The organism is Pantoea sp. C1E2 (assembly GCF_056491465.1).
This window is the reverse complement of sequence record NZ_JBSZHT010000002.1, coordinates 1,492,428-1,550,098: the sequence shown is the minus strand read 5'-3', so window position 1 is coordinate 1,550,098 and position 57,671 is coordinate 1,492,428. Positions and strand designations below refer to the sequence as shown.

Sequence of the window (57,671 nt, the reverse complement as noted above, 5' to 3'; positions counted from 1 at the left end):
ATCCACCAGCAGCTTACGCGCCAGACGCAGGCCATCGTTGATTTGGAAGCTGCCATCCATAAACGGATCGTTGATCAGCCCTTTCCAGCCCACCGTGGTGCGCGGTTTTTCAAAATAAACGCGCATTACCACTTCCAGCTCGCCTTTCAATTCGTCACGCAGCGTCAGCAGACGGCTCGCGTACTCTTTAGCGGCTTCGGTATCGTGGATTGAGCAAGGACCGATCACCACCAGCAGGCGATCGTCCTGGCCGTGCAGAATGCGGTGAATCGCCTGACGTGCCTGAGCAACGGTTTCAGCGGCTTTATCGGTCGCGGGGAATTTTTCGAGCAAAGCAACAGGCGGTAATAATTCTTTGATTTCTCTGATGCGTAAATCGTCGTTCTGATAATCCATACATAATTCCATTCAAATTTCTGGCCCTGCGTACGCCGGGCGCAACCCGTTAAATGTATCCCTTCAGGCTGCGGGTGTAAATTCCACGCTCGCGTAAATGCTTCTGTGAAATTTGCATTTATCCGCTCATGAACTAAGCTTTTTAAACGTAAGCACTGAGGAACGAGGCTCTTACGCTATTTAATTTTTAAGCGAAGCGTTAACGATGGAATTATATTCCGTCACGGTACGTTATTTTCGTCACTCAGCACCAGTGGTGTTTGACGGCAACTCTCCATCGATTAAAGGAGCATAATGATGAATAAGTTTGCAATTATCTTTCTGACGGCAGCGATGACCCTGGGTAGCGGTGCAGCAATGGCTGCAGCGAATAATAACGGTGAAGCGAATGCCTCAGCGGAAGCCGGCGCGGCTGCGGGTGGCGCTAAACAGAATCTGCCACCAAATAATGTTGATAACAGCAAAATCAATAATGGCAGTATGAATACCAACAGCGCTGCGACTTCTGGCACCGATTCTAGCAACATGTCTGCTGATGAAGTCCATAAAAATTCTATGTGTAAAGACGGCAAGTGCCCGGATGTTAATAAGAAAGTAGAAACAAAAGAAGGTGGCGGTGACGTGAATAAGAAAACTGACGGCACCACCCAATAAACATTAGTCGATCACATAAAGGGAGAGCTTCGGCTCTCCCTTTGTATTTCCGCTAGTGCTTTTCCGCTATGCTGAAACCATGAATTTCAGAGGAACTGTTTCATGGCTTCACTGCTGCTTATTGATGATCATCCGTTAGTCGAAGTCGCGCTGGAAGCGGCCTGTATTCACTCCCCTATTCCCCTTCACCTGCATGCCGCCGCTGATGAAGCACAGGCGCGGCAGCTTTTACAACGTCATCAATTTGATCTTATCGTGCTCGATATCGGTTTGCCGGACAGTGATGGCCTCGAACTGTTACGCCGTTTGCGCGCCCGCGATCCGAAATGCACGGTGTTGATCTATTCCGCACAGCAGAGCCGCCATACGCTACTGAGCGCCGTTTCGCTCGGCGCGGCGGGCTACGTGGTGAAGAGCCAAAGTATGGCGCAATTGCTCAGTGCGATTCTGGCGGTGCTCGGCGGACAGCAGGCGTTTCCGCCGCTACCCGAACGTATCGAACTGCCGCTCACCGATAAAGAGCAGCAAATTGTCGCGCTGCTGGTGCGTGGCCTGTCGAATCTGCAGATTGGTGAACAGCTGCACATCAGCAATAAAACCGTCAGCACGCACAAGAAAAACATTCTGGAGAAAACCGGTGTGCAGTCGGTGGTTGAACTGGCTGAATTGTGGAAAGCGCAACAGTGAGAGCGGTGCTGTGGCTGTGTCTATTATTCATCAGCTCCGCGGCCCGTGCCGATTTACAACCCGCCAGCAGCGTGATGCTACCCGCCATGATGCCTGCTCCACATATCGAGCCATGGCCTCAACCCACTTTACGCGTGGCTGTGCCTGCGCAGAACAGCGCGCCCTGGGCGATGCGCATTGGCGATCGTATCTGGGGAATTGATGCCGATTACCTTAGCGCGCTGAGCCAACTCACCGGCACGCACTTTAGCCTGCAAAGTTACGCCAATCGTTCCCAGCAGCTTGCGGCACTTGAGCGCGGTGAGGTCGATTTTGTGCTGAGCAATGAACATGCGCAGCTGCCGGAGAACATTCTGGTCAGCGACAGCTGGGTTAACAGCCCGATCCGCATTTACCGCAATCGTGAGAATCAACGCGCGGTGATGTTTAACAGTGAAAATGCCCAGCTCACGGTCTCAGAGGCCACACTGGCGCAGATGCCTGAAGCGTTTGTGCAAAACCATCGCTGGCAAAGCCTGCCGGGTGATTTACAGGCGCTGTATGCGCTGCTCAATCAGCAGAGTGATTATCTGGTGGCGGATGAAGCCAGTGCCGGCTTTTTGCTGAATCAGCTGCAACAGGGGCAGATTTACCAGATCACCGCCGATCCCGGTGCCGGTGAACTGTCGCTACGGGCACTGGCGCGCGATCCTGAGCTGATTCACTGGCTCAATACCCAGTTGCGCCTGCTGCCCGCGGAGTTCAGTAATCGCGTGCAACAGCGCTGGAGCCCGCCGTTGCTGCGTTATCAGGATACGCAAACCCTGATGCTGTCGGCTGCCGAAAAGCAGTGGCTGGCCGCACAGAGTGAGATTCCTTTCGCTGCAGAAGTGGATAACGCGCCCTGGAGCTACCGCGATGGCAACGGCAATGCTCGCGGCTTTGGCATTGATCTGCTGAATGCGCTAAGCCAGAGCACCGGGCTGCGTTTCACACCGCGCTGGGTGAGCAATCCAAAGCAGGCGCAGACGCTGATGCAACAACATCAGGTGATGCTGAATTTGCTACAGCCTTTAAACGGCGACGATGCCAGCAGCAACACACTGCCGGTATGGCGTGCGATTTGGGGGATCTACACGCTTGATACGCAGCAGCCGATGAGCTGGCAATCCCTGCAACATCAGCGAGTGGGTGTACTGCGCGCCGATCTGGCGCAACGCCTGCTACCTGAAGGCATCACGCCCCAACTGTTCGATGACCGTACGCAACTCTGGCAGGCCCTGAACAGCGGTCAGATTGATGCTCTGGTGGATAACGTGCTGTCTGCACGCTGGCGCATGGCCAGCCACGCGGATAATCGTGTCCATTTAGCCTTTGCCGCGAGCGATGTTGCCTGGCCGCTGGCGCCTCAGGTCAGCCAGGATCAGCCGCAACTTCAGGCGCTGCTGGATCATGCACTGCAGCAGATCCCACCGGATACGCTCAATCAGATGCGGATTAACTGGTCACAGCCGCCACAGCCAGGCACCAGTATGGCGATGCGCAATGTGCCGCTGATGATTCTGATGGCTGCCGGGGTGATCATTTTACTGTTGTTAGTGCTGTTGCTACGCCGCTACCTGCAACAGCGGCGCGATCGCCTGCAGCGCCAACAGGCTGAGCGGGCTAACGCCGCCAAAAGCCAATTCCTGGCCACCGCCAGCCACGAGTTACGCACGCCGATGCAGGCGATCCTGGGTCTGCTGGAACTCGAACAGCAGCAGCATCCCAGCGAACGTTTGACGCTGATGCACAGTAGCGCGCGCTCGCTGATGGCGCTGCTAAACGATCTGCAAGACCATGCGCGTATTGAGAATCAGAGTTTTCGCCTGACACCGCATCCGCTTCATCTGGCAGATTGGCTGCAGCAACAGCAGCAGTTTTATCACCCTTTGATGCGCGAATCTGGTCCCCTGTTGATTGTCGAAGCACTAACAGCACTGCCGCCGTTGGTGATGCTGGATGGCGATCGCCTGCAACAGGTCGTGAATAATCTGGTGGCTAATGCGCTGAAATTTACCCGTTATGGCGAAGTGCGGCTGTCGCTTGCCGTTACGGATCAGATTCAGCTAACGGTTGCCGACAGCGGCAGCGGTATCCCACTCAGCGAACAGGCGCAGCTGTTTGAACCTTGGTATCAGGCACCGTCTGGCAAAAGCCATGCCGTGCAGGGCAGCGGCCTGGGTTTGTTTATCTGTCGCGAAATAGTGCAACGTATGGGCGGTGAGCTGACGCTGACATCCGAACTGGATAAAGGCACCAGGGTAGACGTGCGATTACCGCTCGACCTCTGTGAGGAAGTACCCGCCGAACGCCCTGCTGCCTTGCCACGCTATCCGCATCTGCGTGTGGCGATTGTTGATGACCATCCCACCAATCTGTTGGTCTTGCAGCAACAGCTGGCTCAATTCGATATTACGGCAATGGTATTTGAGGAGGGACGCAGCCTGCTGCGCGCCGATGCGATTCAGCCTTTTGATCTCATGTTGATTGACCAGATGATGCCGCGCCCGGATGGATTAACACTGCTGCGCATTTTACGTCGCCGCCAGCAGCGCCGCAGCAAAGCGGCACTGCGCGTGCTCTGCTCCGCCGATGTGCAACTGCTGAAGGTCGCGTTGCAGGAGGACGAAGCGCTGTTGTTGAAACCGATTGAGCTGGATCATCTGGCAGCCCTGCTGACACGTACGATGCGCGATCCTCTCCGTCAACTGCCCGACAGTTTAATGATTCTGGCCCAGCACAATGAGGCCTTTATCCCGCGGATTTGTCAGACGCTGCAACGCACGCTGCAGCAGGATCGTGATGCGCTGCTTACCGCCAGCGCCCAGCATGACTGGCCCGCAGTTGAGCGTGCCGCACACCGCATGAAAGGCAGCTGGCTGTTGCTGGGCATGGATGAGATTGCCGAACATTGTCAGCAGCTCACCGATCAGGCAAAACAGCAGCGTCTGGACGATGATACGCTCAATTTACTGATATCATTAACGAACAGGTTACTGGAACAACTGGAAAGTTATGGCACACACTCATTCTCACGGCGCGCATAACGGTAATCGTACGCGTCTGGCGGCGGCGTTTGGCGTCACCGCGCTGTTTATGGTTGCCGAAGTGATTGGCGGCGTGATGTCAGGTTCGCTGGCACTGCTGGCGGATGCCGGACATATGCTGACTGATGCCGCCGCGCTGCTGATGGCGCTGCTGGCGGTGCAGTTCGCCCAGCGTAAACCCAGCGCCCGCCACACCTTCGGCTTGCTGCGTCTCACCACACTTGCCGCTTTTGTCAATGCTATCGCGCTGCTGGTGATTACCGTACTGATTGTCTGGGAAGCGCTGCGCCGTTTCTATCAGCCGCAGCCCATTCAAGGCGGATTGATGCTCGGCATCGCCATTGCTGGCCTGCTGGCCAATCTGCTCTCTTTCTGGTTGTTGCACCGAGGCAGTGAAGAAAAAAATCTCAACGTCCGTGCGGCGGCGCTGCATGTGCTGGGCGATCTGCTCGGCTCCGTTGGCGCGATTGTTGCCGCCATCATTATCATGCTGACCGGCTGGACACCGATCGATCCGATTCTCTCGCTGCTGGTTTCACTGCTGGTGGTGCGCAGCGCGTGGTCGCTGTTGCGGGAAAGCCTGCATGAGCTGCTGGAGGGTGCACCGAGCCACATTAACGTGGATAAGCTGGCGCGCGAGCTGACACGCAACATTGCGGAAGTACGCAATGTGCACCATGTGCATGTGTGGCAGGTGGGAGAGAAGCCGGTGCTGACATTACATGTGCAGGTGATTCCACCTTACGATCATGATGGGTTGCTGGTACGTATTCATCAGTATCTGCATGAGCACTATCAGATTGCGCATGCCACCGTGCAGATGGAGTATCAACCTTGCACCGGTCATGATTGCGAGCTCTGCGCAGAACAGAGCTCGCATCATCACTCACATGAACATCTCACACTGGATGGCCACGCCCATCACCATCACTGATTCGACAGCGCGCGTGACCCATGTTCACGCGCGCTTTGCATCCACAAGCGTGAACCATTCAGCGCAATCAACGTCAGAATCGCGTATTCCAGTGACATGGCATACACACCCTGACGGGCAAAAATCATCACGCTAATAACGTTGATCACCACCCACAGCAGCCAGTTCTCGACGTATTTCCGCGTCATCAGAATCATCGCCACAATCGACAACACCATCATGCAGGAATCCCAGAATGGGAAGGCGTCGGGCTGCAGTTGCGGCATCGCTACATTCAGGCCAAGGCCCTGCATGATGCCGACGGCGGTTTTAGTGAGAAACGCGAACACCGGGTCGATGTACAGCGTCATCAGCGCAATGGCGATCACGCATGCTGCGCCCCAGCCAAGCGCCTTCGGCAACGGTAACCAGCGAATTTTCAGTGCGGCTTCGTTGGCGGTGTTTTGTCGGCTCCATGCATACCAGCCGTAAACGTTGGCGACAAAGAAGAACAGCTGCAGCAGTAAACTGGCATACAGCTGAATCTGGAAGAAGATCACCGCAAACAGCGTGACGTTTATCAGGCCGAAAAAGTAGTTAATGATCTTTTCCTGGCTGGCAAGCCAGATACACAGCAAACCGGCAATGGTGCCCACCGCCTCGATCCATGAAAGATCGTAGCCACCCACGCCGAGAGGAATGTGAACCAGAATATTTTGTGTGCTGAAGAAGTCCATGATCTGCACCTGTATGAAAGCCGCGTTACGCGTTCCCTTTCACCTTGAGTTTGAGTTGTGCTGCAAAGTCTAGCATGCGATTAAGCGGTATCAATGCGGCTTCACGCAGCGCGTCATCGACATGAATTTCATGCTCGCTGCCACCGTGCTCCAGCCCTTCGGCAATGGCTTTCAGGCCATTCATCGCCATCCACGGACAGTGCGCGCAGGTGCGACAGGTCGCGCCCTCACCTGCCGTTGGCGCTTCCAGTAGTTCTTTGTCCGGCACCGCCTGCTGCATTTTGTAGAAGATGCCGCGATCGGTGGCAACGATCATTTGCGGATGCGGCAAGGTTTTCGCCGCCTGAATCAGCTGGCTGGTGGAGCCCACGGCATCTGCCAGATCGACGATTGCCTGCGGGGATTCCGGATGCACGAGGATCGCCGCATCAGGATAGAGCGTTTTCATACGCTGCAAGGCCTGCGTCTTGAACTCGTCATGCACGATGCACGCGCCCTGCCAGCACAGCACGTCGGCTTTAGTCTGTTTGGTGACGTAACGGCCCAGATGGCGATCCGGCGCCCAGATAATTTTCTCACCGAGGCTGTCGAGATGCTCAATCAACTCCACCGCAATACTCGATGTCACCACCCAATCCGCGCGCGCTTTGACAGCGGCTGAGGTGTTGGCGTACACCACCACGGTGCGGTCCGGATGTTCATCACAGAAGCGATTGAACTCCTCAATTGGGCAGCCAAGATCGAGTGAACACTCTGCATGCAGCGTCGGCATCAACACGGTTTTTTCCGGGCTGAGGATTTTTGCGGTTTCGCCCATAAAACGCACGCCTGCCACCAGCAAGGTTTTTGCCGGATGCGCGCTGCCGAAGCGGGCCATCTCTAAGGAGTCCGAGACGCAGCCGCCGGTCTCTTCCGCCAGCGCCTGGATTTCTGGGTCAGTGTAATAATGCGCGACCAGCACTGCATCACGCTCTTTTAATAAGCGTTTGATTTCAGAGATGTAGTGGGATTTTTCATCCTGGCTGAGACGCGCCGGTTTCGGCGGAAAGGGATAAATCGCGCTTTCAGGATCGAACATCAGACTCATAACACGGCTCTCGTTTTCTCAATTTAACAAAATCGCCTTTTACAGCGATGATGCGGCATCAAAACCGCCATCGTGTTTTATATGCTAAACACGATAGCGGAAATGCGCGAGAGTGTCGTCTCTTTTTTATGCGGTTTACAAGCCACCTAACGATTTCTGCGGGTTTTCCAGTTCCAGCAAGAAAGCTTTCACCGGCAGACCGCCTGCAAAGCCAGTGAGCTTACCGTTGCTGCCAATCACCCGATGGCAAGGCGCCATGATCGACAGAGGATTTTTACCGTTGGCCGCCCCCACCGCGCGCATGGCTTTCGGATTGCCGATCTGCTCCGCGATTTGCTGATAGCTGCGGGTTTCACCAAACGGAATCGTCAGCAGCGCTTGCCAGACTTTTTTCTGGAATTCAGTGCCGACGGTGTCATAAGGCATGTCGAACTGCTGGCGTTCTCCGGCGAAGTATTCACGCAGCTGTCGCTCGGCCTCGCACAGAATCGGATGCTGATCGTTGCGGCTGATGGGTTTCAGTGGCACGCGTTGTGAGCCTTCGTTTTCCCACAGAATTGCTGACAACCCGTTATCGGTTGCAATCAACGTCAGTTCACCAACCGGCGTTGGGATGATTTTGGCATGATACATAAGGCACCTCCGGCATAAATCAGTGTGTCATTATCGCACTTCTGCCGCGATAAACTGGCTGTTTTCGGTCATGAGCATAAACTGGTTAGCTGTCCGAAAGCAGCGAGTTTTGCTCAGCTACTTGCGCGACGATACCCAAAATCATTCAAGACGCAGGAAGGCGGTACACGAGAGACTAATCGATCAGTCGGTTTGAACAGCGCTTCCGTGGGACCGAAAGGGAGCCTCTTTAAGGAGGTTCATCATCCTGATCAGCTGACTCAAGTCAGTGATCCGGGTGAACGTGAGCAGCCAATGCACCTGCGCTTTGAATTCTGAAGGGTATATGCGGTTTATTTGCTGGAGACGATGATGTTTGATCCCGAGATTGCTTACCAGGCGCTGACCTCACGCGACAGTCGCTTCGACGGCGTGTTCTTTGTCGGCGTGACCTCAACCGGCATTTACTGTCGGCCCATTTGCCCGGTGAAAGCGCCGATGCAGAAGAACTGCCTGTTTTTTGGCAGCGCTGAAGCCGCCGAAAAAGCGCATTTCAGGCCCTGCCTGCGCTGCCGTCCTGAGTTAGCGCCGGGCTTCGCACCGGTTGATAGTCATCACCGCATCGCCGATCGTCTGATTCGACGGATTGAAGAGGGCCTGCTGGAAGAGCAAGAGACACTGGCCGAAATCGCCGGCGAGTTTGACCTGAGTGAGCGCCAGCTTCGCCGCGTGATCCAGCAGGAGCTAGGCGTGTCACCGCTGGAGCTGCGCCAAACGCGGCGCATGCTGCTGGCGAAGCAACTTCTGACTGAGACTTCGTTGCCAGTGACCGAAATCGCCTATGCCAGCGGTTTTCGCAGTTTGCGCCGCTTTAATGATGTGTTTCAGGCGCGCTATCGCATGACGCCTTCGCGCCTGCGCAAACAGAGTCAACCAGAGAGCATGACCACGGTGCAGGAGAGCGCAGAGCTGCGTCTGAGTTATCGCCCACCTTACGACTGGGATGCCATCCTGGATTTTCTTCAGCAGCGCGTGATGAAAGAGGCTGAGTGGGTCAGTGAAGGCGCTTATCACCGCACCGTAGCGCTCGGCAACTGCCGTGGCTGGGTGCGCATCAGCCATCTGCCGGATAAGCAGGCACTTAAGGTGCAGTTCACTACCACGTTAACGCCAGTGTTACCCGCCCTGCTGCGCCGTCTGCGTGACCTGTTCGATCTTGATGCCCAACCACAGCGCATCAGCGAGCAGCTAAGCCAGGATCCGCTATTAGCTGACAGTCTGACACGTTATCCGGGATTGCGCGTTCCTGGGGCGTTTGACGGCTTTGAGTTGGGGGTGCGGGCAATTCTTGGCCAGCAGGTGACCGTTAAGGCTGCAACCACCTTGAGCAGTCGTGTGGCGCAGCGTTTCGGCGAGCCTCTCGCTACGCCATGGCCAGAACTCTCTCGCCTGCCACCGACTGCGGAATCCCTTGCCACGGCAACCATTGATGATATCGCTAGCCTCGGTATTGTGAGCGCTCGCTCGCAGGCGATTCAGGCGCTGGCACAGGCGTGCGCATCCGGTGCACTGCGTTTTAACGGCGCGGTTAACCCTGACGTGGTTCAGCAGCAGTTGCTGGCATTGAAAGGCGTAGGACCATGGACGGCGAGTTATATCGCGATGCGCGCTCTGCGCTGGCCAGATGCGTTCCCTAAGGAGGATATTGCGATTCGTAATAACCTTGGTGGGGTGAGTGCCAAAGTGGCAGAGCAGTTATCGCAGGTCTGGCGGCCGTGGCGCAGCTATGCGGTGCTGCATATCTGGAAGAGTTTGACGCCTGAGAAATCGGCCGAGAAAGAGAAAAAAGCATGACTGGGCGTTCTTTTCGGCAATGGGATCATCGCTTGTGCACTCCAGTCGCCAGCAAAACAACGACAGTGCGTTTCAGTCGGCAATAAGGGGCGGTTACGTAAAGACGCCGTAAATACATCCCTGTAGGCTCTGGTGGCGCATCCCTGCGCCACAAGCTTTACTCCTCCGCCCCTTATTGCCGCCTTCATGCCAGATTGGTGCGCTTTTTAGGAAGCAACGATTACGCCTCATAAGCCCGTCAAGGCGGGAGCGGAAGAGCGAAGCGTCCGAGCCATGGATGGCGAGGCCGATCCACAGGGATGTGAGTTTCCTTCGCGATCCGTCCCGCCTTGACGGGCTGACGCACGGACTCACAGCCATAACGGCTAAATTTTACGAAGTGCAGGTTTGATAAACGCAGAAAAGCAAAAAGGCGCCTTTAGGGCGCCTTTCTACGTAGTGGTGGGTCGTGCAGGATTCGAACCTGCGACCAATTGATTAAAAGTCAACTGCTCTACCAACTGAGCTAACGACCCGCTCGAGGAGCGGCTTACAACTTTAAACTTGATGGTGGGTCGTGCAGGATTCGAACCTGCGACCAATTGATTAAAAGTCAACTGCTCTACCAACTGAGCTAACGACCCATCAAGGTTGTGAAGCTTCTGAAGAAAACATCTAACATACAGCAGGTTAAGATGGTGGGTCGTGCAGGATTCGAACCTGCGACCAATTGATTAAAAGTCAACTGCTCTACCAACTGAGCTAACGACCCATCTTCAAGCTGCCGGACGCTTTGTTAAACTGCCCGGGCAACGGCGGCATATATTACTGATTTAGCGGGAGGGCGCAACCCTTATTTATCACCAAATCACTCAATTGCTTACCTTTCATGCTGCAAGACCAGAAATCATACGAAATCCGGTCTCTGCTGCACAAATTACATACCAGCCAGACGCTTTTGCGCCAGCTTGGCAGATTCGCTTGTCGGGTATAGTTTGATCACTTGTTGATAGACCGCTTTGGCTTTCGCCGTGTCGTTCTTCTCTTGCATGATCACGCCAACCTTAAACAGCGCTTCCGGGGCTTTCGGCGATTTCGCGTAATTTTTTACCACAGTGGCAAAATAATAAGCGGCATCATCTTTCTTGCCCTTGTTGTAATACAACTGACCGAGCCAGTAATTGGCATTAGGCTGATAGGTGGAGTCAGGGTACTTCTTCACCCACGCCTGCAGGGCCGTGATCGCCTGATCGAACTGCTTCTTCTCAAGAATCAGCGCAACTGCCGCATTGTAATCGGTATTTGCATCGCCGGTTTGCGCAGGGGCAGCGGTATTTCCGCTTGCATTGCTACCACCTGCATCAGCGTTTCCCGCTGCTGCACCCGCCGCTGCGGCATCACCGCCACCGCTCGCCTGTGCGCCCGCATTACCACTGCTCAACGTATCGATCTGCTGATAGAGCTGCTTTTGGCGCTCAATCACCTGATTAAGTTGATAGCTGTTCTGCTGGATTTGGCCGCGCAGCGAATCGATATCGCTTTGGTTGTCACTCATCTGCTGCTGCAACTGCTGCAGAAGCTGAGCCTGGGCATTAGAGATACGTTCAAGATTGGTGACACGGTCTTCGACCGAGCCTGAGCCAACGCTACTGATTGACGCCTGGGCATTAGCGGCCCATGGGGCCGCTACGCCAACCAGTAACGACAGACTCAATAGATGAAGTCTGAAGTTACTCATCATGTGATGCTCTTAGTAAACCAGTACGGCACGACGGTTTTTAGCGTAAGCCGCTTCGTCATGACCCAGTACAGCTGGTTTTTCTTTACCGTAAGAAACGATAGACATCTGGTCAGCAGAAACGCCTTTGCCCTGCAGGTACATTTTCACTGCGCTAGCACGACGTTCGCCCAGGGCGATGTTGTACTCTGGGGTACCGCGCTCATCCGCGTGACCTTCGATGGTGACTTTGTAAGACGGGTTGCCGCGCAGGAATGCTGCGTGCTGATCCAGCATCTGAGCGTAGTCAGAAGCCACGTCATACTTGTCCAGACCGAAGTAAACGATGTTGTTCTGCTGCAGCTGCTGCATCTGCAGACGCGCTTGCTCATCAGAAGACATGTTACCGTTCTGGCCAGCACCGTAAGCGCCGTTGTCTGCGCCCATACCAGTCTGGTCGTTGTTGTTGTTTTTGTGCGAGCTACATGCAGCTACTGCGATTACCGGCAGAGCCAGCATCAAACCCTTCAGCACTTTGTTCAGTTGCATTTCTTTATCCTATTATTTTGTTTGCTATACATTTTCATCCCCCGCTATGCAGGGGAATCATGCATTACAGATACGGCGACCAGGCAGGGAATTTGACCTGTCCATCGGTTGCCGGAAGACGCGCTTTGAAACGCCCATCTGTTGAAACCAACTGCAACACGGAACCCATCCCCTGAGTAGAGCTATAGATTACCATCGTGCCGTTAGGCGCCAGACTTGGCGTCTCATCCAGGAACGTGTCCGTTATTGTTTGAACGGCTCCCGTTACCAGATCCTGTTTGGCGACATGCTGAGCGCCACCGGCGCTGCTGATCATCACCATGGTTTTGCCGTCAGTTGACACATCCGCATCCTGGTTCTGAGCACCTTCCCAGGTAATACGTTGTGGCGCACCGCCGTTAATACCCACTTTATAAATCTGAGGCGCACCTGCCTGATCCGAGGTGTAAGCCAGCGTCTGGCTATCCGGGAACCAGGTCGGTTCGGTGCTGTTGTAGCGACCGTCAGTCACCTGACGCGTCTGACCTGAAGCCAGGTCCATCACGTACAAGTTCAGGCTACCGGTTTTAGACAACGCGAACGCCAGTTTTGAACCATCCGGCGAGAAGGCCGGAGCACCGTTGTGGCGCGGGTAAGAAGCGACCTGACGGATCGCACCGTTTGACAGCGTTTGTACCACTAACGCTGACTTACCGCTTTCAAAGGTCACGTAGGCCACTTTGCTGCCGTCTGGAGACCAGGCCGGTGACATCAATGGCTCTGGTGAACGGTGCACGGTGAACTGGTTGTAACCATCGTAGTCTGATACGCGCAGTTCGTAAGGGAACTGGCCGCCGTTGGTTTGCACCACATAAGCGATACGCGTACGGAATGCGCCTTTGATACCGGTCAGCTTCTCAAACACTTCATCACTGGCTGTATGGCCTGCATAACGCAGCCATTGCTTAGTGACTTTGTAAGAGTTCTGCGCCAGCACCGTGCCAGGTGCGCCGCCGGTGTCCACCAGCTGGTAAGCAATCTGGTAGCTACCATCCGGGTTCGGCGTGACCTGACCCACGACAACCGCATCAATACCTAATGCGCTCCATGCGGCAGGTTGAACTTCCTGCGCGCTGGCGGGCTGCTGTGGCAGACGTGAACGGTCCAGCGGGTTGAATTTACCGCTGTTGCGCAAGTCAGCCGCGACGATGCCGCCAATGTCTTCGGGTGCCGCGCCTGGGCCAGCCCATTTGAACGGCACCACACCAATTGGACGTGCGGTGTTCACGCCCTGCGTAATTTCAATGCGCACTTCTGCGTGCAGCATCGCTGCCCACAGCAGTACAAAAAAACCTAAGGTTACACGAAGTGCCTGCTTCATCTTTTCTCCCTTATCTGAACCTGAGTCCACGATAATTCGCACAGTTCCTGAAAAACACGAGTGTTCATAAATTACGGCAAGCTAACCTTAGTTCAACCTGCCGTGGGTTACTGCATTTATTGAGGCTTGAACTCAAGCGTTGCATCTTTTACTGCATCCCAGACAGCCGAACTAGGCGGCTTAGGGATTCTCGCAGTATGAGCTGCATTCAATGCTGCCTGACACAGTGCAGGATCACCACCTGCTGAAGTTGCTGATATTAACAGCCCATCAGGAGCAAGTTTGATCTTCACATCGCAGGTTTTACCACGATAAAGATCAGGATCCTGAAATTTAGACTGGATCGCGCCCTGCACCTGACCGAGGTAACTATCAATTGCTGCGCCTGATGCACCGGCTTTCTTCTGATTGCCCTGCCCTGCCGCACCGCCAGAAGCCGTGCCACTTTTCGGTGCATTCTTACCAGACGAGAGTCCACCTAACAGGTCATCAACGTCACTTTCATTCTTCGCTGCTTCAGATGCGGCTTTCTTCTTGGCATCAGCGGCTGCTTTGGCTTTCGCAGCTGCATCGGCTTTGGCCTTGGCTGCTGCATCCGCTTTAGCTTTGGCTTCAGTGGCAGCTTTTTCTTTTGCGGCTTCGGCGGCTTTCTCTTTCGCGGCTTCCGCAGCTTTTTCTTTTGCGTCTGCGGCAGCTTGCTCTTTAGCCTCTTTGGCTTCCTGAGCGGCTTTCGCCTTCGCATCGGCTGCAGCCTGCGCTTTGGCCTCGGCGGCAGCTTGCGCTTTCGCTTCTGCGGCGGCTTTGGCTTGCTCTACTGCTTTCTCTTTCGCCGCTTCAGCCGCTGCGGCTTTGGCCTGTTCGTCCGCTTTCTTCTTTGCGTCCGCTGCAGCCTGCTTAGCCTCTTCTACCGCTTTGGCTTTGGCATCCGCCGCCGCTTTAGCTTGCGCATCCGCCTCAGCTTTCGCATCCGACTTAGCTTTTGCGGCGGCCGCTTCAGCTGCCTTCTGCTGATCCTGAGCCTGCTTCGCGGCTGCTTCAGCGGCTTTCTGCTGCTCAGCTTGCTGTTTGGCCTGCTCTTTGGCTTCCTGCTGCGCCTGCAAACGCTCTTTTTCCATCTCTTTCAGGCGCTGCTGCTCAGCAGCTTGCTTCTGCTGTAACTCTTCGGCCTGCTGCTGCGACTGTTTCTGACGCTGCTGCTCGGCACGCTGGCTGTCGCGTTGCTGATTCTGCTGGCGGTTATACTGTTCAACCACCGCGCCGGAATCGACCATCACGGCATCAATGTCACTGCCGCCGCCACCGCCGCTGGATTCGATCTTTTCGTTAAACGAGCTCCAGATCAGCAGGGCGATCAGCACGATGTGCAGTATCACCGAAATGATTATCGCGCGTTTTAACTTGTCGTTCTGCTCGGTTACCTTCGACACTCTCGGATCCCAAAAACGGTTCGCTTTAAATCGGCTGTGTCATCAAACCGACAGATTTCACGCCTGCCTGATGTAACAGGTTCAACGCTTTGATGATTTCGTCGTAAGGCACATCCTTCGCTCCACCAATCAGGAATACCGTCTTCGGATTGGCTTCAATGCGACGCTGTGCTTCGCTTACCACCTGTTCGGGCGGCAGCTGCGTCATACGATCGTGATCCACCACCAGGCTGTATTGCCCGACACCAGCCACTTCAACAATGACCGGGGGATTATCATCCGTTGAGACCGTTTTAGAGTCGGTCGCATCAGGCAGATCCACTTCCACGCTTTGGGTAATAATCGGCGCGGTTGCCATAAAGATGAGCAGCAATACCAACAGCACGTCCAGTAGTGGAACTATGTTGATTTCCGACTTAAGGTCGCGGCGCCCGCGACCACGGGTTCTGGCCATCGTTAACCTCGACTTACTTCGTGTTGTCGGTGGAGAAAGCCTGACGATGCAGGATAGCCGTGAACTCTTCCATAAAGTTGTCGTAGCCCTGCTCCAGCTTGTTGACGCGCTGGTTCAGACGGTTATACGCCATAACGGCAGGAATGGCCGCGAACAAACCGATTGCAGTGGCGATCAACGCTTCGGCAATACCCGGCGCAACCATCTGCAACGTCGCCTGTTTCACCGCGCCAAGCGCGATAAAGGCGTGCATGATCCCCCACACCGTACCGAACAGACCGATATACGGGCTGATGGAACCAACGGTGCCAAGGAAAGGAATGTGGTTTTCCAGCGCTTCCAGTTCACGGTTCATCGAGATGCGCATCGCACGGCAGGCGCCTTCGACTACCGCTTCTGGCGCGTGGTTGTTAGCACGGTGTAAACGGGCAAACTCTTTAAAGCCCGAATAGAAAATTTGCTCAGATCCGCCCAACTCATCGCGGCGTCCCTGGCTTTCCTGATACAGGCGAGATAACTCGATGCCTGACCAGAACTTATCTTCAAAGGCTTCGGCTTCGCGACCCGCCGCATTCAGGATGCGCGTGCGCTGAATAATGATCGCCCATGAGGCAATAGAAAAGCCGATCAAAATCAACATGATAAGTTTGACCAGAAGGCTCGCCTTCAGGAACAAATCAAGAACATTCATGTCAGTCACTGCTTGAACTCCGCGACAATAGACTTGGGAAGCGCAATCGGCTTCATTAGATGTGGGTTGATGCAGGCGATCAGGACTTCTGCTTCATTCAGCACTTTGCCTTCTGCATTAACGATACGCTGCGAGAATGTCATGGTGGCGCGAGTCATGGCGGTCACTTCACTCTGGATATCCAGAAGATCGTCAAGACGTGCTGCGGCAACAAAGTCTATCGTCATGCGTCGTACCACAAACGCCACCTGTTCTTCCAACAGGGCTTGTTGATTGAAATGGTGCTGGCGCAACATCTCGGTACGTGCTCGTTCATAGAAAGCAAGATAACTGGCGTGGTAAACCACACCACCCGCATCGGTGTCTTCGTAATAGACCCGAACCGGCCAGCGAAACAGCGTTGTACTCACTCTACATCCCGGTCTCATTTTAAACGTTGCTACTATACGCAAGTGAGATCGGCTTGGGAATGGTCCGCCAGAGCCAGGAGAAAATAATTATCACACGTTAACAACTGGAAGGATTTTTAGGAGATTTCTTGACCAGGCGCTGACAAAAACTCACGTCAGGCCCGGTAGTTAGACAGGAAAATCGGGGAATGTAAGTCTGCGGCCGGGCTTAATGATAGAACCAGTAAATCCCTAACACTAAAACAATCATCGCCGGCAAAGGGGAAAACACGGCACGCCAGCGCGTTTGCAAGGGACGAAAACCGGTGCCATGAATCACGCCGGCGCACACCGCCCAAATCAGCAGTAATCCATGCCAGATGGCGAGTTCACTCGTACGGGCAGCAAAGCGTGACGGTTGCCAGATAACACAGCCCGCCAGCCACAGCGCCAGTATTAGTGAAAGGGCCCGCAATGGGCCCTTGTCCATCAGACGATACAGCGTCTGAATCAGCGTGCGCATCAGTGCTGTTTGTCCTTCGCGCCGCTCTCTTCTGCTTGTTCAATCGCCAGCGCCGTGATCACGCCAAACGCACAGGCCAGCAGGGTGCCGAGAATCCAGGCAAAATACCACATGCTCAATCTCCTTAATCAGTACAGGGAGTGCGTATTGCTCTCAATGTGTTCTTTAGTGATACGGCCAAACATCTTGTAATAACACCACGAGGTGTAGATGAGGATGAGTGGTACAAAGATGATGGCGGCGAAGGTCATGACTTTCAGCGTCAGCAGGCTAGAGGTCGCGTCCCACATGGTCAGGCTGGTGCCAGGCACGGTGCTGGATGGCATAACGAACGGGAACATGGCGATGCCAGCGGTCATAATGACGCAAGCCAGTGTCAGTGAAGAGAAGACAAATGCCCAGGCGCCCTTCTCCACTCGCGAGCAGAGCACGGTCAGCAGTGGCAGCACCACACCCAGCACCGGGAACAGCCACAGAATTGGCGTCTGTTCGAAGTTAACCAACCATGCACCGGCTTCTCGCACGACCTCTTTGCCCAGCGGATTCGACGCGGCATGATGATCGATAACACTTTTAACCACATAGCCATCAATACCGTATTTGACCCACACCCCGGCCAGCACGAAGCACACCATCATCACCAGCGCACTGATTTGTGCCGTCCCACGTGAACGTAGATGTAACTCGCCATTGGTGCGCATCTGCAGATAGGTGGCTCCTTGTGTGAGGATCATCGCGACGCTGATCACGCCAGCCAGCAGGCCAAACGGATTGAGTAACTGGAAGAAGTTACCGGTGTAGAACAGACGCAGATATTCATCCGCATGGAAAGGTACGCCTTGCAGCAAGTTGCCGAAGGCCACGCCAATCACGAGCGGTGGAACAAAGCTGCCGATGAAAATGCCCCAGTCCCAGGTGTTGCGCCAGCGCGGGTCTTCAATCTTCGAACGGTAGTCAAAACCCACCGGGCGGAAGAACAAGGAAGCCAGCACCAGAATCATCGCCACATAGAAGCCGGAAAACGCTGCCGCATAAACCATCGGCCAGGCAGCAAACAGCGCCCCACCTGCCGTGATCAACCAGACCTGGTTTCCGTCCCAGTGCGGGGCGATGCTGTTAATCATGATACGGCGTTCGGTATCGGTACGGCCGAGAATGCGAGTGAGCATGCCCACGCCCATATCGAAACCGTCGGTTACCGCAAAGCCAATCAGCAACACGCCAATCAGCAGCCACCAGACAAAGCGCAATACTTCATAATCAAACATGGTTGCTCTCCTTATCCACGCACTGGCTGAGCCGCCGCTTTCACGGTCTCATGATGGTAGCGGCCGGTCTTCAGGCTGCTGGGACCCAGGCGGGCGAACTTGAACATCAGGTACATTTCCGCCACCAGGAAAATGGTGTAGAGACCGCAAATCAGAATCATAGAGAACAGCAGATCGCCCACGGTCAGCGAGGAGTTCGCGACGGCTGTTGGCAGCACTTCACCAATCGCCCATGGCTGACGGCCATACTCTGCAACAAACCAACCTGACTCGATTGCGATCCACGGAAGCGGGATGCCGTACAACGCCGCTTTGAGCAGCCAGCGGCTCTTGCCAATGCGGTTACGAATCACGCTCAGGAATGACAGGGCAATAATGCCGAGCAGCAGCACACCACACAGCACCATGATGCGGAAGGCAAAATAGAGTGGCGCAACACGTGGGATCGAATCTTGTGTCGCTTTCTGAATCTGCGCTTCGGTAGCATTGGCCACATCCGGGGTATAGCGCTTCAGCAGCAGGCCATAACCGAGATCCTGTTTGCTGGCTTCGAATTGGCTACGCACTGTGGGATCTTTACTGCCCGCGCGCAGTTCATTTAGCAACGCGTAGGCTTTCATACCGTTGCGGATACGCACTTCATGTTGCGACAGCAGATCTTTGAGGCCAGTGACCGGTGTGTCTACCGATCGCGTGGCGATCAGACCGAGCAAATACGGGATTTGAATCGCGTATTTGTTCTCTTGCGAATCCTGATCCGGGATACCAAACAGCGTGAAGGCCGCCGGCGCTGGCTGGGTCTCCCACTCTGCTTCAATCGCGGCGAGTTTGGTTTTCTGCACGTCACCCATTTCATAACCGGACTCATCACCCAGTATGATCACGGAGAGGATCGCAGCCATGCCGAAGCTGGCGGCGATACCAAACGAACGTTTAGCAAAAGCAACATCGCGGCCTTTCAGCAGATACCAGGCACTGATGCCCAGCACGAACATCGCGCCTGCGGTATAACCTGCCGCCACGGTGTGGACAAACTTCACCTGTGCAACCGGGTTGAGCACCAGCTCGGAGAAACTCACCATCTCCATACGCATGGTTTCGAAATTGAATTCGGATGCGATCGGGTTTTGCATCCAGCCGTTCGCCACCAGAATCCACAGCGCGGACATGTTCGAACCGAGCGCCACCAGCCAGGTCACCGCCAGGTGCTGAACTTTACCGAGACGATCCCAACCGAAGAAGAACAGACCGACAAAGGTGGATTCGAGGAAGAACGCCATCAAGCCTTCGATGGCCAGCGGCGCACCGAAGATATCGCCGACGTAGTGTGAGTAATATGACCAGTTGGTGCCGAACTGGAACTCCATGGTCAGGCCGGTGGCCACACCGAGTGCAAAGTTGATACCAAACAACTTGCCCCAGAACTTGGTCATATCTTTATAAATTTGCTTACCCGTCAGCACATATACGGTTTCCATGATCGCCAACAAAAACGCCATACCCAGCGTTAAAGGGACGAACAGGAAATGGTACATCGCCGTCAGGGCAAACTGTAAACGCGACAGCTCGACAATATCTAACATGATGACTCCTTGCTCCTCGCATGAATTTACTCTGCGGCTGACAACGGTAAACAGCGAACATTGACGTGCAGAATAAGATCCAGGAACGACTGATTATTGATTCCAGTTTTATTACTGACAGAATAGAGAAATCTGTAGCCCGAAATGAGTGAGTAACAGTGGTGAAAATTTCCCGAAAAACCGATCGCTTCAATCTGTTTCGAGCAGGAGTGTGATGCGTGGAGGCGGCAGAATTGCGCTAACAACGCCTGGCACAAACTCCTGAAATATCGCAGAAAAGACTGAATTGATGCAGCGCAATTTATCCTGTTTGTCGTGCGTGATGCCAGCAGTAAAGTTTGTTATATCTCACGCTTTATTGATCTGGATTAAGACAATATTTTTTCAGATATGTAGTGTTAGAGTCGTTGTTAATTAGTTGTCATAAATAGATGACGCATTTAAGAAAATAATTACCTTTCCCGCAATTTATTAACCTTAATGCAGAAGGTTAAGCGTCAATTCCTCAAGAGAAATCACGCGTATTTTCGTTTCTTTACCCTATCGACAAAGTAAGCATAGCCGCGGATTTTCAATCCGTTGCCTTTTTTCCCTGCTTTTTACGTGGCTATGCCATGCGTTGTGCTGCGAGCATAAAAAAGGCCACCCGAAGGTGGCCTGAGCACATCATGAGATGCTGCTTATTTGATTGGCAGAACCGCTTTAACCGCGTCGCCAATGTCAGCCAGGCTGCGGACGGTTTTCACACCGGCTGCTTCCAGCGCTGCGAATTTCTCGTCAGCGGTGCCTTTACCACCGGCAATGATGGCGCCTGCGTGGCCCATACGTTTGCCTTTCGGCGCAGTCACGCCCGCGATGTAGCCTACAACCGGCTTAGTCACGTGCTCTTTGATGAAGGCTGCCGCTTCTTCTTCAGCGCTACCACCGATCTCACCGATCATCACGATCACTTCGGTCTGTGGATCATCCTGGAACATTTTCAGGATATCGATGAAGTTAGAACCTGGGATCGGGTCACCACCGATACCAACGCAGGTTGACTGGCCGTAGCCAATGTCAGTGGTCTGCTTAACCGCTTCATAGGTCAGGGTGCCTGAACGAGACACGATACCTACGCGGCCCGGCTGGTGAATGTGACCCGGCATGATGCCGATCTTACATTCGCCTGGGGTGATCACGCCTGGGCAGTTCGGGCCGATCATGCGAACGCCAGCTTCATCCAGCTTCACTTTCACGGTCAGCATATCCAGTGTAGGGATACCTTCGGTGATAGTGATGATCAGTTTGATGCCTGCATCGATCGCTTCCAGGATGCCGTCTTTACAGAACGGTGCTGGAACGTAGATCACGGTCGCGGTCGCGCCAGTGGCCTCTACTGCTTCACGCACGGTGTTGAACACCGGCAGACCGAGATGCGTGGTGCCGCCTTTGCCTGGCGTTACACCGCCAACCAGTTGCGTACCATAGGCCAAAGCCTGCTCAGAGTGGAAAGTCCCCTGGCCACCGGTGAAACCCTGGCAAATGACTTTGGTGTTTTTGTCGATAAGAATGGACATTATTTACCCTCCGCGGCAGCAACAACACGCTGCGCAGCGTCTGTCAGGCTGGTTGCTGCAATGATGTTCAGACCGCTATCGGCCAGTTTCTGCGCGCCCAGCTCGGCGTTGTTACCTTCCAGACGTACCACCACTGGCACGTTCACACCCACTTCTGCTACTGCACCGATGATGCCGTCTGCGATCAGGTCGCAACGCACGATGCCGCCGAAGATGTTAACGAATACCGCTTTCACTGCATCGTCAGACAGGATAATTTTGAAGGCTTCGGTTACGCGCTCTTTGGTTGCGCCGCCGCCGACATCAAGGAAGTTAGCAGGCTGGCCACCATGGTGTTTAACGATGTCCATGGTGCCCATCGCCAGACCGGCGCCATTCACCATACAGCCGATGTTGCCGTCCAGCGCAACGTAGTTCAGTTCCCACTGTGTCGCGTGCGCTTCACGTGGATCTTCCTGGCTTGGATCGCGCATTTCACGCAGCTCAGGCTGACGGAACAGTGCGTTGCCGTCTGCGCCCAGTTTGCCATCGAGGCAGATCAGGTCGCCCTGCTTGGTGATCACCAGCGGGTTGATCTCAACCATCGCCAGGTCACGCTCCAGGAACATGGTCGCCAGACCCATGAAGATTTTAGTGAACTGGCTGACTTGTTTACCGGACAGGCCCAGTTTGAACGCCAACTCACGACCCTGATAAGGCTGAGGACCGGCCAGCGGATCCAGTGCCATTTTGTGGATCAGGTGCGGGGTTTCTTCCGCCACTTTCTCGATTTCCACGCCGCCTTCAGTTGAAGCCATGAAGATCACACGACGGGTAGCACGGTCAACCACCGCACCCAGATACAGTTCCTGATCGATGTCAGTCGCGGCTTCAACCAGAATCTGGTTTACCGGCTGGCCATGAGCATCAGTTTGGTAGGTCACCAGACGCTTGCCTAACCAATGCTCAGCGAATGCACGGATATCTTCCTTGCTGTTCACCACTTTCACGCCGCCCGCTTTACCGCGGCCACCGGCATGAACCTGACATTTTACTACCCACGGGCCTGCACCAATTTTTGACGCGGCTTCTTCTGCTTCACGTGGCGTAGCACAGGCGTAACCAGTCGGTGCCGGCATGCCATAGCGAGCAAACAGCTGCTTCGCCTGGTATTCATGTAAGTTCATGATGTTCTATCCATTCAGATATGAGTTTGGGCGCACCATTGTGCGATGCGCCCGGCGAAAATTAGACATCCAGCAGCAGACGCGCCGGATCTTCCAGCATCTCTTTCACCGCGACCAGATAGCCAACGGATTCACGACCATCGATCAGACGGTGATCGTAAGAGAGTGCCAGATACATCATTGGCAGGATCACAACCTGACCATTGACCGCCATCGGGCGCTCTTTGATCGCGTGCATGCCCAGAATCGCGCTCTGCGGTGGGTTGATGATCGGCGTAGACATCAGCGAACCGAACACACCACCGTTGGTGATGGTGAAGTTACCGCCGGTCAGCTCTTCAACCGTCAGCTTACCGTCACGGCCTTTCACCGCCAGCTCTTTAATTTTCTTCTCGATGTCAGCCATGCTCAGCGCATCAACATCTTTCAGCACTGGGGTTACCAGGCCGCGCGGGGTAGACACCGCGATGCTGACGTCGAAGTAGTTGTGGTAAACCACATCTTCGCCATCGATAGAAGCGTTCACTTCTGGATAGCGTTTCAGCGCTTCAACCACCGCTTTGATGTAGAAGGACATGAAGCCCAGACGCACACCGTGACGTTTTTCAAACGCGTCGCCGTACTGCTTACGCAGATCCATGATCGGCTTCATGTTGATTTCGTTGAAGGTGGTCAGCATTGCGGTGCTGTTTTTCGCTTCCAGCAGACGCTCAGCCACACGCTTACGCAGGCGCGTCATCGGTACGCGCTTCTCGCTGCGGTTAGCCACAGCAGCCTGTGGTGCCGCTGCCGCTGCTGCAGGAGCCGCTTTCGCGCCGTCGGCTTTCTTCGCGACATGCTTCTCAACATCTTCACGCGTCAGACGACCGCCCACACCGGTGCCTTTGATCTGGCTGGCGTCGAGGTTGTTTTCGGCAATCAGGCGACGAACCGCTGGGCTCAGCGCATCGTTGCTCTCTTCTTCCAGAGAAGCGGTTTTACGCTGCTCTGGGGTCGCTTCATTGCTTTCTACTTTCGCAGAGGTCTCTTTTCCACCACTGTTGCCTTCCACCAGGCGGCCTAACAGCTGGCGCGAAAGCACCGTTGCGCCTTCATCTTCCAGAATCGCTTCCAGTACACCGTCTGCTGAAGCAGGTACTTCCAGCACAACTTTGTCCGTTTCAATCTCAACCAGTACTTCGTCGCGACTGACCGCATCGCCGGGTTTTTTGTGCCAGGTTGCAACCGTTGCGTCCGCTACGGATTCAGGCAAATCGGGAACCAGAATTTCTACGCTACTCATTTTCTTTCCTTTTAATTAACCAAGGTTCAGCGCGTCGTTAACCAGGTCTTGCTGCTGTTGTTGATGTACGGACATGTAGCCCACGGCTGGTGAAGCAGAAGCCGGACGACCTGCGTAACGCAGTGACGCACCGAAGGGAACCACTTCGCGGAAATGATGCTGACTGCAATACCATGCGCCCTGGTTCAGTGGCTCTTCCTGACACCAGACGAAATCCTGCACATGGGCATAGTTTTTCAATACGTCCTGCACCACTTTGTGCGGGAACGGATAGAGCTGTTCGATACGCACAATGGCGACATCGTTCTTCTCATTCTTGCGACGCTGTTCCAGCAGGTCGTAATAAACCTTACCGGAGCACATCACTACGCGTTTCACTTGCTTCGGATCCAGATCGTCGATTTCACCAATCGCCGGCTGGAAGCTGCCGTTGGCCAACTCTTCCAGGCTGGAGACCGCCAGTGGATGACGCAGCAGTGATTTCGGTGACATCACAATCAGTGGACGACGCATACCGCGCAGCGCCTGACGACGCAGCATGTGGTAAACCTGCGCTGGCGTAGAGGGCACGCACACCTGCATGTTCTGCTCAGCACAGAGTTGCAGATAACGTTCCAGACGCGCTGAGGAGTGCTCAGGGCCCTGGCCTTCATAACCGTGTGGCAGCAGCATCACCAGACCACACATACGGCCCCATTTCTGCTCGCCGGAGCTGATGAACTGGTCGATTACGACCTGTGCGCCGTTAGCGAAGTCGCCGAACTGCGCTTCCCAAATGGTCAGCACGCGCGGCTCTGCGGTGGCATAACCGTATTCAAACGCCAGCACCGCTTCTTCAGACAGTACGGAATCCCACACTTTGAATTGTCCCTGACCATTATGAACATGGTGCAGTGGCGTGTAGGTTGAACCGTTGGTCTGGTTGTGAATCACGGCGTGACGGTGGAAGAAGGTACCACGACCGGTATCTTCACCCGACAGACGCACCGGGATGCCTTCATCAACCAGTGTTGCATACGCCAGGTTTTCTGCGCCGCCCCAGTCGAACGGCTTGTTGCCTTCGGCCATCTCTTTACGATCGTTATAGATCTTCGCGACACGCGACTGCACTTCTACCGCTTCCGGAATGCTGCTGATACGACGTGCCAGTTCTTGCACGCGCTTCAGTTCAACGGTTGCTGGGTAGCTCTCATCCCAATCGTGGTTCAGGTACGGTGACCAGGTAAAGGAGTGCAGGCTCATCGGACGCCACTCTGGCACTACGCACTCACCTTCATCCAGCGCATCACGGTAGAGGTTAACCAGTTCGGTAGCATCTTCCTGAGTGGCTACGCCTTCGCTTTCCAGTTGGTCTGCATAAAGCTTACGCGGCGTTGGGTGCTTTTTGATTTTCTGGTACATCAACGGCTGAGTTGCACTTGGCTCGTCAGCTTCGTTATGGCCGTGACGGCGGTAGCACACCAGATCGATGAACACATCACGTTTGAAGGTGTTGCGATAGTCCAGCGCCAGACGGGTAACGAAAGCCACAGCTTCCGGGTCATCCGCATTCACGTGGAAGATCGGTGCCAGCACCATCTTGCCGATGTCGGTGCAGTAAGGGGTCGAACGCGCATCTTTCGGGTTGGAGGTGGTGAAACCAACCTGGTTGTTAATGACGATGCGAACGGTACCGCCCACTTCGTAGCCGCGTGCCTGCGACATGTTCAGGGTTTCCTGAACCACGCCCTGACCGATGACGGCGGCATCACCATGAATGGTGATCGGCAGAACTTTATTGCTGCTCGGCTCAGCCAGACGATCCAGACGCGCGCGCACGGAACCCATGACTACCGGGCTCACGATTTCAAGGTGCGACGGGTTAAACGCCAGCGCCAGGTGCACCAGGCCGCCTTCGGTTTCGACGTCAGATGAGAAGCCCATGTGGTACTTCACGTCACCCGTGCCGAGGTGTTCTTTATGCTTGCCTGAGAATTCGTCAAACAGGTCCTGAGGCTTTTTACCCAGCACGTTGATCAGGACGTTGAGGCGGCCACGGTGCGCCATGCCCAACACCACTTCACGCGTGCCGCTTTTGCCCGCATGACGAATCATCTCGCGCAGCATCGGCACCAGCGCATCGCCGCCTTCCAGCGAGAAGCGTTTTGCACCCGGGAATTTAGCGCCGAGATATTTTTCCAGACCTTCAGCTGCGGTCAGCTCTTTCAGGAAACCTTTTTTCTCGTCGCTGCTGAAATTCGCATGGCCAACCACCGATTCCAGACGCTGTTGAATCCAGCGTTTTTCGTCGGTGTTGTTGATGTGCATGTACTCTGCACCAATCGAGCCACAGTAGGTCTGCTGCAGCGCCGCGAACAGATCAGCCAGCTTCATGGTCTCTTTGCCAATGGCAAATGAGCCTACGTTAAAGCTTTCCTGAAAATCGGCGTCGGTGAGGTCGTGATAAGCCGGCTCAAGATCCGCCACTGGATCCTGTTTCCACAGGCCAAGCGGATCGAGGTTAGCGTGCTGATGGCCGCGGAAGCGGAACGCATTGATCAGCTGCAGCACTTTAACCTGTTTGGAATTGGTGGCCGGATCGGTGACTGAGGATGTGTAGCGGGTCGCATCTTTTGCCAGGCGACGGAAGTAATCGCGCGTGGTGGAGTGAAACTGCTCAGGTTTCACGCCAGTGCCAGGCAGCTGTTGGAACAGCTCACGCCACATTTCATCAACAGAGTCAGGATCGGTCAGGAAATCCTCATAGAGTTGCTCTATATAGGATTGGTTCGCGCCGGCCAGCCAGGAGGAGTCCAGCCAGGGTTTCATCGCGCTGTTCTGCATTGTGATCCCTTAAGCATTAATCTGCTTTTTATGAGGTTTCATTTGTTGCCGCTTTCGCGGCTTGCCGTAGTGAGTTCAGCGATACGAACCTGTGCGCAACCGGCGCCTGGCCCGTAAGGGAACCTTTATAAGCGTGGTCAGTACCGCGCTTATAGAGGCTTCCGTAAACTGCCGGGAACCTCAGTTCCCGGACAGTGACTTCAGAGTGTTACGCCCCGCGTTGCAGCAGCATCGACTTAATATGGCCGATAGCGCGCGTCGGGTTTAGTCCTTTCGGGCACACGCTCACACAGTTCATGATGCTGTGACAGCGGAATACGCTGAAAGCATCGTTCAGATTGTCCAGACGCGCATTGGTTTCGGTATCGCGGCTGTCGATCAGGAAACGGTAAGCAGCTAACAAACCTGCCGGACCGATGAACTTGTCCGGGTTCCACCAGAACGATGGGCACGAGGTTGAGCAGCATGCACAGAGAATACACTCGTACAAACCATCCAGGTGCTCACGTTCTTCCGGCATCTGCAGATGCTCACGCGCCGGTGGATTTTCCCCATTATTCAACAGGAAAGGCTTAATCTTCTCATACTGCGCATAGAATTGTCCCATATCAACCACCAGGTCGCGGATCACCGGCAAACCAGGCAGTGGACGGATAACAATTTTCTTCGTGCCATTACCCAACGCAGAAATCGGGGTGATGCAGGCCAGACCGTTTTTACCGTTCATGTTGAGGCCGTCAGAACCACACACACCTTCACGGCATGAGCGACGGAAGGCCAGCGTGGGGTCCTTCTCTTTCAAACGGATCAGCGCGTCCAGCAGCATCATGTCGCGACCATCTTCGGATTCCAGGGTGTACTCCTGCATCCGCGGTTTGTCATCGACTTCCGGGTTGTAACGATAGATAGAAAATTCGAGTCTCATGATGATCTCCGCAATTAGTAGGTACGCGCTTTCGGCGGGAAGGCCGCACGCAGTTTCGGTTGCATGTTCACCTCACGGCGCGTCATGCTTTCCGTTTGCGGAACATAGAGGCTGTGACACAGCCAGTTAGCATCATCACGTTCCGGGTAGTCGAAGCGGCTGTGTGCGCCACGGCTCTCGGTACGGAAGTTGGCGGCAACCGCAGTGGCGTACGCGGTTTCCATCAGGTTATCCAGCTCAAGGCATTCGATACGCTGTGTGTTGAAATCTGGCGAACGGTCATCAAGACGCGCTGACTTCAGGCGCTCACGAATCACTTTCAGCTCTTCCAGACCTTCACGCATCGCGTCACCTTCACGGAACACCGAGAAGTTATTTTGCATGCAGCGTTGCAGCGCTTTACGGATTTCAACCGGATCTTCACCCGTGGTGTTGTTTTCCCAGCGGTTAAAGCGCGCCATGGCTTCATCGATGTTTTCCTGCGTGGCTTCACGCAGTTCACCCTGCTCTTCCAGACACTCCAGCAGGTGCACACCGGCCGCACGACCGAAGACAACCAGGTCCAGCAACGAGTTACCGCCAAGACGGTTGGCACCGTGCACCGATACGCAGGCGATCTCGCCAACCGCGAACAGGCCCGGAATCACTTCGTCTTCGCCCTGCTCATTCACGCGCAGCGCCTGGCCAGTCACTTTGGTCGGCACGCCGCCCATCATGTAGTGGCAGGTTGGGATAACCGGAATTGGTTCTTTAATCGGGTCGACGTGGGCAAAGGTACGCGACAGTTCAAGGATGCCCGGCAGGCGGGATTCCAAAACTTCTGCACCCAGATGGTCGAGTTTCAGCTTGATGTGTGGGCCCCATGGACCATCACAACCACGGCCTTCACGAATTTCCACCATCATGGAACGCGCAACCACGTCACGACCCGCCAGATCTTTGGCGTTTGGCGCGTAACGCTCCATAAAGCGTTCGCCGTGTTTGTTCAACAGGTAGCCACCTTCGCCGCGGCAACCTTCGGTTACCAGCACGCCCGCACCGGCGATACCGGTTGGGTGGAACTGCCACATTTCCATGTCCTGCACCGGTACACCGGCACGCAGCGCCATGCCAACGCCGTCACCGGTGTTGATATGTGCGTTAGTGGTGGACTGGTAAATACGGCCTGCACCACCGGTTGCCAGAATGGTCGCTTTCGCTTTGAAGTAAACGGTTTCACCGGTTTCCATACAGATGGCGGTACAGCCGACAATCGCACCGTCTTCGTTTTTCACCAGGTCCAGCGCATACCATTCTGAGAAGATAGTGGTTTTGTTTTTCAGGTTCTGCTGATACAGGGTATGCAGCAAGGCGTGGCCGGTACGGTCAGCAGCCGCAGCAGTACGCGCCGCCTGCTCACCGCCGAAGTTCTTCGACTGGCCACCAAACGGACGCTGATACACGCGGCCATCATCAAGACGGGAGAAAGGCAGACCCATGTGTTCCAGTTCCAGAATCGCTTCCGGACCGACGTGACACATATATTCGATCGCGTCCTGGTCACCGATATAGTCGGAGCCTTTGACGGTATCGTACATATGCCATTCCCAGTTATCTTCATGGGTATTACCCAGCGCAACGGTGATACCGCCCTGCGCCGATACAGTATGGGAACGGGTTGGGAAGACTTTGGATAACAGGGCACAAGTCTGGCCCGATTGGGAGATTTGCAGAGCCGCGCGCATTCCCGCGCCACCCGCGCCGATCACCACGGCATCAAATTCTCTGACTGGCAAACTCATTTACACACCCCACACAACAACGATTCCATAAACGGCATACGACAACAGCGCGACCACAATCACAAACTGCAGCAGCAAGCGGGTTGCTACCGGTTTAACGTAGTCGGTCAGGACCTGCCACATGCCAATCCAGCCGTGGATCAGAATCGAGAACAGCGTCAGTATCGTAAACACTTTAGTGAAGGCAGAGGCGAAGAAGCCGTGCCAGGCGTCATAGGTCAGGGTGCCGGTCATCACCACGAAACCGAGGAGGTAGATGATGTACAGCGTCATTAAGATTGCAGCAGCACGCAGTAACAGCCAGTCATGAATACCGTTGCGTCCTAATGCAGAAGCATTGCTTACCATACGAGGACTCCAGCCAAAATTGAGAGCACGACAGTGATACCAAAAGCCGCTTGCGCGGAACGGGTTCCCACCTGCAGGGTTTCTTCCATAAAGCCAAAATCAGCCAACATATGACGAATACCCCCCACGACGTGATACGCCAGCGCAGTCAGGATGCCCCACATGATGAATTTGGCGAAGAAGCTGTCCATGATGGAAGCCGCTTGCTGGAAGCCTTCAGGAGAAGAGAGAGAGAGACCCAGTAACCAGAGCAGTATTCCGAGAGCGACAAAGGTGATCACGCCGGAGACGCGGTGGAGAATGGACGATATTGCAGTAACGGGAAACCGGATCGTCGAGAGATCCAAGTTAACAGGTCTTTGTTTTTTCACGGTTTTGCCCACACAGCTCTTTTTTATTTTGCTTCCTCCGGACCTGAGTCGCATCAGAGCACAGCGCGTGTTCAGACTGCAACCGCCACCAAAAAAGCAACATCCAGTGTTAAATGAAGCGAAAAAACGCTGGGTGGCTCCTGGTGTCAGGGTATTCCGGAGACCTGGCGGCAGTATAGGAGGATCACATTCTGATTACAATTCCCCTACAATCTCTTTGGTCACATTTAGGCTGAACAGTGATCCGACTCACGAATTTCACAATTCATACATTTTTAATTATCTGATTTGACAATAGATCAACATTTCAGTTACAAACAAACGCATTAAAGCCCTATGATGCACAAAAGTTATGGGGATACACTTTCCCCTAAGCTCAAGTTATGTAACATTGCCATTACGAGCAACACAAAGCATCAGGTTATTGGTTACCAAGAAGTTATGTCGTGACAGGATCTTTAACATCCGCGCTGTTCAGCATGTCATGCCCGAACGCCACCGACTGGCCCTAACGCATCTTTAGCTCTGTAACCCTGCACGACAAACGTTACCGCAGAGTGATACTGTGAAGATTGTGGTTTTACACAACATGAAGGCTATTCTGGTGTCTAAGATCCTTACCTACTAAGGCGCTATGGAGACGAAAAATGACAGATAAAAAAGTGACGCTAACCCTACAAGATAATGCTTCAGTTGAACTGGATGTGATGCAAGGTACGCTGGGACAAGACGTTGTTGATGTCCGTACACTTGGTAATCATGGCCTGTTCACTTTCGATCCCGGTTTCACCTCTACTGCGTCATGCGAATCTAAAATCACTTTTATTGATGGTGATGAAGGCATTCTGTTACACCGCGGCTTCCCGATTTCTGAACTGGCAACCCACTCCAACTATCTCGAAGTGTGTTACATCCTGCTGAATGGTGAAGCCCCTACCCAGGCGCAGTTTGAAGAATTCCGCACCACCGTTACCCGTCACACCATGATCCACGAGCAAATCACCCGACTGTTCCACGGCTTCCGCCGCGATTCACATCCAATGGCTGTGATGTGTGGGGTAACGGGCGCGCTGGCCGCGTTCTATCATGATTCATTAGACGTTAACATTGAGCGCCATCGCGAGATTGCTGCGTTCCGCCTGCTGTCGAAAATGCCGACCATGGCGGCGATGTGCTACAAATATTCGATTGGTCAGCCGTTTGTTTATCCGCGCAATGACCTCTCTTATGCGGGTAACTTCCTGCATATGATGTTCGCCACGCCGTGCGAAGAGTACAAAGTGAACCCGGTGCTGGAACGCGCGATGGATCGTATTCTGATTCTGCACGCTGACCATGAACAGAACGCTTCGACTTCTACCGTGCGTACCGCCGGCTCTTCTGGTGCTAACCCGTTTGCTTGTATCGCAGCCGGTATCGCTTCTCTGTGGGGACCGGCACACGGCGGCGCCAACGAAGCGACCCTGCGTATGCTGGAAGAGATCAGCACCGTTGAGCACATTCCAGAGTTTGTTAAACGTGCTAAAGATAAGAACGATTCGTTCCGTCTGATGGGCTTCGGTCACCGCGTTTACAAAAACTACGATCCACGTGCCACCGTGATGCGCGATACCTGCCACGAAGTGCTGAACGAACTGGGTATGAAAGATGATCTGCTGGAAGTGGCGATGGAGCTGGAACACATCGCACTGAACGACCCGTACTTCATCGAGCGTAAACTGTATCCAAACGTCGATTTCTACTCTGGCATTATTCTGAAAGCGATGGGCATTCCTTCTTCCATGTTTACCGTGATCTTCGCGATGGCGCGTACCGTGGGCTGGATTGCACACTGGAAAGAGATGCACGACGAAGGCATGAAGATTGCGCGTCCGCGTCAGCTGTACACCGGTTACACCGAGCGTCCATTCACTTCAGCGCTGAAAAAATAAAAATGAAGGGCGGGTTATCCCGCCCTTCTCATTTCTGGCATCCCGGACACCAGTAAAACGGCCGTGATGACAACACGCCCTTCTTGATCACTTCACCGCATCGCCGACACTTTTTGCCCTGCCGATGAAACACCTCGAAACGAAACGCCGCCTCTTCGTGATACTTTTTCATGCTACCGCGCATCTGATACGACAAACGTGGCACCGCCAGCATCGCTTCACTTAAGGCGTTGAGCTGGTCCTCGTTGAGATCCTGCGCCCGATGCGACGCCAGCAATCCGGCATGCCATAAAATCTCCACGCGCAGATAGTTACCTAATCCCGCCAGAAACGCCTGATCGAGCAACAATCCGCTAAACTGCCGTCGACTAAAACGGGGCGATAACAGTCGTTCGCGCACCTCTGCCACCGTTAATGTGGCATCGAGCACATCGGGGCCTACGCGCTGTAAAAAAGGATGTGCGCCAACGGTATCCGCATTGAGCAGTTCAATATCTGAGGCGCTGTACAGCAGAATAGTTTGTTCGGCATTGGACAGCCGCACGCGCAACTGCCGCGATGTGTTGGGTTCAGTACCCGTCGGCACCACCCGCCACACGCCGTACAGTTGGTTGTGGCTGTAGAGGATTAAGCCATTGGAGAAGTGCGTCAGCAGTGCTTTGCCACGCGTTTCGAACGCCGTAATGGTTTCACCCATTAATGCCGGTTCGTAGGTTTTTAGTTCAGGAAAGGCAAACCACACATCAGTGAGCGGCTTGCCTTCCATCGCGGTTGCCAGTTGATCCGCCGCGCGGCGGATCTCCGGTCCTTCAGGCATACCTTCTCCTGTTAATGCGTTGCGCCACCAACCACGCGAATGTCAGTGTCAGTGCTTAAAATCACCTGCAGTGAGGTTTCCAGCGCCAGAATCACGCTAGCCGTCGCCATACTCGCCACGCCAGGATGATTTACCGCCTGCTCCGGCATATAAGGGATATGGATAAAGCCTCCCCGTGCCGGACTGTTAGTCGTTTTCAGCCAGTGCAGCAGGCTGTACATCACGTTATTGCAGGTGAAGGTGCCCGCCGTTTGCGATACCGATGCCGGTACGCCGACTTCACGCAGTGCTGCAACCATTGCCTTGATCGGTAGCGTGGAAAAGTACGCATCGGGGCCGCCCGCCACAATCGGCTGATCGATGGGCTGCTGCTGATCATTGTCCGGGATACGCGCATCATCCACGTTAATCGCCACACGTTCGACGGTGATATCAACGCGCCCACCGGCCTGGCCCACACACAACACACGATCAGGCTGAATCTCTTCCAGCGCTTGCGTTAGCACTTTGCCGCAGGTGGCAAACACCACCGGCAGCTGACGCACCACAATGCGGGCTCCAGCAATCTCTTTGCCGTCAAAACTGCGTACCGCTTCCCACGAAGGGTTAATGGTTTCACCACCAAAGGGCTCAAACGCCGTCATCAACACCGTTTTCATTGCGACCTCACAAGAACATCAGGAAGTAGAGCAGGAAGACATTGACCAATAACAGTAGCACACCGGTTGGCACCTGAGCCTTGATCACGCCGTTTCGGTCCGGTAACTCCAGTAACCGCGCGGGCACGATATTAAAGTTCGCCGCCATTGGCGTCATCAGAGTGCCGCAATAACCAGAGAACATACCAATCGCCGCCATCACCGCCGGGTTGCCGCCGTGTTGCAGCACCAGGATAGGAATACCAATGCCGGCTGTCACAATCGGGAAGGCGGCAAACGCATTGCCCATCACCATGGTCAGCAGTGCCATGCCAATCGCATACACCGCGACAGCGATCAGACGATTATCCACCGCCAGATATTGCTCAGTGAGATGGGATATGGCCGTGCCAACGCCCGCACTGGTGAACAGCAAACCCAGAGTGGCGAGAATCTGCGGCAGAATAAATGCCCAACCCACCGCATCCAGCAAGCGACGGGTCTCCTGCATCGACTGCAGAGGTTTTTCATGGGTGATTTGCAGCGCGATGATCCAGCCCAGCACGCAACCAACCATCATCGAGAACAGCGTCACTAAAGTTGAATGGTTGCCGGGACCAAACACCGCATCCTGTAAACCCGGGATGTTGTTAAACGCCAGCACGCCAATCACCGTCACCACCGGAATCGCCAGCGCAGGCAAAAACAGCTTGTTGCGCAGACGCTGCGCACTTTCGCGCTTCTGCTGATCGCTGCGCTGATGATAGCTGCCGAGACGCACGCCGCCGAAGCCGGCAATCAACGCCATCAACACCACGGCAACGCCCACGCCAATGTGCAGCATGCGTTTACCGGCGGCAGCATCACCCGCCCACTGCCCCATCAGTTGATAGGCACCATCACCAATCAGGAACATCAGGCCATACAGGGCCCAGAATAAACCAGTGGTAAAGCGTCTTGGGTTAGCCGCATCACGCCAGGAGAGCACCGCCACGACGAGCAGGATTACCCCTGCCAGCCACATTAAATATTGTTGCTGGAACATTACTTCCCTCCTTTGGCGTTCAGCGCCTGCTGATTGATGGCACCCAGTTCACGCGCCAGCTGGCGGTCAAGACGCACCAGACGCGCTGAATGAATCAGGAAGGCACAGAGCGCGGTAGGAATGCCCCACAAGGCGATATGCAATGGCTCGGTGCTGATGCCCGCCGACTCCTGCATAAAGTTATGCATGAAGATGATGGCACCAAAGGCGACAAAGATATCTTCACCAAAGAACAGGCCAACGTTATCGGTAGCCGCCGACATGGCGCGCAGGCGATGGCGCACTTCATCAGGCACTTCACCATAGCGGTTTTCAGTGGCGCCTTCCGCCATCGGAGCCAGCAGAGGACGCACCATCTGTGGATGGCCACCGAGACTGGTTAATCCCAGCGCGGCGGTGATTTCGCGCACGAACAGGTAGACGATCAGTAGACGTCCCGCCGTCGCGGTTTTGATCTGCGCGATCCAGTTTTGTGCACGCTCTTTCAAGCCATGACGCTCCAGCAAACCGATAACCGCCAGCGGCAGCAGTAAAATCAGCGGCAGGTTGCGGGTGTTCAGGAAGCCGGAACCGAGCTTTTCAAGAATATCGGCCAGCGGCATATGCGCGGCCAGGCCGGTGACAAAACCGGCGACAATCACCACCAGCACTGGGTTAAAGCGCAACACGAATCCCAGAACAATGGCGGCAATGCCGAGTAACGGCCAGAGATTGACCACGTTATCCATGTTTTTCCCCTCATCAGAAATAAAAAGCCCGTTAGAGATCGGGCGAGTTGTTATTTGTTATGCGCTGGTCACGGTAATGTGCTGGGTGGCAAAGGCCGCACGCAGCGTACGCGCGAATTGCAGCGCGTGAGCGCCATCGCCATGCAGACAAACCGTTTCAGCATTCACCGGCACCCATTCACCGCTGATACTCTGCACCTGACGTTGCTGCACCATGGTGAGGGTTTGCGCCAGCGCCTGATCGGCTTCCTCAATCATTGCGCCTGGCTGGCTGCGCGGCACCAGTGCACCAGTTGCCAGATAGCCACGGTCGGCGAACACCTCTTCTCGCGTGCGTAAGCCATGATGCGCAGCCGCCTTGATAGAAGCACTTCCCGCCAGGCCGACCAGAATCAATGCGGGATCCACCGCTTTCACCGCGCGGGCAATGGCGTCAGCGAGCGTTGCATCCGCTGCAGCCTGGTTGTAGAGCATACCGTGTGGCTTCACATGCACTAAACGTTCACCTTCACTTTCAGCGATGCTCTTCAGCGCACCAATCTGATAAATCATCTGCGCATACACTGTTTCCGGCGGCAGTTGCATCGCAGTACGACCAAAGTTATCACGATCCGGGAAGCTGGGATGGGCACCGATCGCGACACCAGAGGCTTTGGCCCAGCGCACCGATTGCAGCATGGTCTGCGCATCGCCAGCGTGAAAACCACAGGCGATGTTGGCCGAACTGACCAGCGTCAGCAGCTCCTGATCGCTGGCGCTGCCTTCACCCAGGTCAGCATTAAGATCAATCTTCATGTGCAAGCCCCCAGGCTATTTGGTCGAAGGAGCGTTGCTGATGTTGTTTCGCCAGCAGCGCTTCTTCCAGTGTGCAATGGATAAAGTGAATCGGTTCACCGAGGCGAATCTGCGCCAGTTGATACAGGTCAGCTTCAATAACACAGGCGATACGCGGGTAACCGCCCGTAGTTTGCGCATCGGCCATCAAGACAATCGGTTGCCCATTAGGCGGCACCTGCACCACTCCGGGCACTAACCCGTGTGACAATAAATCACGTGTAGCTTTACGCTGCAGTTGACGGCCCTGCATGCGATAACCCATGCGATTGCTCTGCGGGCTGAGCTTCCACGGGCTGCGCCAGAAACCTTCCTGGGCTTCACGCGTGAACTCGTTGTACTCCGGGCCCGGCAAGGCGCGAATGCGGTTGCCCCACAACAGTTGACGTACGCCCGCTTTGCCTTTGAAGGTACGCGAGGGCTTGCCCAACGGCAGCTGATCGCCATCCTGCAGTTTACGGCCCTGGAAACCACCAAAAGCCGCTTTAAGATCGGTGCTGTGCGAACCGAGCATCTCGTCAATGGCGAAACCACCATTCACTGCCAGATAGCTACGCATACCACGCACCGGCATCGCCAGTGACAATACCTGTCCTTTTTTCACAGGGAGACGCCAGCCAGTCCACACCGGTTTGCCATCCAGATCGGCATTACAGCCAGCACCGGTCAGTGCAAACCAGCCGTCACGCTTGAATTCCGCTCTGAACTGGCCGAGCACAATTTCAAGCACCGCGCTCTCTTCCGGATTGCCCACCAGCATATTGGCGGTGCGCATTGAGGGTTGATCGAGAGCGCCGCTGACGCTAATGCCATATTGCCGCCAGCCAGTGCGGCCCTGATCCTGAATCGAGGTCATCAATCCGGCGCGTAAAATGTTTAACATACGCCCTCCTGTTGCGGCACAAAGCGCACGCTGTCACCGGGACGCAGTAATGTCGGCGGATGCTGTAAAGGATCAAAAAGACTGACCGGCGTATGGCCAATCAACTGCCATCCACCCGGTGCTGCCAATGGATAGATACCCGTTTGACTGCCACCAATGCCGACTGACCCACTGGGCACGATAACTCGCGGTTCAGCACGGCGCGGCGTGTGCAGGCGCTCATCCAGCCCGCCCAGATAAGGAAAACCGGGCTGGAAGCCGATGAAATAGACCACGTACTCTATACTGCTGTGCAGTTCAACCACCTGCTTTGGCGTCATGCTGGCGCCATCTGCCACTACCTGCAGATCGGGACCGCCCGCACCGCCATACACCACGGGAATTTCCACCCGACGCGATTCAGGAATCTGTTCTTCACTCTCTTCCCACCAGCGCTGTAAACGCTCAATGGCATCCAGTGCATTCAATTGTGGATCGCGCAGTAGCAGCGTCAGGTTATTCATTCCCGGAATGACTTCCTGAACCTGTTCATTGTGCTGCAGACGCTGGCACAGTCCCCAGATACGCTGTTGGCTGGCGAGGGAAACTGGCGGTTCCAGTTCCAGCACCACCGCTCGCTCACCCAGTAGATAACAACGTGCTCGTTGCAAAACCCACCTCCCGGTCGTGGTATAGGCGGACAAAAAATGTCCACAAAGCGCTTTGCTTGTAATGAAAGTCAACAAGTTATGCGAAAGTGACAGAGATGTGTCAACAGATTTGCGTCCTTAACGTGGGTTAAGGACGCGAAGAGAGAGAATTCAGGCAGGATTGTCGATATCAATAAAGGTCACATCGAGGCCATAGCTCTGCGCCAGCCATTCGCCCAGCGCCTTAATACCGGCGCGCTCGGTGGCATGATGCCCGGCGGCGAAAAAGTGCAGGCCTTGTTCACGTGCGCTGTGAATGGTTTGCTCAGAAACTTCACCGCTGATGAAGGCATCCACGCCAAAAGCGGCCGCGCTATCGATAAAGCCCTGTCCGCCGCCGCTGCACCAGGCTACACGTTTAATCAGCGCCGGGGCATTATCACCGCAGTGCAACGGTTTCCGGCCTAAACGTTCGGCGATTTTGGCGGCGAGCGCTTCGCCGCTTAAAGGTTCTGCCAATTCGCCCCAAGGCACCAGCGGCTGAATTTCCCCTTTCACTTCAATATCAAACAGCTTAGCCAGCTGCGCATTGTTGCCGAGCTGTGGGTGTGCATCCAGCGGCAGGTGCCAGCCATACAGGTTGATATCATTGACCAGCAGCGTGCGCAGACGCTGGCGTTTCATCCCTTTAATCAGCGGTGATTCGCTTTTCCAGAAATAACCGTGATGCACCAGGATAGCGTCAGCATTGCGCTTGACCGCTTCATCCAGTAGCGCCTGACAGGCCGTCACGCCCGTGATGACGGTTTTTACTTCCGCGCGACCTTCCACCTGCAAACCATTGGGCGCATAGTCACTGAAGGCGCTGGTGTTCAGTTGCTGATTAACAATGTGTTCTAACTCGACATGATTCATTTAGTACGGCTCCCTGACCGCCTCAGGCCGCGCTGCGCGCGCGCTCGAAGGCGTCTAGTGTCTTTTTACGTGCGTCCTTATGTTCCACGATTGGCGCGGGATAATCGAGTTTCTTATTATTTTTCTTCGCCCAAACCTGCGGTTGATGAATGTCACTCTCAGGCACGTCTTTCAGCTCTGGCAGCCACTGGCGGATAAATTCGCCTTTTTCGTCGAAGCGTTCACCCTGGGTAGTGGGATTGAAAATACGGAAATAAGGTGCCGCGTCGGTGCCGGTGGAAGCCGCCCACTGCCAGCCGCCGTTGTTGGCCGCCAGATCCCCATCGATCAGTTGCTGCATGAAGTAGCGCTCACCGTCATGCCAGTCGATCAGCAGATCTTTCACCAGGAAGCTGGCAACGATCATGCGCAGACGATTATGCATCCAGCCCAGCGTATTGAGCTGACGCATCGCCGCATCGACGATGGGATAGCCGGTTTTTCCCTGCTGCCACGCGGTGAGGTGCGCCTCGTTTTTCTGCCACTGGACGTTATGCGTCCACTCCACAAACGGCTGATGCTTGCACAACGCCGGGAAGGCCACCATCAGATGACGATAAAACTCGCGCCAGATCAGTTCATTCAGCCAGGTAAAGGCCTTGCCTTCGTTCAGTGCATCAGGATGTTCTTTCAGAATACGATGCAGGCACTGACGCGGAGACAGCACCCCAATCGCCAGATACGGCGATAAGCGGCTGGTGCCATCTAATGCCGGCAAATCGCGCACGTCGGGATAGTGCTGCACAGATTGTTTACCGAAATGGCGCAATTGCTTCAACGCTGCCTCTTCTCCAGCCGGAAACAGCGATGCATCAAAATCTTCCAGCGGATAATCAAAAGCAGGGATTTTCTTACCCGCACTGACCGGCGCATCACCGCGTGCTTTCGGTGCATGATGACACTCCGGTAACCCTTGATGCAGTCGACGAACAAAGGCGCGACTGAACGGCGTGAAGACTTTGAACATGGTGTGATTGCCGGTCTGCACGCTGCCAGGTGGCAATAACAGGCTGTCATCAAAGCCCTGGCAAATCACACCCTGAGCATCAAGACGCTTTTCAGCGGCCACATCACGTTCGCGCTCGTTAATCTCGTACTGATAGTTGTAATAGAGCTCATCCACTTGCTGCTGGTCGCAAAACTCACTCAGGTAATCTACCGAAGCGGCAAAGTCGTCGCACTGATGGTAATGCAACTGAATGCCGCGCTCGGCCAGTGAGTCTTGCAACGAACACAGATTCTGGTGAATAAAGGCCGCCTGCTTCGGTGCCATATGGTGTTGCTGCCACTGTTTAGGCGTGGCAATAAACAGCGCCAGCACCCGGGCATGGCTGTCGCGGCAAGCGGCAGCCAGCGCAGTGTTGTCATTGATGCGCAAATCGTTACGCAACCAGACTAAGTGGGTGGTCATAGTGCTCCGGAATTATTGACCGTAGCGCAGACGCAGCGCTTCCGGATAAGGATCAAAGTAACGTTGCTGCGCCAGCCACGGATGCGGGTACTCCGCCATGTAGTGTTTCAGCATGGTGATAGGTACTAACAGCGGCTGGACGCCAGTGCGATAACGATCGATTAACTGCGCCAGTTCCTGACGCTGCGGGGATGACAATTGTGGTCGGAAGTAGCCCTGCACATGCATCAGCACATTGGTGTGATTACGACGCGAAGCCTGATGTGACATCAAATGCATCAGGCGAATCCGGTATTCATAGGCGTAATCATCCAGCGAATCCCACTGCTCCATCGCGGCCACAAATCGCCCCATTTCACGATACTCATCCTGCGCATGCGACAGCAGCAGCAACTTGTATCGACTGTGGAAGGCGATCAGCTTGTGGCGGGTTAAACCGCTGCGCCACATTTCATTAAATTCATGTAATGCGTAAACGCGACTGATGAAGTTTTCGCGAATAGCGTCGTCATGCAGACGCCCATCCTCTTCCAGCGGCAGCCATGGCATCTCCTTTTGCAGAAAGGCAGTGAAAACGCCGGTGCCCGCTTTGCGATTGTCATTGGTATCGGGCTGATAGACGCGCACGCGCTCCAGGCCACAGCTCGGTGATTTTGCGCAGAGAATGTAGCCACAAAGATGATGCAATGATTTCACGCGATTGGCCGACCAACCCTCCATCTCATCCGTTACCTCTTGCCCGCCATCTTTACTGAAGCAAAGGTGAATTTGATCATCTGACTCCTTGACCAGACGCAGTGCAGGACGCGGCGTGGGCAAGCCAATTGCCATTTCCGGACACACTGGTTCAAAGCGGATAAAGGGTGTCAGTTCTTCGGTTGCAAAAGCGAAACGCTTGTGGCCACCGTCAAAACGGACCTTATCCCCGAGCAGGCAAGCACTAATACCAACCGGAATTTTTTCGCTCATACTTGTACAACCTCCAAAATCTTGTAGAGGTTTAAGTGTAGCTGAAACGGCGAGGGATAACAGCGGGTAACCGGGGGAATACCGATAAAGTTTAGAATAAAAAAACCCGGCGCTTCATTGAAGCTGCCGGGTTCTTAGAGAGTCGAGAGAGCGCTTACCAGTGAATGCTGCCTATCGCTTCTGTCTGCGCCAGCCAGACTGGCTTGGTGCTGGTCTTACACCAGATGCGGTGCAGATAACTGTAGAAACGAGCACGATCCTGGCGGAACAACATGACGGGCAAGGCAAGTATGCCAACCAATACCGCCAGCACACGGCGCAACACGATTTTATAAAGTGGATATGCCTGATACATGATTGCCTCCTGGGGTAAATTTTGCGTTGAAATGTGATCTGTCTCAGATATTACGCTTAGTTGTGTAATTTTACTACTCATCCGACCACTAATCTTGGTCTTTTTTTGTGCTTTTCGGCATTGCCTGAAAGTAAGTTACATAATTGTAAACAGCGAGATATTACGAGGTTACAAACATCATGACGGACGCGGTGTCCGATTCTTGATAAAGTGCCGTGTTAACTTTACCTGTGGCAGGAGTCAGCGTGACGACCATCTTGATTGTTGAAGATGAAAAAGAAATTCGCCGTTTCGTGCGCCTGGCGCTGGAAAGCGAAGGTCTGAAAATTGTGGAAGCGGAGCAATTACAGCGCGGGCTGATTGAAGCGGCTACGCGAAAGCCGGATTTGGTGATCCTCGACCTTGGACTGCCCGATGGTGACGGCAACGACTTTATTCGTGAAGTGCGTCAGTGGAGCAGCATGCCAGTGATTGTGCTGTCTGCGCGCAGTGATGAGCAGGACAAAATCGATGCACTGGATGCCGGTGCTGATGACTATCTGACCAAGCCGTTTGGCATTGGCGAGCTGCTGGCCCGCGTGCGCGTGGCGTTGCGTCGCCATCAAAGCAACCAGCCTGAACCGATAGTGAAATTTGGTGAAGTGAGTGTCGATCTGGCCGCGCGCCGCGTGCTGCGTAACGAACAGGAAATTCATCTGACGCCCACCGAGTTTCGCCTGCTGAGTTTGTTGCTGAACAATGCCGGAAAAGTGCTGACGCAGCGTCAGTTACTCAATCAGGTCTGGGGGCCGAATGCGGTGGAGCACAGCCACTATCTGCGCATTTATATGGGACATCTGCGCCAGAAGCTGGAAACCAATCCCACGCAGCCGAGCCATCTGCTGACCGAAACCGGTATCGGCTATCGGTTTATGCCATAAAAAAACGACCCATGTTGTTACGTGGGTCGTTCTATGAAACCGCGTGAAAAGGCGCACATAGCGCGCCTCAACGTTTAATTACGCGTTTTTCAGCACTTCGCTGACAATCTCTACCGCTTCTTTCTCGATCTGCTGGCGATGCTCAGCGCCGAGGAAGCTTTCACAATAGATTTTGTAGGCGTCTTCGGTGCCTGACGGACGTGCAGCAAACCAGCCGTTCTCCGTCATCACTTTCAGACCGCCGATTGACGCGCCGTTGCCTGGTGCCGCGGTCAGACGTGCAGTAATCGGATCGCCCGCCAGTGTGTCAGCACTCACCATTTCTGGTGACAGCTTAGACAGTGCAGCTTTTTGCGCAGAGGTCGCCGGCGCCTGCAGACGGTTATAGCTTGGCGCACCAAAGCGTTCAGCCAGTTCGTCATAGTGCTGCTGCGGATTCTTGCCGGTAACGGCGGTGATTTCCGCTGCCAACAGACACAGGATGATACCGTCTTTATCGGTTGACCAGGCTGAGCCATCGAAGCGCAGGAAGGAAGCACCCGCGCTCTCTTCGCCGCCAAAACCGAAGCTGCCGTCAAACAGGCCATCAACGAACCATTTGAAGCCAACTGGAACTTCAACCAGCTTGCGGCCGATATCATTCACTACGCGGTCAATCATCGCGCTGGAGACCAGCGTTTTACCCACGGCCACATCTTTGCCCCACTGCGGGCGATGCTGGAACAGGTAATTGATGGCAACGGCCAGATAATGGTTCGGGTTCATCAGGCCAGCAGGCGTGACGATGCCGTGACGGTCGTAATCCGGATCGTTACCGAACGCCAGATCGAACTTATCTTTGTACGCCAGCAGACCGGCCATCGCACACTCAGAAGAACAGTCCATACGCACCACGCCATCTTTATCCAGATGCATGAAGCGGAAAGTCTGATCGACAGCATCATTAACGATGGTCAGATCCAGCTTGTAATGCTCAGCGATGCGCTGCCAGTAAGCGATACCGGAACCACCTAGCGGATCAACGCCGATTTTCAGGCCCGCTTTCTGGATTGCCGGGAAGTCGATGACTTCAGCCAGACCTTCCACATACGGTTGAATCAGATCCTGCTCAACGATATGGCCGCTCGCCCAGGCCTGATCAAGCGGCAGACGTTTCACGTCGTTCAACTCGCCTTTGATCAGCTGGTTGGCGCGGTCTTCCACCACTTTGGTGACGTTGGTATCAGCCGGGCCACCGTTTGGTGGGTTGTACTTGATGCCACCGTCTTCTGGCGGGTTATGCGAAGGCGTGATAACGATGCCATCCGCCTGCGCACCACCACGTTTGTTGTGTTCCAGAATGGCATTGGAGATCGCTGGCGTTGGCGTGTAGCCATTATCCTGCTGCACGATCACATCCACACCGTTCGCTGCCAGCACTTCCAGTACTGACAAGATCGCCGGCTCAGACAATGCGTGAGTATCTTTACCCACGTAGCACGGACCGGTGATGCCATTCTTTTTGCGCTCTTCTGCGATGGCTTGCGCAATCGCCAGAATGTGCACTTCATTGAAGCTTTGACGTCCCGCGCTGCCGCGGTGGCCAGAAGTGCCAAATTTCACCGCATGGTCCGGGTTCGCCGCATCGGGCTTCAGGACATAATACTGCGAGGTTAATTGTGCAACGTTAATCAAATCGCTCTGCTGGGCAGGCTGCCCGGCACGGGGGTGATTGGCCATTGGCGCTTCTCCCTGACGCTTCAGTTTAAATGGTGCCGCGAACTTTCTCTGTCAGTTCCTGTGGGAACTGCATAGCCAGCATGATGTGTTCCACCATGCTGCATTTGCGGCCTGTATTGGTATTGGTGATCACCCAGTACGGCGTGCCGGGAACGTGCTTCGGCTTAGTATGGGTGCCATTTTGCAGCAGCGTGTGCTCGTCACCCGCGAAGTAAACACGAGTGCGGCCCTGCAACGAGGCAGTGGCTTCAGCAAATGCAGCTGGATCAAGACGATAGAGCGTTGACAGTACCAGCATAAAGCGATTAACCGCCTTATTCTGCTCGGCATACTCATCGGAAAGCAGCAGTTCACGCACGGCACGTACGCGATCCTGAGGACGCGCTTCGTTACGCGCTGGCTGTGCTTCTTTAGCAGCCGTCGTAGCGACAGGTGCCACAGGTGCCACAGGTGCACTCTGGCCCGCGGTAAACTTCAGCATGCGGCGCAAAATATCCGATGCGCTTTCACCAATGTGTTGCGTGTGGCTGGCAATATAACGGTAGAGTTCTTCGTCAACTTCAATCGTTTTCATCTTATTCCGTACAATTCTGGCAAATGACAGAACCACGCATTATTGCAACGGCCTTAGCAAAATCGAGCAGTGCAAAACGTGAGCGGGCTCTAACATAAGGATTATAAAGTTAAATCCGTGGCAGCCGATAGCGCTGGCGTCGTTTCAGGGCAAAAGTCGGAATATGCCCTAATGCCTGGCCGGCTGGCTCCTGGACAGGTGAATCCATGATACCCTAAGCCAAGGTCACAACCGTAAGAACTTTAGCCATGATTTTGAACGCCCGTCTGCAAACTGAACAATCTACCCCTGAAGCTCCCCCTATTCTGTTAATTCATGGCCTTTTTGGCAGCCTGGATAACCTTGGCGTGTTGGCGCGCGGCGTACGAGATGCTCGCCCCACGTTGCAAGTGGACGTGCGCAACCATGGTTTATCTGAGCGCAGTGAGGTGATGAATTATCATGCTATGGCACAAGATATCGTGGAGACGCTGGATGCACATCAGATAGAACGTGCCGGCGTGATAGGCCACTCGATGGGCGGTAAGATCGCCATGGCACTGAGTGCGGTGGCACCGGAACGTATCGAGAAGATGGTGCTGATTGATATCGCCCCCGTGGATTATCAAACTCGTCGTCACGATGAGATCTTTGCCGGCATTCGTGCGGTCACTGCTGCAGGCGTGGCGCGTCGCAGTGAAGCGGCGGAAGTGATGCGTCAACATGTCGCTGAAGAGGGGGTGATTCAGTTTATTCTCAAGTCTTTCGTGGACGGCGAATGGCGCTTTAATGTGCCGGTGCTGTGGGACCACTACACCACCATTTCTGGCTGGGAAGAGGTTCCGGTCTGGCCACATCCCGCATTGTTTATTCGCGGTGGCGACTCCCCTTACCTCGACAATCAGCACCGCGATGCACTGTTGCGCCAGTTCCCGCAGGCGCATGCGCACGTCATCAGCGGTGCCGGTCATTGGGTGCACGCTGAAAAACCTGATGCAGTATTGCGCGCAGTTCGCCGCTTTTTTAACCTGTAAAAGCAAAAGCTTGCCGTTTACGGTTTAGGGTTGGCGTCACAGAGTGCGCTGAAGTATGATGTCGCGCTAAAAATTTGCCGCGGATGATTTTTTCACCGCGGTCGGGCCGATAATGTATAAATCGCGCAGCGCCTTTCCGCCGTTCGCGCCCACTCAGTTTCACAAATCATGGCAAAAGAACAGACAGACCGTACCACGCTTGATCTTTTTGCAGACGAGCGGCGTCCCGGTCGCCCTAAAACCAGCCTGCTGACACGTGACGAACAGTTGCGTATCAACAAACGTAACCAGCTCAAGCGCGATAAAGTGCGGGGGCTGCGTCGTGTCGAGCTGAAAATGTCCAGCGAGGCGGTTGACGCCTTGAATACGCTGGCCGAGCAACAAAACATCAGCCGCAGCGAATTGATTGAACAAATGCTGCTGGCACAACTCAAACTGTCTTAGCGCGCTGACCGCACGCAGGAACACAAAGTTCAGGCTTTACTCGTTCCGCCCTTTTCAACGGTCTGCTATCATTCGCTAACATGTGCAGTCAATTGACTTACTCTCACAATCAGGCTTTAAGAGGTTACTTAACCCATGGCAATCGTAGGCATTTTCTTCGGCAGCGATACCGGCAACACTGAAAACATTGCAAAAATGATCCAGAAACAACTGGGTAAAGATGTCGCCGAAGTGCATGACATTGCTAAGAGCACCAAAGAAGATCTCGCAGCGTTCGACATCCTGCTGCTGGGCATTCCTACCTGGTATTACGGCGAAGCACAGTGTGACTGGGATGACTTCTTCCCTACTCTGGAAGAGATCGACTTCAACGGCAAACTGGTGGCACTGTTTGGCTGTGGCGACCAGGAAGATTATGCAGAGTACTTCTGTGATGCGATGGGCACGATTCGCGACATCATTGAGCCAAACGGCGCGGTGATTGTCGGACACTGGCCTACCGAGGGCTATCACTTTGAAGCCTCAAAAGGTCTGGCAGACGACAAACACTTCCTCGGCCTGGCGATTGACGAAGATCGTCAACCTGAGCTGACCAATGAACGTGTTGACGCCTGGGTGAAGCAGATTTTTGATGAACTGCAGTTAAAAGAGATCATCGAAGCCTGATGCCTCGCCGCCCCAATGTGAGCGCTGGCTCACATTGGGGCAAAGGAATTTCCTATAAAAATAATAGTCAGGGTTTTTTAACTTTTCCCCGCAAATCTGTAGAATACCCGCAATGGTCATCCGCTTATTCCTCTGATTGTTGACTGAGGCTGAGTGAAATGGAAATCCAAACCACACTGTTACGCGCTAACGTAGCGATATTTATCCTTACGAATTTTGTTGATTTGCGCGACACCCTGGTTTTCATTTCACTGCTTGAGTTCTATAATGAGACGCAAATGAGAATACGCGTGACCTAAACATTCAAGGCCCCTGCGCCGTAAGTGACATGCAAAGTAACAGGACAATATCCGAATGACTGACAACAACTCCGCATTGAAGAAGGCTGGCCTGAAAGTCACTCTGCCAAGATTGAAAATTTTGGAAGTGCTTCAGGGACCTGGCCCCGAGTCCCATCACGTCAGTGCGGAAGATTTGTATAAGCGCCTGATCGATATGGGCGAAGAGATTGGCCTGGCAACGGTATATCGCGTTCTTAACCAATTTGATGACGCGGGTATCGTCACCCGTCATAACTTCGAAGGCGGAAAATCCGTATTCGAACTGACTCAGCAACATCATCATGACCACTTGATCTGCCTGGATTGTGGCAAAGTGATCGAATTTAGCGATGAATCAATCGAAACGCGTCAGCGTGAGATTGCTACTCGCCATGGCATCAAACTCAGCAACCACAGCCTGTACTTGTACGGTCACTGTGCACTGGGAGACTGCCGCGAAGACGATACGCTCCACGATAAGTAATTGAGTGTGCTATGCAATATAAAAAAACCGGTGCTTGTCACCGGTTTTTTTATGCCTGTTATCAAGCGATAAAGGTTTCGTGCAGATAACGCCAGCGGGGAATGGTAGTGCTGCAATCCAGTACAGCCAGAGAAATGCGCGTTTGATTGGTGCCGTTCAACATTTGTAACTCACGATATTGAATCGTCACTTCATCACTCTGTTGCGAAATGATGACATGCTCGCTGGTGGCAATGCGCATTCCTTCCCGCTGACCGTGCAGTTTGCGAAACAGCACTTCTGTCTCATTCAGATCCAGCTGCTTACCCAGCGGGGTGACCATTTTGAAATCCGGGTGAAAGTATGACAAAAGCAGTTCCATGCTGTCATCACTGCCTTCTGCCTGGTTAAAAACACGTTCAATAAGCTGATGTAATACCACCACGCTATGCTTAGCTTCCAGGGCGAGACTTGTCATTTTTTTTCCTTTGATAACCCGCAGAGCTCTGTTGAGAGCGCATAGCCTACCTGAAATACAATTTTTCACACTCGCAAATGGGTTAATTTTGCTAAAGTCAGAATTGTCGCAAAATGAGACAATAAGCACACTTTACCGCCTTCAGCATAATTGATTGCCCAGGGCGGATTACAGGCAATAAAAAAGGGCGATTGCTCGCCCTTTCATGATCATATTGTGCTATCGACGAATGACATTACTCGCCAATTTTCGCGAAGGTATCGCGTAGCCCCACCGTACGGTTAAACACCGGCTTACCGGGCTGCGAATAAACGCTATCGGCACAGAAGTAGCCTTCGCGTTCAAATTGATACGCAGCCGTTACCGCTGCATCTCGCAGACCAGACTCGACGAAGCCCTGTTTGATTTCCAGCGAATTTGGGTTGATGGTGGTCAGGAAATCCTCAGCCGCGGCCGGATTTGGCACGCTGAACAGGCGATCGTAAAGACGGAACTCCGCAGGCAGCGCGTGAATGGCAGAAACCCAATGGATAACCCCTTTCACTTTGCGGCCGTCTGCCGGATCTTTACTCAGCGTGTCCACATCACAGGTGGCGTAGATGCAGGTGATATTACCCTCTTCATCTTTCGCTATGCGCTCCGCGCGAATCACGTAAGCATTACGCAGACGCACTTCTTTACCCAGCACCAGGCGCTTGTACTGCTTGTTGGCTTCTTCACGGAAGTCAGCACGATCAATCCACACTTCGCGGCTGAAAGGTACTTCACGCGTGCCCATCTCCGGTTTATTCGGATGATTAGGCATGGTCAGCGTTTCTTCATGACCGGCTGGCAGGTTTTCGATCACCACTTTCAGCGGATCAAGCACGGCCATCGCACGCGGGGCGTTTTCATTGAGATCGTCACGAATACAGGATTCCAGCGACGCCATCTCAACGATGTTGTCCTGCTTGGTCACGCCGATACGGCGGCAGAACTCACGAATGGAAGCCGCGCTGTAACCACGACGACGCAGACCGGAAACGGTCAGCATGCGCGGATCGTCCCAGCCTTCCACCACTTTCTCGGTGACCAGCTGCGTCAGCTTACGCTTCGACATCACCGCGTATTCCAGATTCAGACGCGAGAATTCGTACTGACGCGGATGCTGAGGAATGGTGATATTATCCAGCACCCAGTCGTACAGACGACGGTTGTCCTGGAACTCCAGCGTACACAGTGAGTGCGTAATGCCTTCGATCGCATCCGAAATGCAATGTGTAAAGTCGTACATCGGGTAGATGCACCACTTGTTACCGGTCTGATGGTGATCGGCAAACTTAATGCGGTACAGCACCGGATCACGCATCACGATGAAGCTGGATGCCATGTCGATTTTGGCACGCAGACAGGCTTTACCTTCTTCAAAACCGCCATCACGCATTTTCTGGAACAGCGCTAAGTTCTCTTCCACGCTGCGATCGCGGTACGGGCTGTTTTTGCCAGGCGCAGTCAGAGTGCCGCGATATTCACGGATCTCTTCCGCCGACAACTCATCAACGTAAGCCAGACCTTTATTGATCAGCTCAACGGCGTAATTAAACAGTTGGTCGAAGTAGTCTGAGGAGTAACGAATGTTGCCGCTCCACTCAAAGCCCAGCCATTGCACGTCACGCTTGATGGATTCAACGAACTCCAGGTCTTCTTTCACCGGGTTAGTGTCGTCAAAACGCAGGTTGCACTGTCCTTGATAATCTTGGGCGATACCAAAGTTCAGGCAGATAGATTTCGCATGGCCAATATGCAGGTAACCATTGGGCTCAGGCGGGAAACGGGTATGCACACTGCTGTGCTTACCGCTCGCCAAGTCTTCGTCGATGATCTGACGAATAAAGTTCGTTGGGCGGGCTTCAGCCTCACTCATCTCAAAATCCTCAAAACAATAGCGGGTGATTTGTACCACGAAGTAACGGAGTATGATCCACAAAGCGCAGGAGGGAAACAACCGTTTGTTGGTCGTTTTAAAACAAAAAAGGCAGGAATTGCTTCCTGCCTTCTGACTAAATCACAAGGACTTAGTTTTTCACTTCATACAGCGGTGTCACACCTGCAACCACCGAACCGCTTGCCAGCAGATTCAGTCCGGCGAAATCATCGCTGTTGCTGACGACCACCGGGCTAATCATTGAGCGCGCGTTGGCGTTGAGGAAGTCCAGATCCATCTCCAGAATCGGTTGACCGGCGGTGACGGTTGCACCCTCTTCCACCAGACGTGTGAAACCTTTACCTTCCAGCGCGACCGTGTCCAGACCCATGTGCACCACGATCTCGACGCCGTTGGCCGCTTCCAGACAGAACGCATGGTTGGTGTTGAAGATTTTCACCACGGTACCGGCAATTGGTGCCACCACCGTTTTGTCGGTTGGCTTGATTGCCAGGCCATCACCCACGGCTTTGCTGGCGAAGGCTTCATCCGGCACGGCATCCAGTGAGACGATCTCACCGGTCACCGGTGCCACCAGCGTAGCGATGACTGCTTTTTCGGTGTTCAGCACGGCTTGTGGTTTTGCCGCGACAGGTGCAGCAGCGGCTGCAGGAGCGGAAGCCGCCGCAACCGGGCCTTTGCTCAATACCGTTTTCATCGCGGTGGCGATACTTTCAGCCTGCGTACCGACAATCACCTGTACGCTTTGCTTGTTCAGTCGAATCACACCGGATGCGCCTAAACGTTTCGCCACGCCTTCATTCACCTGAGCAGAGTCTTTGACGTTCAGACGCAGACGGGTAATACAGGCATCGATGTTGGTCAGGTTGTCTGAACCGCCGATGGCTGCAATGTAACGACGTGCCAGTGATTCTGTCTGGCTTTCACCGTTACCGCTATGGTCGACGTTGACGTCGTAGCCGTCAGTTTCATCGCCTGCAGACAATTCACGACCCGGCGTCATCAGATTGAATTTCTGAATAGTGAAACGGAACACCACATAGTAGATGGCGAAGAACACCAGGCCTTGTGGGATCAACATCCACCAATTCACTGCCAGCGGGTTACGCGTTGACAGCACCATATCCACCAGCCCGGCACTGAAGCCGAAGCCGGCAATCCAGTGCATGCTCGCGGCGATAAATACGGAGATACCCGTCAATACCGCATGGATCACATACAGCACTGGCGCTACGAACATGAAGGAGAATTCCAGCGGTTCAGTGATACCAGTGAAGAAGGCCGCGAACGCAGCAGCCAGCATGATACCACCGACTTTAGCGCGGTTTTCTGGGCGTGCGCAGTGGAAGATAGCCAATGCTGCACCCGGCAAGCCAAACATCATGATCGGGAAGAAGCCCGCCTGATAGCGACCGGTGATGCCCGGGATACCCGTGCCATTAGCGATAGATTGTGCACCGCCGAGGAACTTAGGAATATCGTTAATGCCTGCCACGTCAAACCAGAACACGGAGTTCAGTGCGTGATGCAGACCGACCGGAATCAGTAAACGGTTAAAGAAGGCGTACACGCCTGCGCCCACTGAGCCCATTTTCTGAATGTGCTCACCGAAGTTCACCAGGCCGCCGAAGATGATCGGCCAGATGTACATCAGGATGAACGCCACGACGATCATCAGGAAGGAGACGAGGATCGGCACCAAACGTCGGCCACTGAAGAACGACAGCGCTTTGGGCAGCTCAACATGGCTAAAGCGGTTGTACACTTCAGCGGAGAGAATACCGACCAGAATACCCACGAACTGGTTATTGATCTTGCCGAAGGCAGCAGGCACCTGATCGACCGGGATCTTCTGAATCATAGATACGGCGGCTGGCGAACAGAGTGTCGTCACCACCAGGAAGCCGACGAAGCCGGTTAACGCGGCCGCACCATCTTTATCTTTCGACATACCGTAAGCCACACCAATGGCAAACAGCACGGACATATTTTCGATAATGGCAGAACCCGACTTGATCAACAGTGCTGCCAGCGCATTACCTGCACCCCAGCTATCTGGATCAATCCAATACCCTACCCCCATCAAGATTGCCGCTGCCGGCAGTGTCGCTACCGGCACCATAAGCGCGCGGCCGACCTTTTGCAGATATCCTAAAATACTCACCTTTTTCTCCCCCTATGAGACTGGCGTTTTGCCGTAGCGCGGGTTGATTTTATTATCCCTACGCTCGGTACCTTGATGACATCTTTCACCACGAGGCGCAGTGTAAAGATAAATTAATTCGCCTCGCAAATTAAAACCACAGTAACTGTGACTTTAATCACCATAATGGACGTTTATTCCTGCGAAATGCTAGCCACCACCACAAACTTATTTTATGATGAAAAATATCAAGTCGCACTTTTCCCTGCTGGTTACGCTTAAACGGATTACGCTTAATGGCAGCAACCTAAACCAGCATCGGCGACAACATTTTCCTAATCTTAATTGAGGTGAAGACATGAGACTGATCCCTTTGGCCACACCGACCCAGGTGGGTAAATGGGCTGCACGCCACATTGTTAACCGCATTAACGCGTTTAAGCCTAGCGCAGAACGTCCCTTCGTGCTGGGCTTGCCCACCGGCGGTACGCCGCTGGAAGCTTACAAGCACCTGATTGACATGCACAAAGCGGGCCAGGTTAGTTTTAAGCACGTGGTGACCTTCAATATGGACGAATACGTCGGCCTGCCAAAAGAGCATCCTGAAAGCTACCATAGCTTCATGTATCGTAACTTTTTCGATCACGTTGATATCCAACCAGAAAATATCAATCTTCTGAATGGCAATGCACCAGATATTGACGCAGAATGTCGCCAATACGAAGAGAAGATGCGCGCTTACGGTAAAATTAACCTGTTTATGGGCGGCGTCGGTAACGATGGGCACATTGCTTTTAATGAACCAGCCTCCTCCCTTTCATCACGTACGCGTATCAAAACCCTGACGCACGATACCCGTTTAGCCAACTCACGCTTCTTTAATGGCGATGTCGATCAGGTGCCAAAATACGCCCTGACCGTGGGTGTGGGTACGCTGCTGGATGCTGAAGAAGTGATGATTCTGGTGACGGGCCATCTGAAAGCACAGGCGTTGCAGGCTGCCGTGGAAGGCAACGTTAACCATATGTGGACCATCAGCTGCCTGCAGTTGCATGCGAAATCCGTGGTGGTGTGTGACGAGCCAGCTACCATGGAACTCAAAGTGAAAACCGTGAAATATTTCCGCGAAATGGAAGCGGAAAATATGAAGGGTGTGTGAAAACACGTTGTGAAAAACCTGCCGCTTTAAAGTGGCAGGCTTAGCCGGGAGAGAAAAACGATGTACGCATTAGTGAACGGCCGGATTTTTACTGGTCATGAAATTCTGGACAATCATGCAGTGGTGATTGCGGATGGCCTGATTGAGCGCGTGTGCCCACGAGATGCGCTTGACGCAACGATTGCACAGCAGGATGTGGCTGGTGCGTTTATCGCTCCCGGATTTATTGATTTGCAGCTCAACGGCTGCGGCGGTGTGCAGTTTAACGATGATATCGACGCACTGAGCGTCGAAACGCTGGAAATCATGCAGCGTGCCAATGAAAAATCAGGCTGCACCAGCTATCTGCCAACGTTGATCACCAGCACCAATGAACTGATGAAGCGTGCCATTGAAACCATGCGCGCCTACCAGGCCAAACATCAGAATCAGGCGCTGGGTTTGCATCTTGAAGGCCCCTGGCTGAACAAAGCCAAAAAAGGCACTCACAATCCAGATTTGATTCGTCTGCCCGATGCGGAGATGGTGGACTTTCTCTGCGCCAACGCGGATGTGATCACCAAAGTCACGCTGGCGCCAGAAAATGCCGGTGCTGAAGTAATAGGCAAACTGCGTAACGCTGGCATTATTGTGTCTGCGGGACATTCAAATGCCACTTATGAAGAAGCCAAAGCCGGTTTTAGTGCGGGTGTCTCTTTTGCTACTCATCTCTATAATGCCATGCCGACCTTCGCCGGACGTGAGCCTGGTCTGATCGGTGCGCTGTTTGATTCACCTGATGTATACTGCGGCATCATTGCGGATGGTTTACATGTCCATTACGCTAACGTGCGCAATGCAAAGCGCATCAAAGGTGACAAGCTGGTGTTGGTAACGGATGCGACCGCACCGGCCGGCGCGTCGATTGATCAATTCATTTTTGCAGGCAAAACAATATACTATCGCGACGGCCTTTGCGTTGACGAAAACGGTACCCTGAGCGGTTCTGCGCTGACTATGATTGAAGCGGTACAGAACAGCGTAGAACATTGCGGTATCGCGCTGGATGAAGCATTGCGCATGGCAACGCTTTACCCAGCCCAGGCAATGGGTGTGGAAAAACAGCTGGGTTCAGTGACAGCAGGAAAAGTCGCTAACCTCACTGTCTTTACCCGCGATTATCAAATCACTAAGACGTTAGTCAATGGAGACGACGTCCTCAGCGAGTAAGTACTGAATGACCACTGGCGGCCAGACTCAAATAGGAAATGTCGATCTTGTCAAACAACTCAATAGTGCAGCCGTTTATCGGCTAATTGATCAACAAGGGCCGATATCGCGTATACAGATTGCCGATCTCAGCCAGCTTGCGCCCGCCAGCGTCACGAAAATTACCCGCCAGCTTATTGAGCGCGGCCTGATCAAAGAGGTAGAGCAACAAGCCTCTACCGGTGGTCGCCGCGCCATTTCCATCATTACCGAAACCCGTCACTTTCATACCATCGGCGTTCGCTTAGGGCGCAATGATGCCACGCTGACGTTGTTTGACCTGAGCGGCAAATCGCTGGCGCAGGAAGACTATCCGCTGCCTGAGCGCACCCAGGAAACGCTGGAGAATGCGTTGTTCAATGCCATCACGGCATTTATGGCGGCGCATCAACGCAAAATTCATGAGCTGATTGCGATTGCGGTGATTCTGCCAGGCCTGGTAGACCCGATTAATGGCATTATTCGCTATATGCCGCATATCACCGTGAGCCACTGGCCACTGGTGTCCAGCCTGCAAAAACGCTTCAACGTCACCAGCTTTGTTGGCCACGATATCCGCAGTCTGGCGCTGGCGGAGCACTATTTCGGTGCAAGTCGCGATTGCGCAGACTCCATTCTGGTGCGTTTACATCGCGGTACCGGCGCGGGGATCATCGCCAATGGCCATATTTTCCTCGGCAGTAACGGCAACGTCGGCGAGATTGGTCATATCCAGGTCGACCCTTTGGGCGAACGCTGCCATTGCGGCAACTTTGGCTGTCTGGAAACCATCGCGGCTAACGGCGCGATTGAAAATCGCGTGCGCCATCTGCTCAATCAGGGCTACCCAAGCACGCTGACGCTGGATAATTGCCTGATGCCGCAAATTTGTCGCGCCGCCAATCATGGCGATGCGCTGGCGTGCGAAGTAATCGAGTACGTTGGTCGCTACCTCGGGAAAGCGATTGCGATTGCCATTAACCTGTTCAATCCGCAAAAGGTGGTGTTGGCGGGGGAAATCACCGACGCAGATAAAGTCCTGTTCCCGGCGATTGAAGGCTGCATTAATACCCAGGCGCTGAACGCGTTCCGTAAAAATCTGCCGGTGGTGCGCTCTGAACTGGATCATCGCTCAGCGATTGGCGCCTTTGCCCTGGCAAAACGCGCGATGCTGAATGGTATTTTGCTGCAGCATCTGCTGGAAGAATAACTGAAGCCTGCCGTCTGGCGGGCCCGACCGGAAGCCAATATGACCATCAAAAGCGTAATCTGTGACATCGACGGCGTGTTGATGCACGACAATACTGCCGTGAAAGGCGCGAATGAGTTTCTGCAGCGCATTCTCGAAAAAGAGATGCCGCTGGTAGTGCTGACTAACTATCCGTCGCAAACTGCCCAGGATCTGGCGAATCGCTTTGCCAATGCAGGCGTTGAGGTGCCGGATTCGGTGTTCTATACCTCCGCCATGGCAACCGCCGATTTCCTGCGCCGTCAGGAAGGCAAAAAAGCCTATGTGATTGGCGAAGGTGCATTGATCCACGAATTGTATAAGGCGGGATTCACCATCACTGATGTGAACCCCGATTTCGTCATCGTCGGCGAGACGCGCTCGTTCAACTGGGAAATGATGCACAAGGCTGCGTTCTTTGTTGCTAGCGGCGCACGCTTTATCGCCACCAACCCGGATACGCATGCGCGCGGCTATGTGCCGGCTTGTGGCGCGCTCTGTGCTGGTATTGAAACCATTTCCGGTCGCAAGCCGTTTTATGTTGGCAAGCCGAGCCCTTACATCATGCGCGCGGCGTTGAATAAGATGCATGCCCATTCGGAAGAAACCGTGATTGTCGGTGATAACCTGCGCACCGATATTCTGGCTGGCTTCCAGGCCGGGCTGGAAACCATCCTGGTGCTCTCCGGGGTTTCTACGCTGAGTGACATTGATGCGATGCCGTTCCGACCAGACTGGATTTATCCTTCAGTAGCCGATATCGATCTCTTCTAAGTCTTCACTATCGCGTTTACTTATCGCCCTGCCCGCACGCTGTGTGAGCGGGGCGTTTGTTTTTACATCCCTTTAAGGTGATTTTGTGCAGCGGTAATTGCACAGGAAATCATCCAAAACGCCAATTCATTAGACATCATCTAATTTAATTGCCATTTAATTAGATAAAATTCAATTTTTAAGCCATCACAACAATCTTTTTATCAAAAGATCGCAATATTGCTTGCGTTAACACCACCAGATAGCGCATTTTCTTATACATCACGCAGTCAAGGCTGCCGGACAAACGTAGAAATAACATCGCCGCAAGGTGAGATCAGGAGTCAGTTATGTGTTCGATTTTTGGTGTGCTGGATCTGAAATCCGATCCTGTTGAACTGCGCAAGAAAGCGCTGGAGTGTTCCCGTCTGATGCGTCACCGTGGCCCGGATTGGTCTGGCGTGTATGCCGATGACAAAGCCATTCTGGTGCATGAGCGCCTGTCGATTGTTGACGTTAACAACGGTGCACAGCCGCTGTACAACGCTGACCACACCCACGTACTGGCCGTGAACGGCGAGATCTATAACCATCAGGCTTTGCGTGCTGAACTGAGCGATCGTTATGCGTTCCAGACTGGTTCTGACTGCGAAGTAATCCTCGCGCTGTACCAGGAAAAAGGCCTCGATTTCCTTGATGACCTGCAAGGCATGTTCGCCTTTATTCTGTGGGACAGCGTGAAACAGCAATATCTGATTGGCCGTGACCACATCGGGATTATCCCGCTGTACATGGGCAACGATGAGCACGGCAACCTGTTTGTCGCCTCTGAAATGAAAGCGCTGGTGCCGGTTTGCCGCACCATCAAAGAATTCCCACCGGGAAGCTTCCTGTGCAGCAGCGATGGTGAAATTCGTCGTTACTGGCAGCGTGACTGGATGGATTTCTCTGCGGTTGCCGAGAACACCACCGATGCTGCGGGCCTGAAGCATGCGCTGGAAGAGTCAGTGAAAAGCCATCTGATGTCTGACGTGCCTTATGGCGTGCTGCTGTCTGGCGGCCTCGACTCGTCCATCATCTCTGCCGTGACCAAGCGCTTTGCCGCAAAACGTGTTGAAGATGAAGATAAAAGTGATGCCTGGTGGCCACAGCTGCACTCCTTTGCTGTCGGTCTGGAAGGTTCACCAGATTTGAAAGCCGCTAAATCCGTGGCTGAGCATCTGGGTACGGTGCACCATGAAATCCA

General features: G+C 54.0%; 55 protein-coding genes and 3 tRNA genes (2 of these 58 cut by a window edge). 16 read left to right on the top strand and 42 right to left on the bottom strand.

The genetic code is table 11. The features are described 5' to 3' along the window. Positions 1 to 396 carry the 5' end (the start) of a 3-deoxy-7-phosphoheptulonate synthase AroG gene (gene aroG, locus ACXI0A_RS07545; protein ID WP_200538905.1) on the bottom strand. The gene continues 657 nt to the left of window position 1, outside the view, so the window shows 396 of its 1,053 coding nt (coding positions 1-396); its start codon is at positions 394 to 396; the stop codon falls past the left edge of the window. Between the two features lie 294 nt (positions 397 to 690). On the opposite strand from aroG, the gene ACXI0A_RS07540 reads away from it, so the two are divergent. From ACXI0A_RS07540 to zitB, 4 genes are all read left to right on the top strand, one after another. Further along, on the top strand, positions 691 to 1,050 hold the full coding sequence (locus ACXI0A_RS07540) for a protein YbgS (protein ID WP_476149584.1): 360 nt from the start codon (positions 691 to 693) through the stop codon (positions 1,048 to 1,050). 102 nt (positions 1,051 to 1,152) lie between these two features. Continuing rightward, positions 1,153 to 1,737: a response regulator gene (locus ACXI0A_RS07535; protein ID WP_476149586.1), complete on the top strand. Its 585-nt coding sequence runs from the start codon at positions 1,153 to 1,155 to the stop codon at positions 1,735 to 1,737. Continuing rightward, a complete protein-coding gene (locus ACXI0A_RS07530) occupies positions 1,719 to 4,805 on the top strand; it encodes an ATP-binding protein (protein WP_476149588.1) in 3,087 nt (1,028 codons plus the stop codon). Before ACXI0A_RS07535 ends, ACXI0A_RS07530 begins: the two co-directional genes overlap by 19 nt. Then, positions 4,774 to 5,739, top strand: a complete 966-nt coding sequence (zitB, locus tag ACXI0A_RS07525; RefSeq protein WP_476149589.1) for a CDF family zinc transporter ZitB — start codon at positions 4,774 to 4,776, stop codon at positions 5,737 to 5,739. Before ACXI0A_RS07530 ends, zitB begins: the two co-directional genes overlap by 32 nt. On the opposite strand, the gene pnuC is transcribed toward zitB, so the two are convergent. The 3 genes from pnuC to ACXI0A_RS07510 all read right to left on the bottom strand — a co-directional run bounded on the left by pnuC (position 5,733) and on the right by ACXI0A_RS07510 (position 8,175). Continuing rightward, positions 5,733 to 6,455: a nicotinamide riboside transporter PnuC gene (gene pnuC, locus ACXI0A_RS07520; RefSeq protein WP_476149591.1), complete on the bottom strand. Its 723-nt coding sequence runs from the start codon at positions 6,453 to 6,455 to the stop codon at positions 5,733 to 5,735. The genes zitB and pnuC overlap by 7 nt on opposite strands. 25 nt (positions 6,456 to 6,480) lie before the next feature. Beyond that, positions 6,481 to 7,542 (bottom strand): quinolinate synthase NadA, encoded by a 1,062-nt coding sequence (gene nadA, locus ACXI0A_RS07515; RefSeq protein ID WP_224929993.1) that lies wholly within the window; start codon positions 7,540 to 7,542, stop codon positions 6,481 to 6,483. 135 nt (positions 7,543 to 7,677) lie between these two features. Continuing rightward, positions 7,678 to 8,175, bottom strand: coding sequence for a methylated-DNA--[protein]-cysteine S-methyltransferase (locus ACXI0A_RS07510; RefSeq protein WP_224929997.1), 498 nt, complete (start codon positions 8,173 to 8,175; stop codon positions 7,678 to 7,680). Positions 8,176 to 8,526: 351 nt separating this feature from the next. On the opposite strand from ACXI0A_RS07510, the gene ACXI0A_RS07505 reads away from it, so the two are divergent. Further along, positions 8,527 to 10,008, top strand: coding sequence for an AlkA N-terminal domain-containing protein (locus ACXI0A_RS07505; protein WP_476151126.1), 1,482 nt, complete (start codon positions 8,527 to 8,529; stop codon positions 10,006 to 10,008). A 439-nt stretch (positions 10,009 to 10,447) separates the two neighbouring features. Here ACXI0A_RS07505 and ACXI0A_RS07500 read toward each other — a convergent pair. The 22 genes from ACXI0A_RS07500 to sdhC all read right to left on the bottom strand — a co-directional run bounded on the left by ACXI0A_RS07500 (position 10,448) and on the right by sdhC (position 30,254). Continuing rightward, positions 10,448 to 10,523: transfer RNA gene (locus ACXI0A_RS07500), tRNA-Lys, on the bottom strand. Positions 10,524 to 10,555: 32 nt separating this feature from the next. Continuing rightward, a tRNA-Lys gene (locus ACXI0A_RS07495) sits at positions 10,556 to 10,631 on the bottom strand. A gap of 52 nt (positions 10,632 to 10,683) precedes the next feature. Further along, positions 10,684 to 10,759 (bottom strand) — tRNA-Lys (locus ACXI0A_RS07490). Between the two features lie 165 nt (positions 10,760 to 10,924). Continuing rightward, on the bottom strand, positions 10,925 to 11,728 hold the full coding sequence (cpoB, locus tag ACXI0A_RS07485; RefSeq protein ID WP_476149593.1) for a cell division protein CpoB: 804 nt from the start codon (positions 11,726 to 11,728) through the stop codon (positions 10,925 to 10,927). A 9-nt stretch (positions 11,729 to 11,737) separates the two neighbouring features. Further along, complete coding sequence (pal, locus tag ACXI0A_RS07480; protein ID WP_034829168.1) at positions 11,738 to 12,253, bottom strand: peptidoglycan-associated lipoprotein Pal; 516 nt, start codon at positions 12,251 to 12,253, stop codon at positions 11,738 to 11,740. A gap of 64 nt (positions 12,254 to 12,317) precedes the next feature. Next, entirely contained in the window at positions 12,318 to 13,613 is a 1,296-nt protein-coding gene (tolB, locus tag ACXI0A_RS07475) for a Tol-Pal system beta propeller repeat protein TolB (protein WP_224930006.1), read from the bottom strand. 116 nt (positions 13,614 to 13,729) lie between these two features. Beyond that, the gene (gene tolA, locus ACXI0A_RS07470; RefSeq protein ID WP_476149594.1) at positions 13,730 to 15,040 is read right to left on the bottom strand and encodes a cell envelope integrity protein TolA; all 1,311 of its coding nucleotides are present in this window, start codon (positions 15,038 to 15,040) and stop codon (positions 13,730 to 13,732) included. A gap of 25 nt (positions 15,041 to 15,065) precedes the next feature. After that, on the bottom strand, positions 15,066 to 15,494 hold the full coding sequence (gene tolR / locus ACXI0A_RS07465; RefSeq protein WP_034829164.1) for a colicin uptake protein TolR: 429 nt from the start codon (positions 15,492 to 15,494) through the stop codon (positions 15,066 to 15,068). A gap of 13 nt (positions 15,495 to 15,507) precedes the next feature. Next, complete coding sequence (gene tolQ / locus ACXI0A_RS07460; protein ID WP_224930010.1) at positions 15,508 to 16,194, bottom strand: Tol-Pal system protein TolQ; 687 nt, start codon at positions 16,192 to 16,194, stop codon at positions 15,508 to 15,510. Then, positions 16,191 to 16,613 (bottom strand): tol-pal system-associated acyl-CoA thioesterase, encoded by a 423-nt coding sequence (gene ybgC / locus ACXI0A_RS07455; protein WP_202404442.1) that lies wholly within the window; start codon positions 16,611 to 16,613, stop codon positions 16,191 to 16,193. The genes tolQ and ybgC overlap by 4 nt, the downstream gene beginning before the upstream one ends. Positions 16,614 to 16,803: 190 nt before the next feature. Then, positions 16,804 to 17,097, bottom strand: coding sequence for a cyd operon protein YbgE (gene ybgE, locus ACXI0A_RS07450; RefSeq protein ID WP_476149597.1), 294 nt, complete (start codon positions 17,095 to 17,097; stop codon positions 16,804 to 16,806). Beyond that, a complete protein-coding gene (gene cydX, locus ACXI0A_RS07445) occupies positions 17,097 to 17,210 on the bottom strand; it encodes a cytochrome bd-I oxidase subunit CydX (RefSeq protein WP_058962355.1) in 114 nt (37 codons plus the stop codon). The genes ybgE and cydX overlap by 1 nt, the downstream gene beginning before the upstream one ends. A 15-nt stretch (positions 17,211 to 17,225) precedes the next feature. Continuing rightward, positions 17,226 to 18,365 carry a cytochrome d ubiquinol oxidase subunit II gene (gene cydB, locus ACXI0A_RS07440; RefSeq protein ID WP_224930013.1) on the bottom strand — a complete coding sequence of 380 codons (1,140 nt, stop codon included), beginning with the start codon at positions 18,363 to 18,365 and terminating at the stop codon, positions 17,226 to 17,228. Between the two features lie 11 nt (positions 18,366 to 18,376). Continuing rightward, positions 18,377 to 19,948, bottom strand: coding sequence for a cytochrome ubiquinol oxidase subunit I (gene cydA / locus ACXI0A_RS07435; RefSeq protein WP_476149599.1), 1,572 nt, complete (start codon positions 19,946 to 19,948; stop codon positions 18,377 to 18,379). Between the two features lie 680 nt (positions 19,949 to 20,628). Beyond that, positions 20,629 to 21,504 (bottom strand): succinate--CoA ligase subunit alpha, encoded by an 876-nt coding sequence (sucD, locus tag ACXI0A_RS07430; protein WP_034829155.1) that lies wholly within the window; start codon positions 21,502 to 21,504, stop codon positions 20,629 to 20,631. After that, positions 21,504 to 22,670 carry an ADP-forming succinate--CoA ligase subunit beta gene (gene sucC, locus ACXI0A_RS07425; RefSeq protein WP_084937717.1) on the bottom strand — a complete coding sequence of 389 codons (1,167 nt, stop codon included), beginning with the start codon at positions 22,668 to 22,670 and terminating at the stop codon, positions 21,504 to 21,506. The genes sucD and sucC overlap by 1 nt, the downstream gene beginning before the upstream one ends. Positions 22,671 to 22,731: 61 nt before the next feature. Beyond that, entirely contained in the window at positions 22,732 to 23,952 is a 1,221-nt protein-coding gene (odhB, locus tag ACXI0A_RS07420) for a 2-oxoglutarate dehydrogenase complex dihydrolipoyllysine-residue succinyltransferase (protein ID WP_084937719.1), read from the bottom strand. A gap of 15 nt (positions 23,953 to 23,967) precedes the next feature. Continuing rightward, a complete protein-coding gene (sucA, locus tag ACXI0A_RS07415) occupies positions 23,968 to 26,775 on the bottom strand; it encodes a 2-oxoglutarate dehydrogenase E1 component (RefSeq protein WP_224930019.1) in 2,808 nt (935 codons plus the stop codon). A 208-nt stretch (positions 26,776 to 26,983) separates the two neighbouring features. Then, entirely contained in the window at positions 26,984 to 27,700 is a 717-nt protein-coding gene (locus ACXI0A_RS07410) for a succinate dehydrogenase iron-sulfur subunit (protein WP_224930022.1), read from the bottom strand. Between the two features lie 14 nt (positions 27,701 to 27,714). Then, positions 27,715 to 29,481, bottom strand: coding sequence for a succinate dehydrogenase flavoprotein subunit (gene sdhA, locus ACXI0A_RS07405; RefSeq protein ID WP_476149603.1), 1,767 nt, complete (start codon positions 29,479 to 29,481; stop codon positions 27,715 to 27,717). Beyond that, a complete protein-coding gene (sdhD, locus tag ACXI0A_RS07400) occupies positions 29,482 to 29,829 on the bottom strand; it encodes a succinate dehydrogenase membrane anchor subunit (protein WP_224930027.1) in 348 nt (115 codons plus the stop codon). Then, positions 29,823 to 30,254, bottom strand: coding sequence for a succinate dehydrogenase cytochrome b556 subunit (gene sdhC, locus ACXI0A_RS07395; RefSeq protein ID WP_176505733.1), 432 nt, complete (start codon positions 30,252 to 30,254; stop codon positions 29,823 to 29,825). The genes sdhD and sdhC overlap by 7 nt, the downstream gene beginning before the upstream one ends. A gap of 593 nt (positions 30,255 to 30,847) precedes the next feature. Between sdhC and ACXI0A_RS07390 the strand changes: the two genes are divergently transcribed. Continuing rightward, positions 30,848 to 32,131: a citrate synthase gene (locus tag ACXI0A_RS07390; protein ID WP_224930030.1), complete on the top strand. Its 1,284-nt coding sequence runs from the start codon at positions 30,848 to 30,850 to the stop codon at positions 32,129 to 32,131. A gap of 28 nt (positions 32,132 to 32,159) precedes the next feature. On the opposite strand, the gene nei is transcribed toward ACXI0A_RS07390, so the two are convergent. The 11 genes from nei to ACXI0A_RS07335 all read right to left on the bottom strand — a co-directional run bounded on the left by nei (position 32,160) and on the right by ACXI0A_RS07335 (position 41,394). After that, entirely contained in the window at positions 32,160 to 32,948 is a 789-nt protein-coding gene (gene nei / locus ACXI0A_RS07385; protein WP_476149605.1) for an endonuclease VIII, read from the bottom strand. An 11-nt stretch (positions 32,949 to 32,959) separates the two neighbouring features. After that, positions 32,960 to 33,607, bottom strand: coding sequence for a pyroglutamyl-peptidase I (pcp, locus tag ACXI0A_RS07380; RefSeq protein ID WP_200578559.1), 648 nt, complete (start codon positions 33,605 to 33,607; stop codon positions 32,960 to 32,962). Between the two features lie 7 nt (positions 33,608 to 33,614). Further along, positions 33,615 to 34,631, bottom strand: coding sequence for a DUF979 domain-containing protein (locus ACXI0A_RS07375; RefSeq protein ID WP_224930039.1), 1,017 nt, complete (start codon positions 34,629 to 34,631; stop codon positions 33,615 to 33,617). Next, positions 34,631 to 35,359, bottom strand: a complete 729-nt coding sequence (locus ACXI0A_RS07370) for a DUF969 domain-containing protein (RefSeq protein WP_224930042.1) — start codon at positions 35,357 to 35,359, stop codon at positions 34,631 to 34,633. Before ACXI0A_RS07370 ends, ACXI0A_RS07375 begins: the two co-directional genes overlap by 1 nt. A gap of 57 nt (positions 35,360 to 35,416) precedes the next feature. Then, positions 35,417 to 36,154, bottom strand: a complete 738-nt coding sequence (gene pxpA / locus ACXI0A_RS07365; RefSeq protein WP_476149608.1) for a 5-oxoprolinase subunit PxpA — start codon at positions 36,152 to 36,154, stop codon at positions 35,417 to 35,419. Continuing rightward, positions 36,144 to 37,076 carry a 5-oxoprolinase subunit PxpC gene (gene pxpC / locus ACXI0A_RS07360; RefSeq protein WP_476149609.1) on the bottom strand — a complete coding sequence of 311 codons (933 nt, stop codon included), beginning with the start codon at positions 37,074 to 37,076 and terminating at the stop codon, positions 36,144 to 36,146. The genes pxpA and pxpC overlap by 11 nt, the downstream gene beginning before the upstream one ends. Then, positions 37,070 to 37,726 carry a 5-oxoprolinase subunit PxpB gene (pxpB, locus tag ACXI0A_RS07355; protein WP_200578564.1) on the bottom strand — a complete coding sequence of 219 codons (657 nt, stop codon included), beginning with the start codon at positions 37,724 to 37,726 and terminating at the stop codon, positions 37,070 to 37,072. The genes pxpC and pxpB overlap by 7 nt, the downstream gene beginning before the upstream one ends. A gap of 150 nt (positions 37,727 to 37,876) precedes the next feature. After that, a complete protein-coding gene (locus ACXI0A_RS07350) occupies positions 37,877 to 38,620 on the bottom strand; it encodes a type 2 GTP cyclohydrolase I (RefSeq protein WP_476149612.1) in 744 nt (247 codons plus the stop codon). 22 nt (positions 38,621 to 38,642) lie between these two features. After that, on the bottom strand, positions 38,643 to 40,070 hold the full coding sequence (gene phrB / locus ACXI0A_RS07345; RefSeq protein WP_476149614.1) for a deoxyribodipyrimidine photo-lyase: 1,428 nt from the start codon (positions 40,068 to 40,070) through the stop codon (positions 38,643 to 38,645). Between the two features lie 12 nt (positions 40,071 to 40,082). Beyond that, the gene (locus ACXI0A_RS07340) at positions 40,083 to 41,039 is read right to left on the bottom strand and encodes a DUF1722 domain-containing protein (protein WP_476149615.1); all 957 of its coding nucleotides are present in this window, start codon (positions 41,037 to 41,039) and stop codon (positions 40,083 to 40,085) included. Positions 41,040 to 41,193: 154 nt separating this feature from the next. After that, positions 41,194 to 41,394, bottom strand: coding sequence for a YbfA family protein (locus tag ACXI0A_RS07335; protein ID WP_200578570.1), 201 nt, complete (start codon positions 41,392 to 41,394; stop codon positions 41,194 to 41,196). Between the two features lie 245 nt (positions 41,395 to 41,639). Between ACXI0A_RS07335 and kdpE the strand changes: the two genes are divergently transcribed. Continuing rightward, positions 41,640 to 42,314 (top strand): two-component system response regulator KdpE, encoded by a 675-nt coding sequence (gene kdpE / locus ACXI0A_RS07330; protein ID WP_224930064.1) that lies wholly within the window; start codon positions 41,640 to 41,642, stop codon positions 42,312 to 42,314. Positions 42,315 to 42,392: 78 nt separating this feature from the next. On the opposite strand, the gene pgm is transcribed toward kdpE, so the two are convergent. Then, entirely contained in the window at positions 42,393 to 44,033 is a 1,641-nt protein-coding gene (pgm, locus tag ACXI0A_RS07325) for a phosphoglucomutase (alpha-D-glucose-1,6-bisphosphate-dependent) (protein ID WP_224930066.1), read from the bottom strand. A gap of 25 nt (positions 44,034 to 44,058) precedes the next feature. Beyond that, on the bottom strand, positions 44,059 to 44,607 hold the full coding sequence (gene seqA / locus ACXI0A_RS07320; protein WP_476149616.1) for a replication initiation negative regulator SeqA: 549 nt from the start codon (positions 44,605 to 44,607) through the stop codon (positions 44,059 to 44,061). A 248-nt stretch (positions 44,608 to 44,855) separates the two neighbouring features. On the opposite strand from seqA, the gene ybfF reads away from it, so the two are divergent. From ybfF to fur, 4 genes are all read left to right on the top strand, one after another. After that, positions 44,856 to 45,620, top strand: coding sequence for an esterase (gene ybfF / locus ACXI0A_RS07315; RefSeq protein ID WP_224930073.1), 765 nt, complete (start codon positions 44,856 to 44,858; stop codon positions 45,618 to 45,620). A 168-nt stretch (positions 45,621 to 45,788) separates the two neighbouring features. Then, on the top strand, positions 45,789 to 46,064 hold the full coding sequence (gene ybfE, locus ACXI0A_RS07310; RefSeq protein ID WP_034829114.1) for a LexA regulated protein: 276 nt from the start codon (positions 45,789 to 45,791) through the stop codon (positions 46,062 to 46,064). A gap of 135 nt (positions 46,065 to 46,199) precedes the next feature. Then, entirely contained in the window at positions 46,200 to 46,730 is a 531-nt protein-coding gene (fldA, locus tag ACXI0A_RS07305) for a flavodoxin FldA (protein WP_034829111.1), read from the top strand. A 354-nt stretch (positions 46,731 to 47,084) separates the two neighbouring features. After that, on the top strand, positions 47,085 to 47,534 hold the full coding sequence (fur, locus tag ACXI0A_RS07300) for a ferric iron uptake transcriptional regulator (protein WP_007890672.1): 450 nt from the start codon (positions 47,085 to 47,087) through the stop codon (positions 47,532 to 47,534). A gap of 61 nt (positions 47,535 to 47,595) precedes the next feature. Here fur and ACXI0A_RS07295 read toward each other — a convergent pair whose 3' ends face one another. The 3 genes from ACXI0A_RS07295 to nagE all read right to left on the bottom strand — a co-directional run bounded on the left by ACXI0A_RS07295 (position 47,596) and on the right by nagE (position 52,073). Further along, positions 47,596 to 47,991, bottom strand: a complete 396-nt coding sequence (locus ACXI0A_RS07295; RefSeq protein WP_224930076.1) for a hypothetical protein — start codon at positions 47,989 to 47,991, stop codon at positions 47,596 to 47,598. Between the two features lie 235 nt (positions 47,992 to 48,226). Then, a complete protein-coding gene (gene glnS, locus ACXI0A_RS07290; protein ID WP_476149618.1) occupies positions 48,227 to 49,894 on the bottom strand; it encodes a glutamine--tRNA ligase in 1,668 nt (555 codons plus the stop codon). A 151-nt stretch (positions 49,895 to 50,045) separates the two neighbouring features. Further along, complete coding sequence (gene nagE, locus ACXI0A_RS07285) at positions 50,046 to 52,073, bottom strand: N-acetylglucosamine-specific PTS transporter subunit IIBC (RefSeq protein ID WP_224930331.1); 2,028 nt, start codon at positions 52,071 to 52,073, stop codon at positions 50,046 to 50,048. Between the two features lie 343 nt (positions 52,074 to 52,416). Between nagE and nagB the strand changes: the two genes are divergently transcribed. From nagB to asnB, 5 genes are all read left to right on the top strand, one after another. Next, complete coding sequence (nagB, locus tag ACXI0A_RS07280; RefSeq protein ID WP_224930082.1) at positions 52,417 to 53,217, top strand: glucosamine-6-phosphate deaminase; 801 nt, start codon at positions 52,417 to 52,419, stop codon at positions 53,215 to 53,217. Between the two features lie 60 nt (positions 53,218 to 53,277). Then, positions 53,278 to 54,426 (top strand): N-acetylglucosamine-6-phosphate deacetylase, encoded by a 1,149-nt coding sequence (nagA, locus tag ACXI0A_RS07275; RefSeq protein ID WP_224930085.1) that lies wholly within the window; start codon positions 53,278 to 53,280, stop codon positions 54,424 to 54,426. 7 nt (positions 54,427 to 54,433) lie between these two features. Continuing rightward, complete coding sequence (gene nagC / locus ACXI0A_RS07270; protein WP_476149620.1) at positions 54,434 to 55,654, top strand: DNA-binding transcriptional regulator NagC; 1,221 nt, start codon at positions 54,434 to 54,436, stop codon at positions 55,652 to 55,654. A gap of 39 nt (positions 55,655 to 55,693) precedes the next feature. Next, positions 55,694 to 56,446: an HAD-IIA family hydrolase gene (locus tag ACXI0A_RS07265; protein WP_100702388.1), complete on the top strand. Its 753-nt coding sequence runs from the start codon at positions 55,694 to 55,696 to the stop codon at positions 56,444 to 56,446. 329 nt (positions 56,447 to 56,775) lie between these two features. Then, positions 56,776 to 57,671: the 5' portion of an asparagine synthase B gene (asnB, locus tag ACXI0A_RS07260; protein ID WP_224930091.1), read on the top strand. The gene runs 772 nt beyond the window's last position; the window shows 896 of its 1,668 coding nt (coding positions 1-896); the start codon lies at positions 56,776 to 56,778; its stop codon lies off the right edge, out of view.

Excerpts from the sequence above, each read along its gene's own strand:
- nagA (WP_224930085.1), top strand. The coding sequence starts at position 53,278 with ATGTACGCATTAGTGAACGGCCGGATTTTTACTGGTCATGAAATTCTG.
- sdhA (WP_476149603.1), bottom strand. The coding sequence starts at position 29,481 with ATGAGTTTGCCAGTCAGAGAATTTGATGCCGTGGTGATCGGCGCGGGT.
- odhB (WP_084937719.1), bottom strand. The coding sequence starts at position 23,952 with ATGAGTAGCGTAGAAATTCTGGTTCCCGATTTGCCTGAATCCGTAGCG.
- nagC (WP_476149620.1), top strand. The coding sequence starts at position 54,434 with ATGACCACTGGCGGCCAGACTCAAATAGGAAATGTCGATCTTGTCAAA.
- ACXI0A_RS07350 (WP_476149612.1), bottom strand. The coding sequence starts at position 38,620 with ATGAATCATGTCGAGTTAGAACACATTGTTAATCAGCAACTGAACACC.
- nagB (WP_224930082.1), top strand. The coding sequence starts at position 52,417 with ATGAGACTGATCCCTTTGGCCACACCGACCCAGGTGGGTAAATGGGCT.
- ACXI0A_RS07410 (WP_224930022.1), bottom strand. The coding sequence starts at position 27,700 with ATGAGACTCGAATTTTCTATCTATCGTTACAACCCGGAAGTCGATGAC.
- pgm (WP_224930066.1), bottom strand. The coding sequence starts at position 44,033 with ATGGCCAATCACCCCCGTGCCGGGCAGCCTGCCCAGCAGAGCGATTTG.
- ACXI0A_RS07295 (WP_224930076.1), bottom strand. The coding sequence starts at position 47,991 with ATGACAAGTCTCGCCCTGGAAGCTAAGCATAGCGTGGTGGTATTACAT.
- ACXI0A_RS07510 (WP_224929997.1), bottom strand. The coding sequence starts at position 8,175 with ATGTATCATGCCAAAATCATCCCAACGCCGGTTGGTGAACTGACGTTG.
- fldA (WP_034829111.1), top strand. The coding sequence starts at position 46,200 with ATGGCAATCGTAGGCATTTTCTTCGGCAGCGATACCGGCAACACTGAA.
- ACXI0A_RS07535 (WP_476149586.1), top strand. The coding sequence starts at position 1,153 with ATGGCTTCACTGCTGCTTATTGATGATCATCCGTTAGTCGAAGTCGCG.
- ybfE (WP_034829114.1), top strand. The coding sequence starts at position 45,789 with ATGGCAAAAGAACAGACAGACCGTACCACGCTTGATCTTTTTGCAGAC.
- sucC (WP_084937717.1), bottom strand. The coding sequence starts at position 22,670 with ATGAACTTACATGAATACCAGGCGAAGCAGCTGTTTGCTCGCTATGGC.
- zitB (WP_476149589.1), top strand. The coding sequence starts at position 4,774 with ATGGCACACACTCATTCTCACGGCGCGCATAACGGTAATCGTACGCGT.
- ACXI0A_RS07505 (WP_476151126.1), top strand. The coding sequence starts at position 8,527 with ATGTTTGATCCCGAGATTGCTTACCAGGCGCTGACCTCACGCGACAGT.
- seqA (WP_476149616.1), bottom strand. The coding sequence starts at position 44,607 with ATGAAAACGATTGAAGTTGACGAAGAACTCTACCGTTATATTGCCAGC.
- ACXI0A_RS07340 (WP_476149615.1), bottom strand. The coding sequence starts at position 41,039 with ATGAGCGAAAAAATTCCGGTTGGTATTAGTGCTTGCCTGCTCGGGGAT.
- sucD (WP_034829155.1), bottom strand. The coding sequence starts at position 21,504 with ATGTCCATTCTTATCGACAAAAACACCAAAGTCATTTGCCAGGGTTTC.
- ACXI0A_RS07375 (WP_224930039.1), bottom strand. The coding sequence starts at position 34,631 with ATGTTCCAGCAACAATATTTAATGTGGCTGGCAGGGGTAATCCTGCTC.
- ACXI0A_RS07265 (WP_100702388.1), top strand. The coding sequence starts at position 55,694 with ATGACCATCAAAAGCGTAATCTGTGACATCGACGGCGTGTTGATGCAC.
- cydA (WP_476149599.1), bottom strand. The coding sequence starts at position 19,948 with ATGTTAGATATTGTCGAGCTGTCGCGTTTACAGTTTGCCCTGACGGCG.
- pnuC (WP_476149591.1), bottom strand. The coding sequence starts at position 6,455 with ATGGACTTCTTCAGCACACAAAATATTCTGGTTCACATTCCTCTCGGC.
- pxpA (WP_476149608.1), bottom strand. The coding sequence starts at position 36,154 with ATGAAGATTGATCTTAATGCTGACCTGGGTGAAGGCAGCGCCAGCGAT.
- glnS (WP_476149618.1), bottom strand. The coding sequence starts at position 49,894 with ATGAGTGAGGCTGAAGCCCGCCCAACGAACTTTATTCGTCAGATCATC.
- ACXI0A_RS07370 (WP_224930042.1), bottom strand. The coding sequence starts at position 35,359 with ATGGATAACGTGGTCAATCTCTGGCCGTTACTCGGCATTGCCGCCATT.
- tolB (WP_224930006.1), bottom strand. The coding sequence starts at position 13,613 with ATGAAGCAGGCACTTCGTGTAACCTTAGGTTTTTTTGTACTGCTGTGG.
- pcp (WP_200578559.1), bottom strand. The coding sequence starts at position 33,607 with ATGAAAACGGTGTTGATGACGGCGTTTGAGCCCTTTGGTGGTGAAACC.
- pxpC (WP_476149609.1), bottom strand. The coding sequence starts at position 37,076 with ATGTTAAACATTTTACGCGCCGGATTGATGACCTCGATTCAGGATCAG.
- sdhD (WP_224930027.1), bottom strand. The coding sequence starts at position 29,829 with ATGGTAAGCAATGCTTCTGCATTAGGACGCAACGGTATTCATGACTGG.
- ybfF (WP_224930073.1), top strand. The coding sequence starts at position 44,856 with ATGATTTTGAACGCCCGTCTGCAAACTGAACAATCTACCCCTGAAGCT.
- sucA (WP_224930019.1), bottom strand. The coding sequence starts at position 26,775 with ATGCAGAACAGCGCGATGAAACCCTGGCTGGACTCCTCCTGGCTGGCC.
- cydX (WP_058962355.1), bottom strand. The coding sequence starts at position 17,210 with ATGTGGTATTTTGCCTGGATTCTCGGCACCCTGCTGGCCTGTGCGTTT.
- cpoB (WP_476149593.1), bottom strand. The coding sequence starts at position 11,728 with ATGATGAGTAACTTCAGACTTCATCTATTGAGTCTGTCGTTACTGGTT.
- ACXI0A_RS07390 (WP_224930030.1), top strand. The coding sequence starts at position 30,848 with ATGACAGATAAAAAAGTGACGCTAACCCTACAAGATAATGCTTCAGTT.
- pal (WP_034829168.1), bottom strand. The coding sequence starts at position 12,253 with ATGCAACTGAACAAAGTGCTGAAGGGTTTGATGCTGGCTCTGCCGGTA.
- cydB (WP_224930013.1), bottom strand. The coding sequence starts at position 18,365 with ATGTTTGATTATGAAGTATTGCGCTTTGTCTGGTGGCTGCTGATTGGC.
- nadA (WP_224929993.1), bottom strand. The coding sequence starts at position 7,542 with ATGAGTCTGATGTTCGATCCTGAAAGCGCGATTTATCCCTTTCCGCCG.
- fur (WP_007890672.1), top strand. The coding sequence starts at position 47,085 with ATGACTGACAACAACTCCGCATTGAAGAAGGCTGGCCTGAAAGTCACT.
- sdhC (WP_176505733.1), bottom strand. The coding sequence starts at position 30,254 with ATGCGACTCAGGTCCGGAGGAAGCAAAATAAAAAAGAGCTGTGTGGGC.
- ACXI0A_RS07335 (WP_200578570.1), bottom strand. The coding sequence starts at position 41,394 with ATGTATCAGGCATATCCACTTTATAAAATCGTGTTGCGCCGTGTGCTG.
- tolR (WP_034829164.1), bottom strand. The coding sequence starts at position 15,494 with ATGGCCAGAACCCGTGGTCGCGGGCGCCGCGACCTTAAGTCGGAAATC.
- nei (WP_476149605.1), bottom strand. The coding sequence starts at position 32,948 with ATGCCTGAAGGACCGGAGATCCGCCGCGCGGCGGATCAACTGGCAACC.
- phrB (WP_476149614.1), bottom strand. The coding sequence starts at position 40,070 with ATGACCACCCACTTAGTCTGGTTGCGTAACGATTTGCGCATCAATGAC.
- ybgE (WP_476149597.1), bottom strand. The coding sequence starts at position 17,097 with ATGCGCACGCTGATTCAGACGCTGTATCGTCTGATGGACAAGGGCCCA.
- ybgC (WP_202404442.1), bottom strand. The coding sequence starts at position 16,613 with ATGAGACCGGGATGTAGAGTGAGTACAACGCTGTTTCGCTGGCCGGTT.
- ACXI0A_RS07540 (WP_476149584.1), top strand. The coding sequence starts at position 691 with ATGATGAATAAGTTTGCAATTATCTTTCTGACGGCAGCGATGACCCTG.